The sequence below is a fragment of the Pseudomonas sp. SDI genome, from assembly GCF_003105155.1.
GTDB lineage: Bacteria > Pseudomonadota > Gammaproteobacteria > Pseudomonadales > Pseudomonadaceae > Aquipseudomonas.
Genome location: NZ_QETK01000036.1, coordinates 1 through 43,576, shown reverse-complemented (window position 1 = coordinate 43,576; position 43,576 = coordinate 1). Strand labels below are relative to the sequence as shown.

The 43,576-nt window shown below is 63.6% G+C and carries 36 protein-coding genes; 24 read left to right on the top strand and 12 right to left on the bottom strand.

Annotation, left to right across the window (positions count from 1 at the left end):
- Nucleotides 1-321: 321 nt before the first annotated feature.
- From DCO48_RS20010 to DCO48_RS19990, 5 genes are all read right to left on the bottom strand, one after another.
- Entirely contained in the window at nucleotides 322-621 is a 300-nt protein-coding gene (locus DCO48_RS20010) for a DUF3077 domain-containing protein (RefSeq protein ID WP_116552336.1), read from the bottom strand.
- Nucleotides 622-1,002: 381 nt separating this feature from the next.
- Nucleotides 1,003-2,916 (bottom strand): arginine decarboxylase, encoded by a 1,914-nt coding sequence (gene speA, locus DCO48_RS20005; protein ID WP_116552335.1) that lies wholly within the window; start codon nucleotides 2,914-2,916, stop codon nucleotides 1,003-1,005.
- Between the two features lie 148 nt (nucleotides 2,917-3,064).
- Nucleotides 3,065-3,439 carry a translation initiation factor Sui1 gene (locus DCO48_RS20000; RefSeq protein WP_116552334.1) on the bottom strand — a complete coding sequence of 125 codons (375 nt, stop codon included), beginning with the start codon at nucleotides 3,437-3,439 and terminating at the stop codon, nucleotides 3,065-3,067.
- Nucleotides 3,440-3,633: 194 nt separating this feature from the next.
- Nucleotides 3,634-4,170 carry an NUDIX hydrolase gene (locus DCO48_RS19995; protein WP_116552333.1) on the bottom strand — a complete coding sequence of 179 codons (537 nt, stop codon included), beginning with the start codon at nucleotides 4,168-4,170 and terminating at the stop codon, nucleotides 3,634-3,636.
- The gene (locus tag DCO48_RS19990) at nucleotides 4,170-5,240 is read right to left on the bottom strand and encodes a DUF2333 family protein (RefSeq protein WP_116552332.1); all 1,071 of its coding nucleotides are present in this window, start codon (nucleotides 5,238-5,240) and stop codon (nucleotides 4,170-4,172) included. Before DCO48_RS19990 ends, DCO48_RS19995 begins: the two co-directional genes overlap by 1 nt.
- 281 nt (nucleotides 5,241-5,521) lie before the next feature.
- Here DCO48_RS19990 and DCO48_RS19985 point away from each other — a divergent pair, with 281 nt between their 5' ends.
- From DCO48_RS19985 to DCO48_RS19875, 21 genes are all read left to right on the top strand, one after another.
- Complete coding sequence (locus DCO48_RS19985) at nucleotides 5,522-7,138, top strand: PleD family two-component system response regulator (protein WP_116552331.1); 1,617 nt, start codon at nucleotides 5,522-5,524, stop codon at nucleotides 7,136-7,138.
- Between the two features lie 113 nt (nucleotides 7,139-7,251).
- Nucleotides 7,252-9,213 (top strand): methyl-accepting chemotaxis protein, encoded by a 1,962-nt coding sequence (locus DCO48_RS19980; protein ID WP_116552330.1) that lies wholly within the window; start codon nucleotides 7,252-7,254, stop codon nucleotides 9,211-9,213.
- Between the two features lie 108 nt (nucleotides 9,214-9,321).
- Nucleotides 9,322-11,349 carry a type VI secretion system tip protein VgrG gene (locus tag DCO48_RS19975; protein WP_116552329.1) on the top strand — a complete coding sequence of 676 codons (2,028 nt, stop codon included), beginning with the start codon at nucleotides 9,322-9,324 and terminating at the stop codon, nucleotides 11,347-11,349.
- A complete protein-coding gene (locus tag DCO48_RS19970) occupies nucleotides 11,346-12,194 on the top strand; it encodes a DUF4123 domain-containing protein (protein ID WP_116552328.1) in 849 nt (282 codons plus the stop codon). Before DCO48_RS19975 ends, DCO48_RS19970 begins: the two co-directional genes overlap by 4 nt.
- Nucleotides 12,191-15,508, top strand: a complete 3,318-nt coding sequence (locus DCO48_RS19960; RefSeq protein WP_165840808.1) for a toxin VasX — start codon at nucleotides 12,191-12,193, stop codon at nucleotides 15,506-15,508. Before DCO48_RS19970 ends, DCO48_RS19960 begins: the two co-directional genes overlap by 4 nt.
- Nucleotides 15,501-16,436, top strand: a complete 936-nt coding sequence (locus DCO48_RS19955; protein WP_116552325.1) for a hypothetical protein — start codon at nucleotides 15,501-15,503, stop codon at nucleotides 16,434-16,436. Before DCO48_RS19960 ends, DCO48_RS19955 begins: the two co-directional genes overlap by 8 nt.
- 94 nt (nucleotides 16,437-16,530) lie before the next feature.
- Nucleotides 16,531-18,315 carry a protein-disulfide reductase DsbD gene (locus DCO48_RS19950; RefSeq protein WP_116552324.1) on the top strand — a complete coding sequence of 595 codons (1,785 nt, stop codon included), beginning with the start codon at nucleotides 16,531-16,533 and terminating at the stop codon, nucleotides 18,313-18,315.
- Between the two features lie 173 nt (nucleotides 18,316-18,488).
- Nucleotides 18,489-18,941: a type II 3-dehydroquinate dehydratase gene (gene aroQ / locus DCO48_RS19945; RefSeq protein ID WP_116552323.1), complete on the top strand. Its 453-nt coding sequence runs from the start codon at nucleotides 18,489-18,491 to the stop codon at nucleotides 18,939-18,941.
- Between the two features lie 91 nt (nucleotides 18,942-19,032).
- Complete coding sequence (gene accB, locus DCO48_RS19940) at nucleotides 19,033-19,488, top strand: acetyl-CoA carboxylase biotin carboxyl carrier protein (protein WP_116552322.1); 456 nt, start codon at nucleotides 19,033-19,035, stop codon at nucleotides 19,486-19,488.
- Between the two features lie 17 nt (nucleotides 19,489-19,505).
- A complete protein-coding gene (gene accC, locus DCO48_RS19935) occupies nucleotides 19,506-20,861 on the top strand; it encodes an acetyl-CoA carboxylase biotin carboxylase subunit (RefSeq protein ID WP_116552321.1) in 1,356 nt (451 codons plus the stop codon).
- Between the two features lie 152 nt (nucleotides 20,862-21,013).
- On the top strand, nucleotides 21,014-21,499 hold the full coding sequence (locus DCO48_RS19930) for an Hcp family type VI secretion system effector (RefSeq protein ID WP_116552320.1): 486 nt from the start codon (nucleotides 21,014-21,016) through the stop codon (nucleotides 21,497-21,499).
- Nucleotides 21,496-22,221 (top strand): DUF4225 domain-containing protein, encoded by a 726-nt coding sequence (locus DCO48_RS19925; RefSeq protein ID WP_116552319.1) that lies wholly within the window; start codon nucleotides 21,496-21,498, stop codon nucleotides 22,219-22,221. Before DCO48_RS19930 ends, DCO48_RS19925 begins: the two co-directional genes overlap by 4 nt.
- Nucleotides 22,222-22,605: 384 nt before the next feature.
- On the top strand, nucleotides 22,606-22,899 hold the full coding sequence (locus DCO48_RS19920) for a hypothetical protein (RefSeq protein WP_116552318.1): 294 nt from the start codon (nucleotides 22,606-22,608) through the stop codon (nucleotides 22,897-22,899).
- A gap of 103 nt (nucleotides 22,900-23,002) precedes the next feature.
- Nucleotides 23,003-23,881: a 50S ribosomal protein L11 methyltransferase gene (gene prmA, locus DCO48_RS19915; protein ID WP_116552317.1), complete on the top strand. Its 879-nt coding sequence runs from the start codon at nucleotides 23,003-23,005 to the stop codon at nucleotides 23,879-23,881.
- A 40-nt stretch (nucleotides 23,882-23,921) separates the two neighbouring features.
- Nucleotides 23,922-25,262 (top strand): DUF3426 domain-containing protein, encoded by a 1,341-nt coding sequence (locus DCO48_RS19910; protein ID WP_116552316.1) that lies wholly within the window; start codon nucleotides 23,922-23,924, stop codon nucleotides 25,260-25,262.
- A gap of 221 nt (nucleotides 25,263-25,483) precedes the next feature.
- A complete protein-coding gene (gene dusB, locus DCO48_RS19900; protein WP_116552314.1) occupies nucleotides 25,484-26,497 on the top strand; it encodes a tRNA dihydrouridine synthase DusB in 1,014 nt (337 codons plus the stop codon).
- Complete coding sequence (fis, locus tag DCO48_RS19895) at nucleotides 26,494-26,814, top strand: DNA-binding transcriptional regulator Fis (RefSeq protein ID WP_003186237.1); 321 nt, start codon at nucleotides 26,494-26,496, stop codon at nucleotides 26,812-26,814. Before dusB ends, fis begins: the two co-directional genes overlap by 4 nt.
- 82 nt (nucleotides 26,815-26,896) lie before the next feature.
- Nucleotides 26,897-28,504 carry a bifunctional phosphoribosylaminoimidazolecarboxamide formyltransferase/IMP cyclohydrolase gene (gene purH / locus DCO48_RS19890; RefSeq protein ID WP_116552313.1) on the top strand — a complete coding sequence of 536 codons (1,608 nt, stop codon included), beginning with the start codon at nucleotides 26,897-26,899 and terminating at the stop codon, nucleotides 28,502-28,504.
- 161 nt (nucleotides 28,505-28,665) lie between these two features.
- Nucleotides 28,666-29,961, top strand: coding sequence for a phosphoribosylamine--glycine ligase (gene purD, locus DCO48_RS19885; RefSeq protein ID WP_116552312.1), 1,296 nt, complete (start codon nucleotides 28,666-28,668; stop codon nucleotides 29,959-29,961).
- 135 nt (nucleotides 29,962-30,096) lie between these two features.
- Entirely contained in the window at nucleotides 30,097-32,877 is a 2,781-nt protein-coding gene (locus tag DCO48_RS19880) for a hybrid sensor histidine kinase/response regulator (protein ID WP_116552311.1), read from the top strand.
- Between the two features lie 39 nt (nucleotides 32,878-32,916).
- Nucleotides 32,917-33,513, top strand: coding sequence for a MarC family protein (locus DCO48_RS19875; protein ID WP_116552310.1), 597 nt, complete (start codon nucleotides 32,917-32,919; stop codon nucleotides 33,511-33,513).
- A gap of 6 nt (nucleotides 33,514-33,519) precedes the next feature.
- Here DCO48_RS19875 and DCO48_RS19870 read toward each other — a convergent pair whose 3' ends face one another.
- The 7 genes from DCO48_RS19870 to cobG all read right to left on the bottom strand — a co-directional run bounded on the left by DCO48_RS19870 (nucleotide 33,520) and on the right by cobG (nucleotide 40,158).
- A complete protein-coding gene (locus DCO48_RS19870) occupies nucleotides 33,520-34,176 on the bottom strand; it encodes a hypothetical protein (protein ID WP_116552309.1) in 657 nt (218 codons plus the stop codon).
- A 28-nt stretch (nucleotides 34,177-34,204) separates the two neighbouring features.
- Complete coding sequence (locus tag DCO48_RS19865; RefSeq protein WP_116552308.1) at nucleotides 34,205-34,885, bottom strand: hypothetical protein; 681 nt, start codon at nucleotides 34,883-34,885, stop codon at nucleotides 34,205-34,207.
- A 62-nt stretch (nucleotides 34,886-34,947) separates the two neighbouring features.
- Complete coding sequence (locus tag DCO48_RS19860) at nucleotides 34,948-35,655, bottom strand: hypothetical protein (RefSeq protein WP_116552307.1); 708 nt, start codon at nucleotides 35,653-35,655, stop codon at nucleotides 34,948-34,950.
- A 123-nt stretch (nucleotides 35,656-35,778) separates the two neighbouring features.
- On the bottom strand, nucleotides 35,779-37,479 hold the full coding sequence (gene cobJ / locus DCO48_RS19855; protein WP_116552306.1) for a precorrin-3B C(17)-methyltransferase: 1,701 nt from the start codon (nucleotides 37,477-37,479) through the stop codon (nucleotides 35,779-35,781).
- Nucleotides 37,479-38,210 carry a precorrin-2 C(20)-methyltransferase gene (locus tag DCO48_RS19850; protein ID WP_116552338.1) on the bottom strand — a complete coding sequence of 244 codons (732 nt, stop codon included), beginning with the start codon at nucleotides 38,208-38,210 and terminating at the stop codon, nucleotides 37,479-37,481. The genes cobJ and DCO48_RS19850 overlap by 1 nt, the downstream gene beginning before the upstream one ends.
- The gene (locus DCO48_RS19845; RefSeq protein WP_116552305.1) at nucleotides 38,210-38,836 is read right to left on the bottom strand and encodes a precorrin-8X methylmutase; all 627 of its coding nucleotides are present in this window, start codon (nucleotides 38,834-38,836) and stop codon (nucleotides 38,210-38,212) included. Before DCO48_RS19845 ends, DCO48_RS19850 begins: the two co-directional genes overlap by 1 nt.
- Entirely contained in the window at nucleotides 38,833-40,158 is a 1,326-nt protein-coding gene (gene cobG, locus DCO48_RS19840) for a precorrin-3B synthase (RefSeq protein WP_116552304.1), read from the bottom strand. Before cobG ends, DCO48_RS19845 begins: the two co-directional genes overlap by 4 nt.
- Nucleotides 40,159-40,275: 117 nt before the next feature.
- On the opposite strand from cobG, the gene cbiE reads away from it, so the two are divergent.
- Genes cbiE through DCO48_RS19825 form a run of 3 tightly spaced genes read left to right on the top strand, consistent with a single transcriptional unit; the run spans nucleotide 40,276 to nucleotide 43,296 of the window.
- Nucleotides 40,276-41,487 (top strand): precorrin-6y C5,15-methyltransferase (decarboxylating) subunit CbiE, encoded by a 1,212-nt coding sequence (gene cbiE, locus DCO48_RS19835; RefSeq protein WP_116552303.1) that lies wholly within the window; start codon nucleotides 40,276-40,278, stop codon nucleotides 41,485-41,487.
- Complete coding sequence (locus tag DCO48_RS19830) at nucleotides 41,480-42,574, top strand: cobalt-precorrin-5B (C(1))-methyltransferase (RefSeq protein ID WP_116552302.1); 1,095 nt, start codon at nucleotides 41,480-41,482, stop codon at nucleotides 42,572-42,574. The genes cbiE and DCO48_RS19830 overlap by 8 nt, the downstream gene beginning before the upstream one ends.
- On the top strand, nucleotides 42,574-43,296 hold the full coding sequence (locus DCO48_RS19825) for a cobalt-precorrin-6A reductase (RefSeq protein WP_165840807.1): 723 nt from the start codon (nucleotides 42,574-42,576) through the stop codon (nucleotides 43,294-43,296). The genes DCO48_RS19830 and DCO48_RS19825 overlap by 1 nt, the downstream gene beginning before the upstream one ends.
- Nucleotides 43,297-43,576 lie beyond the last annotated feature (280 nt).

Genomic DNA, 43,576 nt, shown 5'->3' with positions numbered 1-43,576 from the left:
GTTAACCCGAGGCCGAGTGGAGCCTGCGATCTGTGGGGTGAGGGCCATGGATGGCCCGAAAGCGCCGTTGGCCCATGGATGGGCCGTCGGCGCGGTCCCCGCGGATCGTAGGCGGAGGGAGGGGACCCGGAGCGCAGCGTAGGGCCGAGAGGTGGGGCGAGCCCTTTGCTTACTTTGGGGCGTTTGCCAAAGTAAGCCGCCGTCAGGGCGGAAAGGTGAAGTGGCCTCGCCATGGCAAATGGATATGCTCGCCAAGATCAAGAGCATCGCCGGCAAGGCCAGCTTCCACGGGTTCCCACGGCGTGGGGGCTAGCGGTCGGTCTAGCTTTGGGCTGGTTTGGCTTCGAGGCCTTTGACCAGCGACTCGGTCAACCCTCTGGCCATCTCCAGCAACTGCTGAGTGCACTGGCCGAAGTCTTGTGCCACGCCGTGGCTGTGCTCAACGGCTTGGGCACTGGCGGCAACGGCACAGCGGAGCAAAAGACTGACATGCACCAAAGCATCCTCAATCCCCACACCGGGCTGCACACGAAATAGATCCGCATGTTCAGGGCAATGGCCGATGGAGGTTTCTTTGGTAACGAGGGAATGAAGCGGGGGATCGGGGACAATTTTTTTCATGGCACTTCACTAGTTTGGTGATGCCATCACCTTTCGTCGCCAAACAAAGAGGTGGCAGCTGAATGCGGGTTGGCGAACCGGCAAACTAGTGAATCCGGCAGGGTCGAAACCCTCCCGCACACAGCCGCCATAACAGGAAATGTTATGGAAAAGCGCTAGTTTGCCTGGGTCGCCAAACCCAGTAATCACTGATTTGTCAGTGACCGACTGAGCCTAGTGGCAGGGCTTCCCAGGGGCAACCGCGACTTTTCAGAAGAATTTGTAGGATAAATCCGCTGACAAGTTTGAGGCCTTACCGCCCTCATCGTGGGACGAGCCCGCTCCCACAAGGGGCCGATATGAACCGGCCACTGTGGAAGCGGGCTCGTCCCGCGATAGCGATCAAGAAGACAAATACGAAGACCGCGTCAACCCCAACCGCAAAGCATCCAGGAACTGCGTCCGCTCACGCACCGTAATCTTCGCGCTGGCCACCTTGTCGCGGTAATGCGTCATCAACTCTTCCGGCGACAAGTGCACATAGCGCAGCATGTCCTCGATCGTATCGTGCGTCTCGATCCCGGCGTGATACACCGAGCCATTCGGGTTCTGGTAAATGTTCACCGAGTCGGTATCACCGAACAGGTTGTGCATATCCCCCAGAATCTCCTGATAGGCACCCACCAGGAAGATCCCCAGCAAGTAATCCTCACCCTCGTTGATCCCGTGTACCGGCAAGCTGGTCTCGATGCTCTGCTCATCCACGTACTGGTTGATCTTGCCGTCCGAGTCACAGGTCAGGTCCTGCAGCACCGCCCGGCGCATCGGCTCTTCGTCCAGACGATGCAACGGCAGAATCGGCAGCACCTGGCCAATCGCCCAGGTGTCCGGCAGGCTCTGGAACACCGAGAAGTTGCAGATGTACTTGTCCGCCAGCTTGTCGTTCAACTCGTCCAGCACCTGGCGGTGCGAACGCTGCCGCGCCTTCAGCGAGTTGTGCAAACGCCGGCACACCGCGAAGTAGCACTGCTCGGCCAAGGCCTTCTCGGCCAGGGTGATCTTGCCGTCGGCATACTGCGCCGCCACGTCGCTCATGTAGTGCGTCGCGCGCCAGTAAGTCTCGGTGACCATCTCGATATCGGTCGGGCCGAGCAGATCGGCCAGCCACTGCACAGTCTCCGGCAGGCTTTCCTTGTTCTCGATCTGCGGCACTTCGTCGTTGTGCTTCTCGACGTCGGTGACCTGCACCACCAGCATCGCGTGGTGCGCGGTCAGCGACCGGCCACTCTCGGAGAAGATGTGCGGATGCGGCAGGCCCTGCGCGTCGCAGAACTCCTTGAGCATGCCCACCACCACCCCGGCGTAATCGTCCATGTCGTAGTTGATCGAGCTGGCATTACGCGAGTGCGTACCGTCGTAGTCCACACCCAGGCCACCGCCCACGTCGATATGGTCGACCGGCAGGTTCAACGCACGCAGCTCACCGTAGTAACGGATCGCTTCCTTGAAGCCATGCTGGTAGTCGGCCAGGTTGGCGATCTGCGAACCCATGTGGAAGTGCAGCAGGCGAATGCCCTGGTCCAGACCGGCATCGCGGAACCGCTGCACCACGGAAATCAGCTGCGCCGCCGACAGGCCGAACTTGGACTTCTCGCCACCGGTGTCCGCCCATTTGCTCGACGCCAACGACGACAGCCGCACGCGCAGCCCCACCTGTGGCTTGACCTTGAGCTCGGCGGCTTCTTCGATCACCAGCGCCACTTCCGACTCTTTCTCGATCACGATGAACACATTGTGACCGAGCTTCTGGCCCATCAGCGCCAGGCGAATGAACTCACGGTCCTTGTAGCCATTGCAGACGATGGTGCCGCCCTTCGGCGCCAGCGCCAGCACGGCCAGCAGCTCGGGCTTGGAGCCGGCTTCAAGGCCGATGGAAACGTTTTGCGTGGCGATGATGTTTTCCACCACCGCTTCCTGCTGGTTGACCTTGATCGGGTACAGCGCGGTGTACTCGTTCTGGTATTCCAGGCGCGCGATGTTGGCGTCGAAAGCGCCAGTCAGCTGGCGTACGCGGTCTTGCAGGATGTCGGGGAAGCGCACCAGCAACGGCAGCGACAGGCCGCTCTTGCGCAGTTCGTCGACCTGCTCGAACAGGTCGATCGGCGCACTGGCCGGGCCGTTCGGGCGAACTTCGACACGCCCGGCTTCATTGATCGCGAAATAACCCGCGCCCCAATGGCGAATACCATAGACACTGCGGCTGTCCGCTACGGTCCATTGGCTGCCATCGTCTTTGCGTGTGCGTCGTACGGACATCAAAGTCCCCTATAAAGAATTCAGAACACCGGCCAAGCGGGATGGCGCAGTGTAAAAAATGAAAATGACGATTTCCCCATGCAAGGCATAGACCCTTGTCACGGGAACGAGTTTAGAAAGCGGTGAGCGAAAATGCGCGGGCAGGCGCTTAGCCGCCGGATTTTTTCGCCTTGAAACCCTGTTTGCTCAGCTCGCCAAGCAACAGCTCGACGTGGTCGCCCTGAATCTCGATGACGCCGTCTTTCAACGCGCCACCGGTGCCGCAACGCTTCTTCAGCGTGGCCGCCAGATCCTTGAGCTGCTCCAGGGGGAGAGGAACACCGCTGACTGTCGTCACCGTCTTGCCGCCACGACCTTTGCTTTCGCGGCGCACACGAGCGATGCCATCGCCTTCGGGGATGACCGTTTGCTTGCAGATGCAGGCATCGACGGGTTTGTTGCAGTCCGGGCAGTGCCGGCCTGTGTCGGTGGAGTACACCAGGCCACCGAGGGCGGCGGCAAATGATGCGGCTTTTTTGGCCACTTTTGATCCTCTATGTTGAGGACAAAAACTGGTCGACGCCCCTGGCAGGGGACCGACCGCGAAGCCCCACTCTGGCAGGGGCAGCGCACCTGCCGCAGACAAGCCGTGGCAGGGTAAAAAGGTCGCGCAGTGTAACGACAAATGCGCCCGTTGCTAAGTATAAATCTGCGCCATTTTGCACAGTTTTAGCGACGTCAGGCCCGGCGGTCGATGTAGCGGTTCAGCGCAGCCAGCGAGTCGGGGCAATACGGCGTGCGCAGGGTCTCTTCCAGGGCGGTTTTCAGCGGGATGAAACGGGCTTCGCTGACCTCCTCCGGCTGCAGGCGCAAAGGCCCGTCCCAGACCGCCGAGAACACCGCGCACCAGAGCCGGTTACCCGGTTGGTCGAAGAAAAACCGCTCGTGAAAGGTCAGCGCCACACCACTTACCCCCAGCTCTTCCTCCAGCTCGCGGGCGGCCGACGCTTCGTAGCTTTCCTGTTCGGCGACCATCCCGCCAGCGGCCACGTCCCAGTAACCGGGGTAGATCGCCTTGCTCAGGGTGCGCCGATGCACGCACAGCTCACCGGCACTGTTGAACAGCAGGATGTAGGTGCCGCGGCCGATCAGGCCCTGCTCGCGCAACTCGGCCCGCGGCCGGGCGCCGAGCAGGATGTCCTGCTCGTCCACCCAGGCGATCCGTTCGGCGTCGGAGGCCGCGCGGTGCGCGACCTCGGCTGCACTGATAGCCATCAGCCTTGCGACAGCAACTGACGCAGGTCGATGACTGCGGCGTTGGCCCGGGAGATGTAGTTGGCCATCACCAGCGAATGGTTGGCCCACATGCCGAAGCCGCTGCCGTTGAGCACCATCGGGCTCCACAGCGGCTCTTGCGAGGCCTCCAGCTCACGAATGATCTGGCGCACGCTGACCGTGGCGTTCTTCTTCGCCAGCACGTCAGCGAAGTCGACCTCGATGGCTCGCAGCAGGTGCGACAGTGCCCAGGCCTGGCCACGGGCTTCGTAGAACACGTTGTCGATCTGCATCCATGGCGTTTCGACCACTTCCTCGTCAACCTGCGGCGCCTGGCCCGGCGCGACGCTTTCGGTCTTCAGGGTGCTGTTGAGCTTGACCCGGCCGACGCTGGCCGACAGCCGCTGCGACAGCGAGCCAAGACGGGTGGCGACATCGCCCAGCCAGTTGTTGAGGTTGTCGGCGCGGGTGTAGAACAACGCGCCCTGCTGATCCGGCGAGGCCAGGCGCTTCTGGTAGCGGGTCAGCGAGCTGATGCCTTCCTGGAACTCGGATTCGCTCGACGGCAGGATCCAGCTCTTGTTGTCGAAGTTGAACCTCGGCTCGGCCTTGGCCAGGTCCGGGTCTTCGGTGGACTGCGACTGCGAACGGGCGAAGTCTTTACGCAGGGCCCGGCTCAGGTCACGCACCTGCACCAGCACGCCATATTCCCAGCTCGGCATGTTGTCCATCCACAGGCCGGGCGGGAAGCGGTCGTTGGAGATGTAGCCGCCCGGCTTGTGCAGCAGGGTGCCGGCAACGCTCTTGAGGGTTTCGACGGTGGTGTAGCCAATGACCATCTGCTGGCCATTGCGCTCGGCGGCAGCCTGGGCGTTTTGCTGAACCGGGAACAGTTCCGGCTCTTCGCTCCAGTACCAGCCCAGGGCAATGGTGACCACCAGGTAGAGGCCGATCAGCGCCCCCAGCGAACGGCTGAGCAGGCCGCTGAAGTAGCTGCGCGTGGCCGCGCCACGGCTATCGGTCCGCTCGCGCGACTCGGCTTTGCCTGTTCGGTTTTTCCAGTCCAGCATGGCGTTGTCCTTTCTGTCAGGTCATGTCCAGAGTTCGACCGCAACCCCCGGCCATCGTGCCGGCGCAGCGCCAGAATACACGGCGAACGCCACAAGCCAGGGTCGGCATGAATGCCTGCACTATAAATCAAGCCTGCCGCTTCGCATAAGCGACTATCGGGTCACGAACTGAATTAGGTGCCGGATCAGTAAATTGATGTAAGACACTCGATTGCCGGGAAAGTGGTGCTAGCATAGAGCCATCACTCGAATGCCTCACCCCTCTAATAAGTAGTCAGGACATGACCGAGCCAGAAGACCCGAATCGTGAGCGCCTCAAGCAACACTTTGCCCAGCGGGTCATCCACCAGGCTCGGCAAATCCTCGAAATCTGGCAGCGCCTGCAGCGTAGCGAGTGGTCGACCGGTGACCTCGGCGAACTGAGCGAGGCCAACCTGCGCCTGCAACGCTATGCCGAGCGCTTCGAGCAACCCGAACACAGCCAGCTGGCCGACGCCATCGGCCAGACCCTGGCCGCCGTCGAAGCCAACAGCGCGCGCCTGAGCAGCCAACTGATCAGCGAACTCAACCGGCTGATGCAGCGCCTGTCGCGCACAGGCCTGCGCCAGGGCGACCAGCTGGAGCAAACGCCGCTGCCGCCGCTGCGCAAACCGATCTACGTGATGCTGCAGGACCACGAGCGCGCCGAGCGCCTGGCCAAGCAGCTGGAGTTCTTCGGCCTGGGCGTCGAGGCTTTATATAGTGCAGCGGCCTTCCAGGCGTCGATGACCGAGCGCCTGCCTTCGGCCATCGTCATGGACGTCGACTTCGGCGGCCCAGGCCTCGGCCTGCAACTGGCCGCGCAAGCCCAGCAGGGCCTGGAGCAGCGCGTGCCGCTGCTGTTTTTCAGCCTGCATGAAACCGACACCCCGACCCGCCTGGCTGCCGTGCGCGCCGGCGGCCAGGAGTTTCTCACCGGCACCCTGGAGGCTTCGAGCCTGCTGGAGAAGGTCGAGCTGCTCACCAGCGTCACCCAGTACGAGCCGTTCAAGGTGCTGATCATCGACGACTCGCGGGCCCAGGCGCTGCATACCGAGCGCCTGCTCAACAGCGCCGGGATCGTCACCCGCACGCTGATCGACCCGATCCAGACCATGGCCGAGCTGGCTGACTTCCAGCCCGACCTGATCATCCTCGACATGTACATGCCAGCCTGCACCGGCACCGAACTGGCCAAGGTGATCCGCCACAACGACCGCTACGTAAGCGTGCCGATCATCTACCTGTCGGCCGAGGACGACCTCGACAAGCAGCTCGATGCCATGAGCGAAGGCGGCGACGACTTCCTGACCAAGCCGATCCGTTCGCGGCACCTGATCACCACCGTGCGCAACCGTGCAGCACGGGCGCGCAACCTCAAGGCGCGGATGGTCCGTGACAGCCTGACCGGGCTGTATAACCACACGCACATTCTGCAATTACTGGAAGACTGCAGCTTCCGCGCACGCCGCGAAGAGCGCCCGCTGAGCTTCGCCATGCTCGATATCGACCACTTCAAGAAGGTCAACGACAGTCACGGCCACCCGATGGGCGACCGGGTAATCAAGAGCCTGGCGCTGTTCCTCAAGCAACGCCTGCGCAAAACCGACTTCATTGGCCGCTATGGCGGCGAAGAGTTCGCCATCGTCATGCCGAACACCGATATCCATGCAGCGCACAAAGTGCTCGACGAGATTCGCCGGCGCTTCGCCGAGATTCACTACCCGGCGCAGCCGCGCGACCTGTCCTGCACCTTCAGTGCCGGCGTGGTGGAACTGAGCGAGGGCCTCGATGCCCTGAGCATGGCCACCGCCGCCGACGAAGCGCTGTACCTGGCCAAGGGCGCCGGCCGCAACTGCGTGCAACGGGTCGAGGCCTGAGCACTGCCGGCAATGTGCCACTTTTTTCCCCGCACGGCCGGCTTGGTCATCATCCCGTCATAAAATCGCAATAACTTCAGGCGCTTACCAAACTGCTGTCGGTAGAGCCTGCCATGCGCCTGAAGTTGCTGACCAACCTGAATACCCTGCTGCTGGTGACAGTGTGCCTCGCACTCGGGGCGACCCTGTGGTGGTCGCAACGGGCGCTGGAGCAGCCGTACCTGTTGATGGAGCGCTACCTGGGGCTGTCGCAGCAGTTCCAGAACCAGGTGGCGCGCAACATTCAGGACTACCTCAACAGCGGCGACGCCCTACGCCACGCCACTGCGCTGCAGGCCACCGACGACCTGCAAAGCGAGCTCAAACACCTGCCAACCGAGCTGGCCGAACGCCTGCGCCCAAGCCTGGACAGCCTGCAAGGCTTCAGCCGTAACGAGCTGCTCGCTGCCGGCAAGCTGGCCGGCGACCCGCAGGCCCTGCTGTTGCAAGCCGAGCGTGAACTGGGAGCGAATCTGGAGCAGCTGTCGCGCTATGCCAAGGACAGCGGCAACGCCGCAGCCGGGGATTACTCGCCGGTGCTGTTCGAGGCTGCGGTGCACCTGGGCCGGCTATCGCTGGCCCGTGACAAACTGGTCAGCAGCGGCCGCAGCGAGCTGGCACTGGAGGTGGAGCGCGAGCTGCAGCAGATCGTCGAGCAGGCCAAAGCGCTGGAGGCGCTGCCGCTGCTCGGGGTAACGGCGGCGGTGGAATCCGGCGCCGATGACTTTGCCGCAATGATGGGCCTGGAAAGTCAGCGCACTGCCACCGCCGAAGACAGCGGCGTAGCACTCAAGCGCGAGCTGAACAGCCTGCTCAACCGCTACCCGGCGGAACTGCAACGCACCCGTGAGCAGATCCAGCGCCGCACCGAACTGGCCGACAGTACCCAGGCGCGCATGGCCGCCGTGCAGCAGGCCATCGCCGAGCTGGAGCCGCGCGTGCGCAGCCAGCATGGACAGATCCAGGGCGAAGTACGCCTGATCCAGGGCCTGATGATTGCCCTGATCCTGCTGATCGCCTTGCTGGTCGACACCCTGCAACGACGTCTGGCGCGGGTGCTGACCAACCTGGCGCCGGCCCTGTCACACTGGGCCGGCGGCGACTTCAGCCAGCCGATTGCGCTGGGTCGCAGCAACCGCGAGATGCACGACATTCAGGCGTCGCTGAACCGCCTGCGCGCCTACCTGGTGGAGCTGGTCGGGACCATCCGCAACAATGCCGAGCAGGTCGCCGGCAGCAGCCACGCCCTGGCCGGCATGAGCAGCGCGCTGCACGATGGCGCCGAGCGCCAGGCCGGCGATACCGCGCAGATCCGCGATGCCCTCGGCGAGCTGGAGGCGACCATCGTCCAGGTGGCCGGCGATGCCAGCCAGGCGGCGGACGCCAGCCGCGATGCCGGGCGGGCCGTGGAACAGGGCCAGGCGGTGATCGGCCAGAGCCTGGCCGGCCTGCGCACGCTGGTCGATGAGGTGCAAGGCAACGCGCAGATGATCGAGGAACTGGCGCAAGAGTCAGCGACCATCGGCGGGGTGCTGACGGTAATCCGCTCGATTGCCGAGCAGACCAACCTGCTGGCCCTCAACGCTGCCATCGAGGCCGCTCGCGCCGGCGAGATGGGCCGTGGCTTTGCCGTGGTCGCCGAAGAAGTCCGCTCGCTGGCCCAGCGCACCACCGGGGCGACGGCGGAAATCCAGGGCCTGATCCAGCGCTTGCAGCAAGCGGCCAAGGAATCGGTCGAGGGCATGCGCGCGCAACTCGAACACGCCGAGGCCACCGCCGACCAGGCGCAGGCGGCGGACGGCGCGCTGGACGAGATCGTTGCGGCGATCCAGACCATCGCCGACACCGCCGTGCGCATCGCCGACGTCACCGCCCAGCAGAGCGGCGCGGTCAGCGAGATTCGCGACCACAGCGAGCGCATTCACGACCTTGGCGAGGACAACCTGCAGCGCATCGGCGAAGGCCGCGAACAAGGCGAACACCTGCTGCGCCTGGGCGGTGAGTTGAATACTGCGGTCCGTGCATTCCGCCTTTGAAACAATTTTCGGAACGGTCTGACATCCAGCCGAGGATACTTTTGCTAGCGTGCTGATCTTTGCGGGGGGGACTTCCAGTGGGAGCCCCCATGATCACAAGGACAGCGGATGTTCTTCTCGACACGGCAGCCATTTCAGCTCGCTTTTGAAGTCGATGCCCCCGAACTGCGGGTACTTGCCTTCAGCGGCACCGAAGCCATCAGTACGCTTTACGCATTTGAGCTGGAGCTGGTCTGCGAGCGCCCCGACCTGGCCCTGGAGCAGTTGCTGCACCAGCGCGCCTTCCTCGCTTTCGGTAGCAGCGGTGCCGGTATCCATGGCCAGGTGCAGCGCATCCGCCAGGGCGAATCCGGCCGGCGTTTCACCCACTATTATTTGCAACTGGCGCCGCAACTGGCGCGCCTGGCGTTGCGCCGCAACCATCGGATCTTCCAGCAGCGCACGGTGCCACAGATTGTTGCCAGGGTGCTGAAGGATCACGGCATCCTCGCCGACACCTTTCGCTTCAAGCTCCACGAGCCGTTCGCGCCACGTGAATACTGTGTGCAGTACGGCGAGTCCGACCTCGCCTTCATCCAGCGCCTGTGTGCCGAGGACGGCATCCACTACCACTTCCAGCACTCGCCGCAGGGGCACCTGCTGGTGTTTGCCGATCATCAGGCCGGCTTCCCCGAGCTCGACTGCCCCACGCCCTATGTGCAAGACAGCGCGATGGTCGCCAGGGAGCCGGTGGTGCGTCGTTTCAGCCTGGGCCTGAACACCGCCAGCAGCCGCACGACGCGCCAGGACTACAACTTCACCCACAGCGATTATCAGCTTGCCGCGCACAGCGGTGGCGACAACGAACTGCGCCAGCCGGACCTGGAGGACTACCACTACCCCGGCGGCTTCCAGCGCGAACAGCAGGGCCAGCAGTTGAGCCAACGGGCGTTAGAGGCACATCGCATCGATTACTGCCTGGCCGAAGGTGAAAGCGATCAGCCACGGCTGGCAAGCGGGCACCTGTTGCCGTTGCACAGTCACCCGCGTACCGCGTGGAACGATCTGTGGCTGCTGACGCAGGTGCGGCATCAGGGCCGCCAGCCGCAGGTGCTGGAAGAAAGCGCCCCGGCCGCGGATGAACACGGCGCCGGGCAATGGCAAGGCTACCGTAATAGCTTCACCGCCACGCCGAAGGAGGTACTGTTCCGCCCACCTCTCGCGCCTGCGCCACCGACGCTGGTGAGCCAGACGGCACGCGTCACCGGCCCCCAGGGCGACGAAATCCACTGCGATGCCCATGGCCGGATCAAGGTGCAGTTTCACTGGGACCGCGAGGGCCAGCACGATGAACTCAGCAGTTGCTGGCTGCGCGTGGCCTCAAGCTGGGCGGGCGACCGCTACGGGGCGGTGACCCTACCGCGCGTCGGCATGGAAGTGCTGGTGCTGTTCATCGAAGGGGATCCCTCCCGGCCGATTGTCAGCCATTGTCTGCCCAACGACCTGCACCGGCCCGCCTATGAGTTGCCGGCACACAAGTCGCGCAGCGTGTTCCGCAGCCGCAGCACACCAGAGAGTGGTGGTTATAACGAGCTGCACATCGAAGACCGCGCCGGGCAGGAGGAAATCTACCTGCGCGCCGAGCGCGACCTGGTCCGCCACGTGGCACACGACAGCCGTCTGGAGGTGGGTAACGAGCGGCATGAGCGGGTCAGCGGCAATAGCGTGGTGGTGCTCAAAGCGGAGGACCAGCGCACGGTCACGGGCCATCGCAAGGTGACGCTGGAGGCCGACGACTATCTCCAGGTGAGCGGCAGCCAGCACACCCACGTGCAACAGGCCATCGTGGTCGAGGCCGGTCAGCAGGTGCACCTGAAGGCGGGAGCGGAGATCATCATCGACGGTGGGGTGAACCTGAGCTTGAGCGCAGGCGGCCAGCACCTGCTGATCGGGCCAGGGGGGATTTTCAGTAGTTGCCCGATACAGGTCGGCGGTGCGCCGCTGCCGGGGGTGCCGCTGGCCACCGTTGCCCAGGCGGCGTTGGCGAACATGACCGAGGTGGCGCTGGCAAGCCAGTCGCACAACCTGCAAACGGCATCCGACGCAGGATCTGCGGCTTGCACAGTGTGTGCGCTGCTGGCGGAGCGCCGCACATGAGCCACACCTATCTGTTGCTGGACGGCGCACGCTTCGAGCACCTGCCCACGCTGTTGTTGACACTGGACTCGACCCTCACGCCCTACCCGCTCTACGCCAACACGGCGTATTCGCTGGTGAGCGATCTCGGCCCGTGGCTGGTCCGGGTCGAGCCGGACGGTCAGGTGGCGAAGACCTTCCGGCGCGACTGGCAAGGCAAACACGGTCTCTGGCTTGAAAGCGATGCGCCACACCACCTGTTACTGGGGCATTTGAGCAGCCTGGTTCATCTGCAACTGGCCGGGACCGAAACGGTGCTGTTTCGTTTTTACGACCCGAGCGTGACGGCGCGCTGGCTCAGGCCCCTGAGCTACCCGGAGCGCGATCGCCTGATGGGCCCGGTTCAGCTCATGCGCTGGTCGCAAGGCAACGGCGACACGCATGAGGTGCGGCGGCAGTCAGCAGTGCTGGCGGCGCGCTATGCGCACACGCCGTGGCTGAGGTTCTCCATCGAGCAATTCGAGCGCCTCAACCAGTCGCAGTTGGAGACGTTCGACCGCAAGCTCATCGATCACGTCCGGCAATTCGCCCCAACGGCACTCCAGCAAATGGACGAGGCGAAACAACTCGCCTGGGCCGCATGCTGCCGTCAGAACGCCGCGCGCTATGGCCTGACCAGCGAAGCCGACGTGCTCGGCTGGGCTGGGCTCTCTGCCGAGTACGGTGACTGCTTTCCCGAACGCCCCGAACACGCGGTGTATCGCGCACTGCTTAGCGAACCGGGCTTGACGCCCAGTCAGCGCCTGGAGCGCGCACAGGTCGAACAGATACGCCAATTGGTCCTTTCTGCGGAGGTTTCCTCATGAGCGAGAGCGCATTTGCCCGTGTCCGTGAACGCGTTGCCCAGCAGCGTGCCGCCCGCGCGGCACGGAAAACCGATGTCGACATCCTGCTACGGCCATGCCCGGCCAGTCAGCCACAATTGTTCATTGTGCCCGTGCGTTACGCCCTGGCCGAGCATGCCCTTGAACACCGCGCCTGTCCGATGGCCGAGGCATTTGCCAGTCACCCTCTGGCGGCTCGGCGCCTGCGCAGCGGATTCGTGTATGTCTGGCATCACCAGGGTCCGCTCCAGCGTTACGCGGTGGCCGGCGATGGCCTGCTGCTGGAGCAGCCATTGACGGCACCTGCCGATCTCGTCGACGACGGCAGCCTGACGGGCCTTGCGCTGGACAAGCACGAAGAGGCCTGGATGTGCTTCACCGAGTACCCGATCGGCGCGGCGCAGTGCGCGCGCCTGAGCGAACGAGCGGTTCGCGAGCAGCACATGCGCCATATCGATTTGCGAAGGATCGCCAATACGCTCGAAGCGCCGCATTGCCCACCCTTCGATGATGTCGAGCGGATAATCGGCGAACTGGAACCTGCGGTTTGTAAGCGCGCAAAGGCGGTGGATCATCAGCGCAACGGCGAAGCCAATCGCCAGAATGCCAACAAGCTGCGCCAACGGGTGGTCAGCAACCCGAGCGACGAGAACGTCAAGGCGTACTCCGACGCCGAAGTCAGCTATGACGAAGGCCGGCAGGCCAGTGAGCAATCGCCCGAAATCACCGTGGCGTCGCCGGTACCTGGCGAGTGGAGTGCGGTGCCCTGGGACAACCGGGACGCCGCGCGCTGGGCAGAGCAGGTTCGCCAACAGGCCGACGCACTGTATCCGGTGTTCGCCTGCCTGGACGATGAGCTGGGGCTGCTGCGCGACATCAACCATGAACAGGAAAAGCTCCAGGTCGACCACCAGCAGTGGCAGCAGGGCCACAGTATCCGCCTGCAAACGGGCGGCTTTATCCGCAGCCTGCTGGAAGAGAGCGCCAGCGAAGTCGCGGGAATACTCAGCTACCGCTACCGCGAACAGGACCTTCAGTTCTCGAAAGAACAAGGCGAGACCCTGCTCAAGGCTCACCACCAGCTCGACGAACTGTTCCGGGAAGAGTCGGCAATCAACCAGGAGCGCGGGCGCAAGTATTCCCATAAGGAGGCCGACGCTGAACTGAACAAGGTCTGGCAAAAGAAAAGCCAGTGCCTGCAACCCGTGCGGGCCTTCATCCCGCCTGAACTGCACAATGAAATCGAATCCGTGGTTCGCGAGTATCGTGCGGAGAAAGTCGAAAACCTGAGTGAGCGCAACGGCTACGAAGTCGAGGAATACATCGACCTGGCTGCCATGAACACCTGGCTGGACGAAACAGCGCCGGCCCACTTCGAGCAGGTCAGGACGCGCCAGGAACTGCTGCTAACGGATCGAGGCCGTTTGTTGTACGAACACCATCGGGCGACCTGGTTCATCGACCACGAACATACACCAACATGGCGCTGGCTGAACGAGCTGGCCATGGCCTGCCTCAGTTCGCAATGCGATACCCAGGCCGGCGTCGAGCAATATGCAGCGTATGTGCGCAGCACCGACCCCGGCATCCTGCGCCAGTTGGTGTATGCCTGGAGTCCGAGCCTGGAAGGCGGGCTGGTGATCACCAGCCGGATGGGCGAACTGGCCACCGCATTGGCCGTGGAGAATCGCGAGCAGGCGATCGCAGCCCTGTACAAGGTACTGGCGCCGATCAGCAAAGCAGTGCTCTACGAACTGGGCTCGATGAGCGGCCCGGAGGAGTCAGCGTTCAGCCTGCTGCTCAAACGCCTGGGCTCGGCGTTTCTGCTGCTGGGCAAGGATTCACCCGAGGCGCTTCATCCGGCCTGGGCAAGCATTCTGGTGATGGCGCGGCTGAGTGGCGACAGTGCAATCCGCAGGGTCACGGAGGGTAAGCAACGAATACTGCGCTTTGTTGGCGGTGCGGGTGAGGCCTTGAGCGAGTGGACCCAACGCACGGGGCAGGCAATTGGGCTGGGGAAGGTGGACGCGATACGCAGCCCGGCGGTGATCGAGAACAGTGGCGGGGTATTACCGCTGGCGGTGATGGTGTTGAACCTGCTGAATGCGCAGCGGTATCTGGGGCAGTTGCAGGCGGTGCCAAGGCCGGATGAGCAGCGGATACATGACACAGCGGCGGCGGTGCTTTATGCCGGGGCGGCGTTGACGGCTGTGGTAGATAGTCAGATTCGCAAAGGTTTAGGCGTTAATACCTTTCGCTTTCAGGCCTCCCAAATGCCTGCTTTGACATTGTTCGGCGGGGTCATTGGCCTACTTTCCACAACTGCAGCAATTCAAGAGTTCAAATCACTAGAAATTCAAATTAGTGCAAGCCTCCACTCGGCCGACCCATGGTTAAAGCTGCGCAAGGTAGCTGTAGGAGGTTTGGTAGCGACATACGGACTACAGGCAGCAGCTGGTATATTTTATACAATGAAAGCAATACTTGGCCTTGTCACCTTCGACATCGCAATCGCTGGCTACCTACTTTGGATGGGGCCGATCTCATTCCTGATAGCGGCGCTAGGGATAGTCTATTTAATAACGTGGCTATTCCAGCAAACACCACTTCAAAACTTCCTTTACCACTGCTGCTGGTCAAAAAAACGCTCATCCTGGCTTCTACCAATTGACGCAAAGTCACAATATGCAGAGCTCGAAAAACTTTTCGCCCTCCTATACACACCTCGAGTCACTTTCACCAGCTCAAACCATAGGGTCAGCTCATTGAATTCCTATAGTGGTGTCAAGTACATCAGCACCATCGACTCAGTGACAATTGACTTACCAGGGGCAAATCCGTCAGACCTTTATCTTGAGATACTCATCACTGGCTACTGCGTGAACCTAGAAGCCCTGATCGGACAAAATGCTGGCATGCTGATGAAAACTCAACAGCCCCCGCAGCAGTGGATCGACGTGACACCCCACTGGCTTTCGAAGGGTGAATGCAAATGGATCCCTCATCAAGAGGGGGATGGCCTCCGAATTTCTGGAGCGCTAGTAGGTTCGAAAGACTTCTCCAGCCCAAGCGAAGTTAATTTAAAAATCCTCTACCAAACACCGCTGACCGCGCTCTTAGGCGAAGGTAATTTCATCGGAGGAAAATCTGGACTGAAATTTTCACTTAGTTATACCAATGGAACACTAACACTAAGAAATGAATGTAATGAGCGCAACTCAGGAGCAAAAACTTACGTGCTAGCCAACGGCGTACAGTGTTCTTCATACGTTCAACCGAGGACACGTCGTGACTAGAACCCCAGCTGGAACAACGAAAAGCCGCCTATTTGGACGCCATGATTATCTTGCCCCTCTCTCAGTGCCAACAGGACAAAAACCTGTTGACATAATGAATACGATTTGGCGAAAAAACGACTCATTCATGGATATCAGCACCTACACCCCTGGAACTGCAATTGCAATTATATCCGCCATGGTTTTCTTGTCGGCCATGATCGCCTATCTATCCAATGACATCATTTCTCTGTGGCTAGGATTCGCTATTGTTTCAGTCCCAACAATTATATTACTGAACGACCTTAACACCCCTACTCCTCTACCCATTCGCTTCAATCGCCAACGCCGTGAAGTCTGCGTTCCGCTAAAAACTGGCGCCCACTGGATTGTCCCTTGGGAAACGGTCACCGCCATAGCCGTTGAACAAAAAACCGTGGGCCTCGGCGGTGGCTCTTCGGTGGGCATGCTCTTTATCGGCTTCGACAACCCCGACCCGGAGGCACCTTACAGTGAACGTGCGTTCTCCATCGGAATTGCATGCGGAGGTGGCGAAAGTGCGATGGCCCAGTGGGAGTGCGTACGCAGTTACATGGAAATCGGGCCCGACGCCGTGGCAGATAACACTGCTCGCTTCAACCGCACCAAAGGTATCCTGGCAACCTACATAGAAGGCATCAAAGAAGCCGCGACGCAAAAAGGCTGGTTTCTTGCCCTGCTATGGGACGGCTTCTTCAGTTTGTTCGTTTTCAATTGTTTGCTAATCGATGTGTTCGAACGAAAGAAACTTCTTCCTTTACCCGACTTTACAGATCCCACCATCATCGAATGGTCCTCCCCCCTCCCCCCCGAGCAATGGGCCAAACGCTCCCCCGAACTTGAAGCCGCCATCTTCGTACGCGAAGCCGAACTCGCCAACGGCAAGCAGCCCCGCCCAACGTCAACCTGACCCCGTCAGCACCCTGCGTGACAATTCGCAGCAGGGCACCCCGGCCACCAATCTCCGTTATCATGGCCGACACGTTCACCCTGTGAGACTGCTCATGCGTCGCCTGCTCTGCCTCCTGTTTCTGCTCCTGGCCTTGCCAGCCGTCGCTGCCGGCCTGCTCGACAGCCGCCCCAGCGCCACCTTCGGCGCCTCGAGCCTGAACAACAGCGCCGACTTCCTGCCGGTGCGCGAAGCCTTCAAGCTCAACCTCATCCAGGGCGATGCCCAGGCGATCAAGCTGCGCTTCGTGCCCACCGAGGGCTACTACCTCTACCGGCATCGCTTCCAGTTCCGCACCGAACCGGCCGATATCAAGCTCGGTGCTGTGCAACTGCCCGCCGGCGAAGCCAAGCACGATGAGTTCTTCGGCGATGTCGAGGTCTACCACACCATCGTCGACGTCGACCTGCCACGCACCGACGACAAACGCCCGTTTACCCTGGTAGTCACCTACCAGGGCTGTGCCGACAAAGGCCTGTGCTACCCACCGGAAACCGAGCGCCTGAGCATCGACGGCAGCGGTGTCGCCCCCGCCGCCAGCGCTGGCGCCGCCGACAAAGCCTGGACCTGGAAAGCGCTGGCACTGTTCTTCCTCGCCGGCGTCGGCCTGACCTTCACCCCCTGCGTGTTGCCAATGCTGCCGATTCTCTCAGGCGTGGTGCTGCGTGGTCAGGTCGGTGGCTGGCGCGGTTTCAGCCTGTCGCTGGCCTACGTGCTGCCGATGGCTGCCTGCTTCGCCCTGCTCGGCGCCCTGATGGGCCTGTTCGGCGCCAGCCTCAACCTGCAGGCGCGCCTGCAATCGGCCTGGGTGCTGGTGCCGTTCGCGGCATTCTTCGTGGTGTTTGCCCTGGCCATGTTCGGCTTGTTCGAACTGAAACTGCCCCATGCCATCAGCAGCCGCCTGGACCGCCTGGCCGGCCAGACCAAAGGCGGTTCGCTGCTCGGCGCCGCCGTGCTCGGGGTGGTCTCGAGCCTGCTGGTGTCACCTTGCGTCTCGGCGCCGCTGGCCGGTGCACTGCTCTATATAAGCGCCAGTGGCGACGCCCTGGGTGGCGGCCTGAAACTGTTCGCCCTCGGCCTGGGCATGGGCGCACCGCTGCTGCTGGTCGCCACCGGTGGCGCCGCCTGGCTGCCGAAAAGCGGCCCCTGGCTGGTGACGGTGAAAAACGCCATCGGCGTGCTGCTACTCGGTCTGGCTATCGGCCTGCTCAGCCGCGTACTGCCCGGCCAGGCCACGCTGCTGCTGGTTGGCTTGCTGGCCGCAGGCGTCGCAGTGTTCCTTGGCGCGCTGGAGTTCGTGGTGAAAACCACTCGTCAGCGCCTGGCCCAGGTGCTCGGGCTGTTTCTGCTGTGCTATGCACTGGCCTGCTGGTATGGCGCGTATAGCGGCCAGAGCGACCCGCTGCGCCCGCTCAACGCCAGCTCGGCACCGCCCACATTGAACGCTGCCGGCACAACCACGACGGACCGCTGGCAGACCGTCGATTCGCCCGCCGCCCTCGACAGCGTACTGGCCGAAGCCAAGGCCGCCGGCCAACCGCTGGTGCTGGACTGGTACGCCGACTGGTGCATCAGTTGCAAGGTGATCGAGCACGAAGTACTCAATGCCGCCCCCGTAGTCGCGCAACTCCAGGGCTATCGCCTGGTGCGCTTCGACATCACCCGCAGCAGCGCCGAGCAGCGCGCCCTGCTCGACCGCTACCAACTGTTCGGCCCGCCTGCGCTGCTGTTCTTTGCCGCGAACGGCAGCGAAAAAACCGACGCCCGGGTGGTTGGCGAGACCAACGCCGGCGAATTCGCCGCACATCTGACGCGCATACGCAGCGAAGTCGGTCTATAACTGCTGGGGCCGTGCAAAAAGCGGCCTCGATGACCAAAATTAATAAATTAGTCACATACTTTGCGCGAATCTCGGTCATCGTGCTGGCTATTGCAGGTAACTGGACATCGCTTGGGGCTTTGCGGCATAGTCGCCGCGCTACGTATATTGCCCGACAATCAAAGGAACCGCAGATGGCTACCCTACTGGTGCTGCATGGCCCCAACCTGAACCTGCTCGGCACTCGCGAACCCGGCGTCTATGGCGCGGTGACCCTGGCCCAGATCAATCAGGACCTGGAGCAGCGCGCACGTGCTGCGGGCCACCATCTGCAATACCTGCAAAGCAATGCCGAATACGAGCTGATTGACCGAATCCATGCCGCACGCAACGAAGGTGTGGATTTCATCCTGATCAATCCGGCGGCTTTCACGCACACAAGCGTCGCATTACGTGACGCGTTGCTGGCGGTGAGCATCCCATTCATCGAAGTGCATTTGTCCAACGTGCACAAACGCGAGCCTTTTCGCCATCACTCCTACTTCTCCGACGTTGCAGTAGGTGTGATCTGCGGCCTGGGCGCCAGCGGTTACCGCTTGGCCCTGGAGTCCGCCCTGGAGCAACTGGCTGCTCACGCAAAGCCCTGATAACGAAGGCCTGGCCCCTTGGCCAGGCTTGTAGAAACGTTTGAATACACGTTTATACGCCCCCTGTCCGAACCTTGGGAGTTGATGATTAATGGATATCCGTAAAGTCAAGAAACTGATCGAACTGCTGGAAGAGTCTGGCATCGACGAGCTGGAGATCAAGGAAGGCGAAGAGTCCGTACGTATCAGCCGCCACAGCAAAACCCCGGCTCAGCAATACTACGCACCGGCTCCAGTCGCTGCGCCAGTGGCCGCACCGGCCGCTGCTGCTCCAGCCGCTGCCGCCGAAGCGCCAGCTGCACCTAAGCTGAACGGCACCGTTGCCCGTTCGCCGATGGTCGGCACCTTCTACCGCAAAGCTTCGCCTACCTCGCCAGCCTTCGTTGAAGTTGGCCAGACCGTGAAGAAAGGCGACACCCTGTGCATCGTCGAAGCCATGAAGATGATGAACCACATCGAAGCTGAAACCAGCGGTGTGATCGAGTCGATCCTGGTAGAAGACGGCCAGCCGGTTGAGTTCGACCAGCCGCTGTTCACCATCGTTTGAACCGCGGAGAGCCAACGATGTCTGCGAAGTTGGAAAAAGTCCTGATCGCCAACCGCGGTGAAATCGCCCTGCGGATCCTGCGTGCCTGTAAAGAACTGGGCATCAAGACCGTCGCGGTTCACTCCACGGCTGACCGCGAACTGATGCACCTGGGCCTGGCCGACGAGTCGGTCTGCATCGGCCCGGCTATCGCCACCCAGTCCTACCTGCACATCCCGGCGATCATCGCCGCGGCAGAAGTGACTGGGGCCACCGCCATTCACCCTGGCTACGGCTTCCTGGCAGAAAACGCCGACTTCGCTGAGCAGGTGGAGAAGTCCGGCTTTGCCTTCATCGGCCCAAAAGCCGACACCATTCGCCTGATGGGCGACAAGGTATCGGCCAAGGACGCGATGATCAAAGCGGGCGTGCCGACTGTGCCAGGTTCCGACGGCCCGCTGCCGGAAGACGAAGAAGAAGCCCTGCGCATTGGCCGTGAAGTCGGCTATCCGGTGATCATCAAGGCCGCCGGTGGCGGTGGTGGTCGCGGCATGCGCGTCGTGCACAAGGAAGAGGACCTGATCGCCTCGGCCAAGCTGACCCGTACCGAAGCCGGTGCGGCGTTCGGCAACCCGATGGTCTACCTCGAAAAGTTCCTGACCAACCCACGTCACGTGGAAGTTCAGGTACTGTCCGACGGCCAGGGCAACGCCATCCACCTCGGCGACCGCGACTGCTCGCTGCAGCGTCGTCACCAGAAGGTACTGGAAGAAGCACCGGCACCGGGCATCGACGAGAAGGCCCGCCAGGAAGTCTTCGCTCGCTGCGTCAAGGCGTGCATCGACATCGGCTACCGTGGCGCCGGTACCTTCGAGTTCCTCTATGAGAATGGCAGCTTCTACTTCATCGAGATGAACACTCGTGTGCAGGTAGAGCACCCGGTATCGGAGATGGTGACCGGTATCGACATCCTCAAGGAGATGCTCAGCATCGCCGCCGGTAACAAGCTGTCGTACACCCAGGACGACGTGGTCATTCGTGGTCACTCGCTGGAGTGCCGGATCAACGCCGAAGACCCGAAGAAGTTCATTCCGAGCCCAGGCACGGTCAAGCACTTCCACGCGCCGGGCGGCAACGGCGTTCGCGTCGATTCGCACCTGTACAGCGGTTACGCGGTTCCACCGAACTACGATTCGTTGATCGGCAAGCTGATCACCTACGGTAAAGACCGTGACGAAGCGATGGCACGCATGCGCAATGCCCTGGACGAGATCGTCGTCGACGGCATCAAGACCAACATCCCACTGCACCGCGACCTGGTGCGTGATGAAGGTTTCTGCAAAGGCGGCGTCAACATTCACTATCTGGAACACAAACTGGCTAACCAGGAGTGATTTCAGGGTGATGTAGAAAAGACCCCGGCCCCGTAGCCGGGGTCTTTTTTTGCCTGGAAAAAAGCCTGTAACGTCAATTTCAGAAATGCCCTACATCCACCGCACATCTCCAGGCACTACCCTGCGCACTCTGACTACAGGGAGTAGCGCGCATGGCCAATCACAGTTACATGACTATCACCGGCAAGACTCAGGGCCTGATCTCCGCCGGCTGTTCCACCCAGGAATCCATCGGCAACAAGTGCCAGAGCGGGCATACCGACGAAATCCTGGTCGTCGCGATCAGCCATGGTATGGCCAACATCGGCAACACCACGCGCGCCACTCACGCGCCGATTCGCATCACCAAGCACATCGACAAGTCTTCTCCACTACTGGCTAGGGCCTTGGCCGACCGGGAGGAAGTCGAATGCACGATCGATCTTTACCGCACCTCTCCCGGCGGCACTCACGAAAAGTACTACACCATCAAGATTGAGGGTGGCCTGTTGGCCAGCCTTGAAATCGATGTCCCCGACTCAGTAGAGCACAGCGATATAGAGCCTCAGGAACAGCTAACCCTGCGCTACCAGAACATCTGCTGGGAGCATCACCAGGCGAGCACGACCGGCTCTGCTTCTTGGGGAGCGACAGGATGAATGGAAGGCCCTCGCCCTATCGCCTGGATTATCGGCTGGGCACTCCTGATTATTGGGATGTCAGCGACGCGGCCGTTCGCTTGACCAAACAGGCATGTACTTCAAGTGCTCGTCTTCTGGAAGATCGTAGTTTGCGAATGCGCTTCAACCGGGATGTGGCACATTTTGCGAAAAAAATAACGAGCGCTGTCGACTCAGGTGTCAAATCTGCCGACCAGGGCCTAGTAGAACTGCGCTTCGCGTCGCTCAAGCTAGCTAGAATAACCCGCGACACCGCCAATAAACTGGTTGGCTTAGTGGCTGGCGTCGGCCAAATCACTGGCGGTATAGAAATCTGCCTCAAAACTCGATTCACCTTGTGCATCCCCGTTGGCCTTCCACTGCTGGCGCATGGTGCGAACAACATTTACGAGAACGGGGTGAACCTGTACACCGGCCAATCAGACGCCGAAGGCATAGTACGAAAGGGTTACCAAGCTGCCGCCGAGTTCGCTGGAGGGGACAAAAGCACAGGAAACATCGCCTACGCCTCGGTAGACCTGAGCCTCTCGGCCTACACACTGATGAAACTGTCAGTCAAGCCGGGAGCATGGCGGTTATTCCGGCACATACCCAATGACCGCGTAAGAAGCTTTAGGGTAATGAGCCGATGGGCATTGGGCACTGAAGTATGGGCAGACAGCATCAGTATCCATCAGATCGTTGAAGAGTCACAGAAATGATCCTGATGCTCTATATATCCGCGATTTTTTTTGGTCTGATCGCGTCGAAATATTTGAAGAAAAGATTTTCGACACCCAGGCTTAGCTTATCGACTGAGCTATTTTGTTTCGGCTTTAATGGCTTTTTCATATCCCTAAATCTCAATGTCGCTACTTATGAAAAGCTATTTTTCTATGGGGATATTTCAAATACCTGCGAACAATATCCTTTCATAATATTTCTTGCCCTGGGTGCTGCGTTATGGCAACCCGCGATTTACCCAATTAAAATCGAAACAACAGACCCGCGAAGCCTGGTAATCCACCTCCACAAACAACAGCGAAATTTCTGGAAACGCCGATGACGCAACCGCTGAAAGCCCCTCATCAGAAAACCACCTGAAAATGACCTGGCTATTCCTTGCTCTAGCAAGCGCAGCGTTGACTGTGGCATTCCTGCTGAGGGCACGCTTTTCAGGCGACGGCCTAAAGTTCTGGCAGTTCTTTTTATGCGCCGCCTATAACCTGTTTTTTATCACCTACTATTTCCGACTGGTGGACCGGGACTACTTGCTATTCATTGGTTGCTACCCCGCCCTGCTGAAAGAGCACCCTGCAATCGGCTGGATCGCTTTGGTCGCGCTATTGCTACACAGCTTCGCCAGCCCCGTCCAATGGAAGCCAAAGCGCTGGTTCTAAACCGCCCACCCCCACCAGACAAACCCCTCACACTCAAGTAAACTGGCGCGCTTCTCGCAGCCCTCCCGCGCTGCCTCAACGAACTCCTCCAAAGGTGCCCGCCATGCCCTGGCTGCAAGTACGTCTGGCCATCAGCCCGGAACAAGCCGAAACCTACGAAGACGCCCTGCTCGAAGTCGGCGCCGTGTCCGTGACCTTCATGGATGCCGAAGACCAGCCGATCTTCGAACCGGACCTCAACACCACCCCACTGTGGTCGCACACCCACCTGCTCGCGCTGTTCGAAGCCGATGCCGAGCCTGAGGCGGTGTTCGCCCACCTGCAACTGCTGACCGGCGCCGCGCTGCCCGAGCACCAGGCCGAAGTGATTGCCGACCAGGACTGGGAACGCAGCTGGATGGACAACTTCCAGCCGATGCGCTTCGGCCAGCGCCTGTGGATCGTGCCAAGCTGGCACGCCGCTCCAGAGCCGGAGGCGGTCAACCTGCTGCTCGACCCGGGCCTGGCGTTCGGTACCGGCACCCACCCGACCACCGCCCTGTGCCTGGAATGGCTCGACGGCCAGGACCTGCAAGGCACCGAAGTCCTCGACTTCGGCTGCGGCTCGGGCATCCTCGCCATCGCCGCCCTGCTGCTGGGCGCACGCAAAGCCGTCGGTACCGATATCGACGTGCAGGCCATCGAGGCCTCGCGCGACAACGCCGGCCGTAATGGCATCGCCGACGAACTGTTCGACCTGTACCTGCCAGAAAACATGCCCGCCATGCAGGCCGACGTGCTGGTCGCCAATATCCTCGCCGGGCCGCTGGTATCGCTGGCACCACAGTTGTCCGGGCTGGTTCGTCCAGGTGGCCTGCTGGCACTGTCGGGGATCCTCGCCGAACAGGGCGACGAGGTTGCCGCCGCCTACGCCAAGGACTTCGACCTGGACCCGATCGCCGTGCGCGACGGTTGGGTACGCATCAGTGGTCGCCGCCGCTGAGTGCGCCTAGAATAGATCTCTGCCTACTCCGGATCGCCGCATGACCGACAGTTTCGTCACCCAGTGCCCGCATTGCCAGACCAGCTTTCGCGTCAGCCACAATCAGCTGAGCGTGGCCCGCGGCGTGGTGCGCTGCGGCAATTGCCTGCAGGTGTTCAACGCCGCCAAGCAGTTGCTCGAACAGAGCGTGGCGCAAACCGTGCCCGCCGTCGCCGCAGCGACTGTAACGTCGCCAGCCGTCAACGCGCCGGAGGTAATGCCTCCCCCCGTGGAAACACCGGTCGAACCACCGCAGGACCCGATCGCCGCGCAGGCACCCAGCCCACGGGGCTGGGACGCCGCCGCACTGGACCTCGACCAGCTCGACCTCGACCAGGAACTCGCCCGCCTTGAACAGCGCGAGATCCAGCCGAGCCTCGAATTCAAGGCCGCAGCGCACCGCGAGGACAGCCTCAGCGCACGCCGCGATGGCCCCGATCATGACGACAGCGACTTCCCCGACAGCCTGTTCAGCACCCCTGCCGACGAGCGCGAGGCCACGCCACTCGAACCCGAGTTGCGCGACGAGCCGCAGCCACCGCTGATCGAGTCCGAACCGCCGGAGGCACCGCTGCCCGGCGAACGCACCGAGCCGTCGCTGTCGCTCGACCTTGGCGATCTCGACGACGAGCCGCCGGTCAAACCATTGGCACCAGAGCATCACCCAGAGCATGACGAAGCCCACGAGCCGGTGATCGAGCAGCGCCTATCGGCGCGCGACGACGACATCGACGAAGACCTCGACCCGCACAGCCGCCAGGAGCCGGCGCTGGGTGCACTACCCGAGCGCTCGCGCAAGGAGGCCCTGGTCGACCTGGTCGACGACCCGCTGCAACTGGACTGGCAAAAACCCCGCAGCAACTGGGGTCGGCGCCTGCTCTGGAGCCTGCTGATCATGCTCGCCGCCGCGGCACTGGCCGGGCAGTACATCGCCTACCATTTCGACGAGCTGGCGCGCCAGGACCAGTACCGCCCGTGGTTCCAGCAGGTCTGCCCAACCCTCGGCTGCAAGGTGCCGTCCAAGGTCGACATCTCGCGGATCAAAAGCAGCAACCTGGTGGTGCGCAGCCACCCGGACTTCAGCGGCGCGCTGATCGTCGACGCGATCATCTACAACCGTGCGCCATTCACCCAGCCGTTCCCGCTGCTCGAACTGCGCTTTGCCGACCTCAACGGCCAGCTGATTGCCAGCCGTCGCTTCAAGCCTGGCGAGTACCTCAGCGGCGAGCTGGCGGGCAAGGGTGAAATGCCCAGCCAGACCCCGATCCACATCGCCCTGGACATTCTCGATCCGGGTCCGAAAGCGGTGAATTACAGCCTCAGTTTCCGCTCGCCGGAATAGAAGCAGGCGCGAGCGACAAGCTTCAAACGTCAAGAAAAAGCAGCCCGAATCACCACACTGCTTTTTCTTGCAGCGTGAAGCTTGCCGCTAGACGCTGAAAGTTCTAACGCCGCAGTTGTTCAGATTTTATCCAAATCGACCTTTATCCGGTCACCGAGAGCGGGTATCATGCCCACCCTTTTTCGAACTCTAATGATCCGGCCCCACAACAGGGAACTCCTATGTCGGCGGTACGCATCGGCCCATACACACTGCAGAACAACCTGATCCTCGCCCCCATGGCCGGGGTCACGGACCAACCTTTCCGTCAGCTCTGCCGACGGATGGGCGCAGGCCTGGTGGTGTCGGAGATGGTCAGCAGCGACATGAGCCTGTGGAACAGCCGCAAGTCGCGTCTGCGCATGATTCACGAAGGCGATCCCGAGCCACGCTCGGTGCAGATCGCCGGCGGTGACGCGCAGATGCTCGCGGCCGCGGCCCGGGCCAATGTCGAGATGGGCGCGCAGATCATCGACATCAACATGGGCTGCCCGGCAAAAAAAGTCTGCAACAAGGCGGCAGGCTCTGCTTTATTGAAAGATGAAGCACTGGTCAGCGAGATCGTCCATGCGGTGGTTGCCGCCGTCGACGTTCCGGTGACGCTGAAAATCCGCACCGGCTGGGACCGGGCGAACAAGAACGGCCTGATCGTGGCAAAAATTGCCGAGCAGGCTGGCATTCAGGCGCTGGCCGTCCACGGCCGCACACGCGCCGACCTGTACACCGGCGAAGCCGAGTACGACACCATCGCGGCAATCAAGCAGGCGGTGTCGATTCCGGTTTTTGCCAATGGCGATATCACTTCGCCAGAGAAGGCCCGACAGGTACTCGCTGCCACCGGCGCCGACGGTCTGCTGATAGGCCGGGCTGCCCAAGGGCGTCCGTGGATCTTTCGCGAGACCGAGCATTACCTGCGCACCGGCGAATTGCTGCCGGCGCCGGGCCTGGATGAAGTGGAACAGATTCTGCTGGAGCACCTGGCCGCGCTACACGCCTTTTATGGCGATGTGATGGGCGTTCGTATCGCCCGTAAGCATGTCGGCTGGTACCTGGCAACATTACCGGGCGCCAAGGAGTTTCGTGCCCGCTTCAATCGTTTGGACGATACACACGCGCAGTGCGCCGACGTTCGCAGCTTCTTGCGCGAATGTGATCAGAGCCTTGAGACAGAGGACGGACAAGGGGTGGCCGCATGACGATGATGACCGAGACTTTAGTGAGTGGAACAACGCCCGTGAGCGACAACGTCAACCTGAAACAGCACCTGAACACCCCGAGCGAAGAGGGTCAGACCCTTCGCGGAAGCGTGGAAAAGGCGCTGCACAACTACTTCGCGCACCTCGAGGGTGCGGCTGTCACGGACGTGTACAACCTGGTCCTCTCCGAAGTCGAAGCCCCCCTGCTCGAAAGCGTGATGAACTACGTCAAGGGCAACCAGACCAAGGCCAGCGAGCTGCTCGGGCTCAACCGAGGCACCTTGCGCAAGAAACTCAAGCAGTACGACTTGTTGTAAGCACGAATCCAAACCAGAAAAGGCGGCTCCCATTCGATGAGGTCGCCTTTTTTGCTGACTCCACCGCGTTATGGAATCTGAAATGACCGACCAGACTACCCGCCTGCCGATCCGCCGTGCCTTGATCAGCGTCTCCGACAAGACCGGGATCCTCGAATTCGCCCGTGAACTGCAAGCACTCGGGGTGGAGATCCTGTCTACCGGCGGCACCTTCAAGCTGCTTCAGGACAACGGCGTTGCCGCAGTCGAAGTCGCCGACTACACCGGCTTTGCGGAAATGATGGATGGCCGGGTCAAGACCCTGCACCCGAAAATCCACGGCGGTATCCTCGGCCGTCGCGGCACCGATGACGCGATCATGGCGCAACACGGGATCAAGCCGATCGATCTGGTCGCCGTCAACCTCTACCCGTTCGAAGCGACCATCTCCAAACCGGGTTGCGACCTGCCGACCGCGATCGAGAACATCGACATCGGCGGCCCGACCATGGTTCGTTCCGCGGCCAAGAACCACAAGGACGTCGCTATCGTGGTCAACGCCAGCGACTACGGCCAGGTGCTGGAAAGCCTGAAAGCCGGCGGCCTGACCTACGCCCAGCGCTTCGACCTGATGCTCAAGGCGTTCGAACACACTGCCGCCTACGACGGCATGATCGCCAACTACATGGGCACCGTTAATCAGGCCGCCGAGACCCTGAGCACCGAAGGCCGCAGCGAATTCCCGCGCACCTTCAACAGCCAGTTCATCAAGGCTCAGGAAATGCGCTACGGCGAGAACCCGCACCAGAGCGCGGCGTTCTACGTTGAAGCCAAGCCGGCCGAAGCCGGTATCGCCACCGCCGTGCAACTGCAGGGCAAAGAGCTGTCGTACAACAACGTGGCCGACACCGATGCCGCGCTCGAGTGCGTGAAGAGCTTCGTCAAGCCGGCCTGCGTCATCGTCAAGCACGCCAACCCCTGCGGCGTGGCCGTCAGCCCGGACGCCGAAGGCGGCATCCGTCAGGCTTACGAGCTGGCCTACGCCACCGACACCGAGTCGGCGTTCGGCGGCATCATCGCCTTCAACCGTGAGCTGGACGGCGAAACCGCCAAGGCCATCGTCGAGCGTCAGTTCGTCGAAGTGATCATCGCTCCGAGCATCAGCGCAGAAGCCCGTGCCGTCGTCGCCGCCAAAGCCAACGTGCGACTGCTGGCCTGTGGCGAGTGGTCGGCCGAGCGTGCCGCTGCCTGGGACTACAAGCGCGTCACCGGTGGCCTGCTGGTGCAGAGCCGCGACATCGGCATGATCACCGAGGGCGACCTGAAGGTCGTGACCAAGCGCGCACCGAGCGAGCAGGAAATCCACGACCTGATCTTTGCCTGGAAAGTCGCCAAGTTCGTTAAATCCAACGCCATCGTCTACGCCAAGGGCCGCCAGACCATCGGTGTCGGCGCTGGCCAGATGAGCCGGGTGAACTCGGCGCGGATCGCTGCGATCAAGGCTGAACACGCCGGCCTGCAAGTGCAGGGCGCGGTCATGGCCTCGGATGCGTTCTTCCCGTTCCGCGACGGCATCGACAACGCGGCCAAGGTCGGTATCACCGCGGTGATCCAGCCAGGCGGCTCGATGCGCGACGCCGAAGTGATCGCGGCAGCCGACGAAGCCGGCATCGCCATGGTCTTCACCGGCATGCGTCACTTCCGTCACTAAGCGGTTAGCTTCAAGCTTTCAGCTGCAAGCGGCAAGAAAGAGCGGTAGTTCGCTCTTTTTTGCGGTGCAGCTCCCCTAATTTTGAAGTTGTAGGTTATGACAAGGGCAACTCCCGCTCTTGCTTGCCGCTTGCAGCTTGCAGCGTCTCCGAAGGAGCCCCAATGAAAATTCTGATCATCGGTAGCGGCGGTCGCGAACACGCCCTGGCCTGGAAAGTCGCCCAGGACCCACGCGTCGAGAAAGTCTTCGTCGCCCCTGGCAACGCCGGCACCGCCACTGAAGCCAAGTGCGAGAACGTTGCCATCGACGTCACCGCCCTGGAGCAACTGGCCGACTTCGCCGAGAACAACGTCCAGCTGACCATCGTCGGCCCGGAAGGCCCGCTGGTTGCCGGCGTCGTCGACCTGTTCCGCAGCCGTAACCTGGACTGCTTCGGCCCTACCGCCGGTGCGGCCCAGCTGGAAGGCTCCAAAGCCTTCACCAAGGACTTCCTGGCCCGGCACAAGATTCCCACCGCCGACTACCAGAACTTCACCGAGATCGAGCCGGCCCTGGCCTACCTGCGCGAAAAAGGCGCACCGATCGTGATCAAGGCCGACGGCCTGGCCGCCGGTAAAGGCGTGATCGTCGCCATGACCCTGGCCGAAGCCGAAGACGCGGTGCGCGACATGCTCGCCGGCAATGCCTTCGGCGACGCCGGTTCGCGCGTGGTCATCGAGGAGTTCCTCGACGGCGAAGAGGCCAGCTTCATCGTCATGGTCGACGGCAAGAACGTCCTGCCAATGGCCACCAGCCAGGATCACAAGCGCGTCGGCAACGCCGACAGCGGCCCGAACACCGGAGGCATGGGCGCTTACTCGCCGGCCCCCGTGGTGACCGCCGACGTGCACCAGCGCGTGATGGACCAGGTGATCTGGCCAACCGTGCGTGGCATGGCCGAAGAAGGCAACGTCTACACCGGCTTCCTCTATGCCGGGCTGATGATCGACAAAGCCGGCAACCCGAAAGTCATCGAGTTCAACTGCCGCTTCGGCGACCCGGAAACCCAACCCGTCATGCTGCGCCTGGAGTCGAGCCTGGTGCTGCTGATCGAAGCCGCGTTCGCCAAGGCGCTGGACAAGGTCGAAGCCACCTGGGACCCACGCCCAAGCCTGGGCGTCGTGCTGGCAGCCGGCGGCTACCCTGGCGACTACGCCAAGGGTGCCGTAATCAGCGGCCTGGACAAGGCTGCGCAGATCGAAGGCAAGGTGTTCCATGCCGGGACCACGCTGAAGGATGGCCAGGTCGTTACCGCCGGTGGCCGCGTGCTCTGCGCGACCGCGCTGGGCAGCAGTGTCGAGTCGGCCCAGCAGCAGGCTTACCGCCTGGCCGCCGAGATCAGCTGGGAGGGTAGCTTCTACCGCACCGACATCGGCTACCGGGCGATTGCCCGCGAGCGCGGTGAACATCAGGAATAAGCGCATGCCCTGGAGCGGTGGCGCGCGCTGCGCCCTGCTCCCGGATCGTCGTCAAGGCCCCGCAGGGGCCTTGCCTTCGCCTTGGCGTGCCGCGCATAGTTGTACACCGGCCTTCAGCTAGGAAAGGATATCGTCGTGCGTTGGCTCAGGATTGCCATTGGTCTCACCGTCAGCCTGCTGACCTTGCTCTGCCTGCATCCGGCCCTGGCCGAATCCGGCAGCGGTTGGGCAGTTTTGCTCGACGATCAGGCCAGCCTGCAACTTAGCGACGTGCGTTCCGAACGCTACCGCAATCAATTCAGCCCTCTCGAACTCTCGCAACTCAATGCCGCCGAACCCGGCCAGGCGTTGTGGTTGCACTATCGCCTGATGCCCGGCCACCAGGAACAGATCGTCCGGGTGTTCGCCCCCGACCTGTCGAGCCTGGACCTCTACGTCCTCGACGGCGACAGCCTGCTGCAACAAACCCATAACGCGCGCAAGAGCGACACCGGCCTGCTCGGCCTTGGCAGCAGCGACAACCTGCTCTCCCTGCCGGCCAATCATGCGCCGCTGGACGTCTACCTGCGACTGGTCAGCGAACACCAGCTGCGTCCCGGCATCAGCCTGCAATCAGCGGTGGACGCCGCTGCCGACCAACGCCGACCGTTGCTGTTCGGCCTGCTGTTTGGCTGCCTGGCCATGCTGGTGCTGCACAACCTGATCCGTTTCGCCTATTCGCGCTCGACCACCAGCCTGTGGCTGGCGGCGTATCACAGCCTGATGCTGCTCAGCGCACTGATCCTGCTCAACCTCAGCGGGCCGTGGAGCCTGTGGCATTCGGCGCAAACCCCGGCCGCCTACCTGACAGCACTGCTGGCGACGCTGTGCGGGCTGGTGTTCACCCAGCGCTTCTTCGCCCCCCGCGAACAACCGCGGCTGAGCCGCCTGCTGCTGGGCGAGATCGTACTGGTGTCGGTGTGCGGCCTGCTGCTGCTGTTCGTCGACACCCTGCCGCTCAACCTGATGACCTACGCGCTGGTCGCGCTGGGCAGCGTCAGCATGCTGCTGGTTGGCAGCTATCACTGGCACAAGGGCTTCGCCCCGGCACGCCTGTTCGGCCTGGCCATGCTGCTGTTCAACATCGGCTGCCTGCTGGTGCTGCCGGCACTGCTGGGCCTGACCCGGGTGCCGACGCAGTCGCTGCTGTTCATCCTCATGGGGCTGACCGCGTTCACCGGCCTGCTGCTGAACCTGGCGGTCAGCGAACGCTTGCGCAGCATCAGCGAGGAACGCTTCAGCGTCAGCCGCGAACTGGCCGCGAGCAATGCCGAGGTCAACGCCAAGGCCGAGTTCCTGGCCAAGATCAGCCACGAGATCCGCACCCCCATGAACGGCGTGCTGGGCATGACCGAGCTGCTGCTCGGCACGCCATTGTCGGTCAAGCAGCGCGACTACGTGCAGACTATCCACAGCGCCGGCAACGAACTGCTGACGTTGATCAACGAGATCCTCGACATCTCCAAGCTGGAGTCCGGGCAGATTGAACTGGACGACGTGCAGTTCGACCTCAACGCGCTGATCGAAGACTGCCTGAGTATCTTCCGGGCCAAGGCCGAGCAGCAGAATGTCGAGCTGATCAGTTTCACCCAGCCGCAGGTACCGCGTGTGATCAGCGGCGACCCGACGCGCCTGCGTCAGGCCTTGTTGAGCCTGCTGGAAAACGCCCTGAAGAAAACCGACCAGGGCGAGATCCTGCTAGTGGTCGCCCTCGACCAGCGCGGCAACAGCCCGCGCCTGCGCCTGGCGGTGCAGGACAGCGGCGAACCGATGGCGGCCGCCGAACGCGATGCGCTGCTGCAGGCCGAGTTGCACAGCAAACACTTCCTTTCCAGCAACAAGCTCGGCGGCCACCTTGGCCTGGTCATCGCCAAGCAGTTGATCACCCTGATGCAGGGCGAGTTCGGCATCAAGACCAGCCACAACCAGGGCAACACCCTGTGGATGACCCTGCCGCTCGACCCGCACAGCCTCGAACAGCCGGCCACCGACCTCGACGGTTCGCTGCGCGGCGCGCGGGTACTGGTAGTGGACGACAACGACACCTGCCGCAAGGTGCTCGTGCAGCAATGCAGCGCCTGGGGCATGAATGTCAGCGCGGTGCCGTCCGGCAAGGAAGCCCTGGCGCTGCTGCGCACCAAGGCGCACCTGCGCGACTACTTCGACGCGGTACTGCTCGACCAGAACATGCCGGGCATGACCGGCATGCAACTGGCGGCCAAGATCAAGGAAGACCCGAGCCTGAACCACGATATCCTGCTGGTGATGCTCACCGGCATCAGCAATGCGCCCAGCAAGGTCATCGCGCGCAATGCCGGGGTCAAGCGCATCCTCGCCAAACCGGTGGCTGGCTACACCCTGAAAACCACCCTGGCCGAGGAACTCGCCCAGCGCAGCAAGAGCCAGCCATTGGGCATGGCCGCACCAAAGCGGATCACCGAGTCCGAGCTGCCGCGCGACTTTCGCATTCTGGTCGCCGAAGACAACAGCATTTCAACCAAGGTTATCCGCGGCATGCTCGGCAAGCTGAACCTGGAGCCGGATACCGCCAGCAATGGCGAGGAAGCCCTGCAGGCCATGAAAGCCCAGCATTACGACCTGGTTCTGATGGACTGCGAGATGCCGGTACTCGATGGTTTCTCCGCGACCCAGCAACTGCGTGCCTGGGAGGCCAGCAACGGCCGGCGACGGACGCCGGTGGTGGCACTGACCGCGCACATTCTCGCCGAGCACAAGGAACGCGCGCGGCTGGCCGGCATGGACGGGCACATGGCCAAGCCGGTGGAGCTATCGCAACTGCGTGAACTGATCGAACACTGGGTCGGCCGCCGCGAGCAAGAAACCGCAGCACCGGCGACGATGCCACTGTCACACTGACTACACTTTCCCCGCCCCTTTCTGTCGCGAGCCCAAACCATGCTCCATGAGTTGTTCAGCGTTTACCTGAAGATGCTCGTGCTCTATAGCCCGTTTTTCGTCCTATCCTGCTTCATCAGCCTGACCCGAGGTTACTCGCCCAAGGAGCGCCGGCGCCTGGCCTGGAACGTGGCCATCGCGGTGCTGGTCGCCAGCGTCCTGCTGTACCTGTTCGGGCGGGCGATCTTCGGCATTTTCGGCATCACCCCGGACGCCTTCCGCATCGGCGCCGGCAGTGTGCTGTTCATCTCGGCGCTGGGCATGGCCCAGGGCAAGTCGGCGGTGCAGAGCGACAACGTGCAGCAGGATGTCACCATCGTCCCGCTGACCATCCCACTCACCGTGGGCCCGGGCACCATCGGTGCCCTGCTGGTCATGGGCGTCGGCCAGCCGCACTGGGACGACAAGCTGCTGGCCATCGTCAGTATCGCCCTGGCCAGCTTCACCGTCGGCCTGGTGTTGTACCTGTCCAACCGTATCGAGCGGATTCTCGGCGAACAGGGCCTGCAGATCGTCAGCCGCCTGATGGGCCTGTTCGTCTGCGCTCTGGCGGCGCAAATCATCTTTACCGGGATCAAGGGTTACCTGACGCTGTAGGGTGCCCTAGAGCTTCAAGCTCAGCAGCAGGCGACGGTCCTCGGCACTGACCTTGGCCTGCACCTGCTGACGCTTGTCGCGGCGGAACAACTGCACATTGAAGCGCACCAGCTCGGTACTGGACGTGAGCAGCTTGACCGCCGACGAGTGCCGGGCGAACAGGAACGCCGTGGTGCTTTCGCTCACCTCCAACTGCTGATGGTGCAGCAGCATGTCGATGTACGGGCCCTGGCGGTGCACGCAGGGCATCAGCTGGAAATTCACCGCACGCTTGGCCCGCGCGCTGCGTTCGAACAGTGCCAGGGCCGGGCCATCGCGCTTGAGCGCATTGAGGGCCCAGCCATTGGCCAGGCTCAGTTCGCCTGCGCCGAGCTGGGCGATCTGCGCCAACGCCTCGTCCACCACAGACTCGCGCGACTTACCCGGCAAGCGCGTGTCCGGCGCTGGCGTAGCATCCCAGCCGAGGTACTTCAGCACATTGCGGTAATAACTCAGCCAATCGCCGACCAGGCCTTCGGCGTGGGCGGCGCGGGTAACGCGCTGGGCATAGAGGTTGGCCAGCAGGATATCGTCGCGATCCTCCTGGCTGACCGATGGCATGAACGCCGACAGGCTGCCGGCGACCACTGCCGCGCTCGCGCCCTGAATCGAGGGGTCTTGCATAAGTTCTCCTTGGCCGGCAGTGCGCGGCTCAGATCTTCGCCTGCAGCAGGTACCAGTTGCGGGTGTCCTTGAGGGTGGCGCGTAGGTCACTGCGGATGGTCGCGAAAGTGGCATCGTGCAGCTCGCCAACGTAGCTGGACAACCGCAGTTGCCCAAGCGAATCGGCCGCCAGCGGCGCGTCCAGCCAGGCCTGGGCCAGCGACTCGCGGGTGGTCAGGTAGAGGCTGCTGGCGAACACCCTGGCGCCCGGCAGCACCACACGCAGTTCGACGCTGATGGCGCCCGGCGTCTTGCCGTCGCTCGTGCCGTCCTGCACCGCTTCGGCGCGTAGCGCCTGCAAAGCGGGATGGCCGGCTGGTAGCGCCAGCAACGCCTTGAGGCTGGCCTGCACGGCGGCGTGTTCGGTGGCCGGCAAGACCTCAAGCAGCGCCGGCAGCAGCGCCTCCAACGGTTTGATTCGGCGGCCGGCGGCGGCCGGATTACGCTGTTGCTGGCGGGCGGAGAACACCATCCCCAGGCCCTGCTGGCTGTTCAGGTAATCGTGCTGCCAGTCGTCGGCAGCGGTGAACGCGCCAGTGTCCTGCTCGGCCTTGAGCCAGGCGAACAACTGAACATCGAACGCGTCGACCTTTTCCTGGGCACTGAGCGCGTTGGCCAGCAGCATCAGGCTGGTGCCGCTCACCCAGAGCGTGTAGTCGTAATGGTCCATGGCATATACCTTGTAAGAACCCAACGTGGCGCCGGGACGCCATAGCCTCCCGGCGCCGCCAGTCAGCGCTTGAGTTTCAGGCTGAGCAAGGTGGTGCGCGCGGTCTCGCCTACGCGGCCTTCCAGTACGTCCTTGTTCTGGTCGTACAGGCGCTTGTTGAACGACAGCGCAGCGGAGCCGGTGTAGGTTGAGCTGCTGTTGTTGTTCCACTCGAATAGCAGCACGTTGACGTTGTGCGCCGGCACCGCATCGGACTGCACCACACCAACCGTCATCACCACTTCGCCGTTGGGGTATTCGCCGCAGGACGCGACGTTCAGCGAGGTGCCCTGCTTCTTCGAGGCTTCGCGTTTGAACAGGGCCACCGCCTGCTCGCTCTGGGCCAGGGCGCTCAGGGCGCCGCCGGCCACTGCCGGCAGCGCGGCGACCAGGGTGCCGCCGCTGGCGACGAAGGCCGCGCCCACCTGCACCGCCTTGACCAGCAGGTTGTCGACCTTGAGCTTCTGCCCGCTGGCGACTTCCTTGCTGTAGCTGAAGTTGATCGTGGCCCAGCCACAGGCCGCCATGGTTTGCAGGTAGAACTCGAACCAAGCCTGGCCTTCGGTGCTCGGGTTGTATTCGGCGTTGGCCGCCTGGGTGCAGAACAGATGGCTGAACTTGGCCGCGTCGCGGTGGGCCAGGCTCATGCCCTGGACGAAGGAAACGATTTCGCCGCCGACCACGTCGACCTGGGGGGAATCGTTGCGGGGCGTCTCGGGAGTGTCACTCATGCTGGGGGGCTTCCTTGTTTGAGTTGGGTGCCGGAACCCTTGTGGGGCTCCGGCGCTCAAGCTAAACAAGGCCCCGGCGGGCGTCTGCCGAGAATGGCTTCCCGCTCAGGAGCGCTTGCCCGGTCAGGGCTTCTGCCCGTACCAGCGCGGGGTGTAGACCCATTCACCGCCGTCGGCGCGAGGGAAGGTGCAGGTGGTCGAGGAGCCGATCAGCACCATGGTGCGCATATCGACCTGCTCCGGGGTCAACTCGCCGAGACGGAGCACACGCAAGGTCTGCCCCGGACGACCGATGTCGCGGCCAAGGACTACAGGGGTGTCCGCCGTGCGGTGCTGGCGGACGATTTCCAGGGCGCGGCCAAGCTGCCACGGCCGCGAACGCGAGATCGGGTTGTAGAAAGCCAGGGCCAGGTCGGCCTGGGACGCCAGGTCGAGGCGCTGCTCGATGATGGCCCAGGGCTTGAGGTTGTCCGACAGCGACAGCACACAGAAGTCATGCCCCAGCGGTGCGCCGGCCTGCGCGGCGGTCGCCAGCGACGCCGACACCCCCGGCAGTACTTCCAGCTCGACCCGCTGCCAGCTCGGTTCGCTCGACTCATGCAGGGCTTCCAGCACGGCGGCGGCCATGGCGAACACGCCGGGGTCGCCCGACGACACCACCACCACCGAACGTCCTTGCGCAGCCAGCTCGAAGGCGTGGCGGGCGCGCTGCATTTCTTCGCGGTTGTCGGTGCAGTGCAGCACCTGATCGGCGCGGAACGGGCCGGCCATGCGCACGTAGGTTTCGTAACCGAGCACATCGTTGGCGCGGGCCAGTTCGGCTTTCACCGCCGGCACCATCAGCTCGGCAGCGCCCGGGCCGAGGCCGATCACCGCCAGGCGGCCACGGCCGCGGCCGATCTGCTGCGGGTCGATGGGTTCGGCGGCCACCGCAATCGCCAGGCCGTCGCCCACCGGCTGCGGCGCGAGCAACTGCGGCAGCGCCTGGGCAGCCAGTTCGCTGACCGACGCCGCCGGTGCAGCAAAGCGCAGCGGCACCCCGAGTTCGGCCGCCGCAGCCTGCAGGGCCGGCGCGGCCATCTCGTCTTCGCTGGCGAGCAGGCAGGCCAGCGCCGGCTCGGCGATCTTCGCCTCACGCAGCGCCGCGCGCACGGCGTTGGCCAGCGCCGGCAGCGCCGCACTCACCGCCACCAGCACACAACGCGGATAGATCACCAACTCGTTGGCGTTCGCCTCGCGGGCGTCGCAGCCCACGTGTATGGCCAACTGCGCCTGCTCGTTCTGCGGCAGTTGTGCCTGTTCCAGCCACGGCGCGGCGCCATCGATACGCACGCTCTCGCCGGCCAGCAGATCGGAGACGAACCGCTTGCCCAGCTCCAGGTCGGCCAGCGCATAGCCGCTGGGCGGGTTGAGCAGGCAGGTGCCGAAACGCAGTTCACCGCTGGTGGTGATGGCGGCAGCCACCCCCAGGCCGGCGGCGATTTCCCGCGCCAACACGTTGACCCCGGCGAGCCCGCCGAGCAGCGGCACCACCGCGCTGCCGTCCTCGGCCACGGCCAGTACCGGCGGTTCGGCGCCCTTCTCCAGCAACACGCTGGCCAGGCTGCGGATGACAATGCCGGCCGCGCACAGGGCGATGATCGGCGTGTCCTGCTGGTAGAGCTGGCGCAGCGTCGCGCCGAATTCCTGATAGCTGCGCTCGACGCCTTCGACGCGGCCGGCCAGACCGTAAATCAGCGCGTCCGGGTAGAACTGCTGGAGCTTGCGCGCGGTGGCCAGGCTGCCCTTGCCGAGGATGACAATGGCCGGTGCTTTACGGGTCATCAGCCTTGCCACCTTTCACCGGGAACAATGATCAGCGAGAAGTACGGCGAGGACTGCGGGTCGACCGCATCCAGGGCGACGATCTTCTGGTTGGCCATGGTCGCGCGCTCGACATACAGCGCGCGCTCGGCCAGACCGAGCTCGGCCAGCACCTCGCGTACTTTCGGGAAGTTGCGCCCCAGCTTCATGATCACCGCCGCATCGGCGTCGGCCAGGCGGCGCTTGAGCTCGTCGTGCGGCAACACGCCAGAGAGCACCGACAGGCTCTGGTTGCGGTACACCAGCGGCGCACCGAGCACCGAGGCGCCACCGAGCATCGAGCACACGCCGGGAATCACCTCGGCGTCATAGCGTTCGGCGAGGCGGTCGTGCAGGTACATATAAGAGCCGTAGAAGAACGGGTCGCCTTCGCAGATCACCGCCACATCGCGGCCGGCGTCCAGGTGCGCGGCCACTTCCAGGCTGGCGGCATCGTAGAAATCGCTGATCACCTGCTCGTACGACAACGGCGCCGGCAGCGCCTCGGTGGTGACCGGGTAGACCAGCGGCAGCAGGGTCTGCTCGGCCTGCAGATGGCCTTCGATGATGCCGAAGGCATTGCCGCGCTTGCCCTTGGCGACGAAGTACGCCACCACTGGCGCCTCGCGCAGCAGGCGCAGGGCCTTGAGGGTGATCAGCTCGGGGTCGCCAGGGCCCACGCCCAGGCCGAGCAAACGTCCGCGGGCCTGCATCATTCGACCTCCGTGGCCAGGGCGTTGACCGCGGCGGCGGCCATCGCGCTGCCGCCACGGCGGCCTTCGACGATCACAAACGGTACGCCGCGGCTGTCGGCAGCGAGCATCGCCTTGGATTCTGCCGCACCGACGAAGCCGACCGGGAAGCCGAGAATCAGCGCCGGCTTCGGCGCGCCGGCGTCGATCATTTCCAGCAGGTAGAACAGCGCAGTCGGTGCGTTGCCGATCACCACCACACTGCCTTCCAGGTACGGCCGCCAAAGCTCCAGGGCCACCGCCGAACGGGTGTTGCCGAGTTCCCTGGCCAGCGCCGGAACGCTGTCGTCCTTGAGCGTGCAGATCACTTCGTTGTTCGCCGGCAGGCGCGCGCGGGTGATGCCTTCGGCCACCATCCGTGCGTCGCAGAGGATCGGCGCACCGGCGGCCAACGCGTCGCGCCCGGCCTTGCCGGCCCCCGGCGAGAAGCGCAGGGCGTCGACCACTTCGACCATGCCACAGGCATGGATGACCCGCACCGCGAGCTTTTCCAGGTCGGCCGGAATCTGCTCCAGGCAGGCCTCCTGGCGGATGATGGCGAAGGAGTTGCGATAAATCTCCTGGCCGTCGCGGATGTAATCAATCATCGAGGTTTGCTCCGTGAGCGGGCGTCCAGTGCTGCGCCCGCCTCTTCCAATGTCAGGTTGCGCCCAACTGGCGCGCCCGGGCCCGGTTGGGCCGGGTGGTGAATGAACAGGTCGTAACGACCGGGCCCGACGGCCAGCAGGGTGGCCGGGGCAGTGTGCGCCAGCGCGCAGGAACGCGGGCAACCACTGAGGTGAATACTGGCCACCGCGCCGGGTTGGCGCAGCAGGCCGGCCAGGTGCACGGCGTCGGCCTTGGTGTCGGCCAGGGCCTTGGCGCAGCCGGCGGAGCCGGTGCAGGCCACCATCTGCGCCAGCGGTGCCGTGGCATCGCCGATCAGCCCCAGCGCCTGCACGGCCGCCAGTGCCGCATCGGCCTCGGCCAGGGCAATGTTCGGCAGCAGCAGGCTTTGCCACGGGGTCATGCGCAAGGTGCCGTCGCCCAGGTGCTCGGCTACCTCGGCAGCACCGCGCAACTGCGCCGCGCTCAGGCGCCCCAGCGGTGCGGCGGCGCCCACGCAGACGCGGCCGGGCTGACGCTGTGGATAGACTCCCAGATGCAATGCGGCGTCACGCCCTTGGCGGCGCCAGTCGCGCACGGCGGCGTCGCGGCGCAGCGGCAGCGGCAGTGCCTGCAGGAAGGTTTCGACGTCGGTCGTCGCCAACAACTGGCGCATGCGCGACTGTTCGGCGCTGGCCAGGTCGAGAAAACGATGCAGCAGCGCCAGTACCAGCGCATGGCCGTCGGCCCAGGGTACGGCGGCCAGCGGGGCGTCGTCGGCCGGGCAGCCGGCCAGGCCGAACGCCAACCATAGCGCGCCGTCCAGCTCAACGGCGGACAGCCACAGGTCGTGCGCGTGACCGAGCATGGCCAGGTCTTCACCACCGTCGAGCTGCACGGCGAACTTGGCTGAAAGCTGATGGAAGCGTGGCGTGGTTTGCAACGATTCGAGAATCTGCGCCGCCAGCGGCCCGGTGTCGACCCGCATGGCCGGATCGAGCCCGGCGGCCGGGCTGAGCATGAGGTTGCGCACGTCGTCGCCGGCCGCCTCGCGCGGGCCGAGGCCGGCCTGCAGCAGGTGCTCGATCAACCCGGCGTGGTCGCTGCCGATCCCGCGGATCTGCAGGTTGCTGCGATTGGTCACCTCGATCACGCCACCGGCAAAGCGCTCGGCGGCGTCGGCCACGGCCACCGCCTGGGCCGCACTGAGGCGCCCGGCGTCGAGCTTGATCCGCGAGATGCCGCCGTCCAGCGCCTGGACGATACGCCACAACCCCGGACAAGCCGAGGGGCGAAGGGCAGGGGTGGTGCTCGCGTGGTTCAAATGATCACCCGGTAATCGTCAAAAGGCGCTGGCAGCAGGAAGGCGCGGTATTATGCCTGCTTTGTCCGCTGGCAGGATAAGCCTGCCGGTCGGATTGGCCCGTAAAAGAGGAACGGCATGGCGCCCTGGTTGACCATAGTAGGAATCGGCGAAGACGGCTTCAGTGGCCTCGGCAAGCAGGCCCGGCGGGCGCTGCTGCGGGCCACCCGGGTGTTTGGCGGGCCGCGCCAGCTCGACCTGCTGCCGCATTGCCTGGGTGCCGAACGCCTGGCCTGGCCGAGCCCATTCTCGCTGGCGCCGGTGCTGGCGCTGCGCGGCGAGCCGGTATGCGTGCTGGCCAGCGGCGACCCGATGCTCTATGGCGTCGGCGCCAGCTTCGCTCGCCAACTCGATAGCGCCGAGCTGTGCGTAGTGCCGGCGCCCTCCTCCTATTCCCTGGCGGCGGCGCGACTCGGCTGGCCGTTGCAGGACGTGGTCACCCTGTCGGTGGTCGCCCGTCCGCTGGCGGCAGTGGCTGCGCACCTGTACGGCGGCCAGCGTCTGCTGGTGCTGAGCAACGACGGCGACAGCCCCGCTGCGCTGGCCGCCATGCTGCGCGAGCGTGGCTTCGGGCCGAGCCGGATCAGTGTGCTGGAACACCTCGGCGGGGCCGCCGAGCGACGTATCGACGGGCTCGCGCAGGACTGGCAGGCCGACACACTGGCGGCGCTCAATGTGGTGGCCATCGACTGCCGCGCGGCGCCCGATGCGCCGCGCCTGTCGCCGCTGGCCGGGCTGCCGGATTCGGCCTTTGCGCATGACGGGCAGATCACCAAGCGCGATGTCCGCGCGATCACCCTGGCGCGGCTGGCGCCGCAGCCGGGCGAGTTGCTCTGGGATGTCGGCGCCGGCTCCGGTTCCATAGGTATCGAATGGATGCGTGCACACCCGAGCTGCCGGGCGCTGGCGATCGAAGCCGACGAGGGCCGCCAACACCTGATCGAACGCAACCGCGACGCCCTCGGCGTGCCCGGCCTGCACCTGGTGCGTGGCCGGGCGCCGCAGGCGCTGGACGGGCTGGAGCGACCCGATGCGATTTTCATCGGCGGCGGGGTCACCCGCGAAGGCGTGCTCGACACCTGCTGGGCGCAGTTGCGCCCCGGTGGCCGGCTGGTGGCCAACGCCGTCACCCTGCAAAGCGAAACCCTGCTGATGAGCTGGCGCGAGCGCCATGGCGGCGAGCTGACACGTATCCACATTGCCCAGGCGCAGCCGTTGGGCGACTTCGATACCTGGCGCCAGGCCTTGCCGATCACCCTGCTCGACGTGGTCAAGGCATACGATGCGTGACGAAACCGCCGAACAGCCGGCGCCGCTGCGCAGCGGCCTGACCACCGGCAGCTGCGCCACCGCCACCAGCCTCGCGGCGGCGCGCCTGCTGTTGAGCGGGCAGCGCAACGACGCGGTGCACATTACCCTGCCCAAGGGCAAGCAGGTGCAGATGCGCCTGGAGTTCTGTCGCCTGCTCGACGACGGCGCCGAGGCCGGCACCCTGAAGGATGCCGGCGACGATCCCGACGTGACCCATGGCGCGCTGCTCTATAGCCAGGTGCGCTTGCTGGCAACGCCGGGCATTCGCTTTGTCGCCGGCAAAGGCGTCGGCACCGTGACCCGCCCGGGCCTGGTGCTGGCAGTCGGCGAGCCGGCGATCAACCCGGTGCCGCGCAAGATGATCAGCGAACACTTGCAGGCGTTGGCGCTGGAGTGTGCCTATGGCGGTGGCTTCGAGGTGACGGTGAACGTGCAGGATGGCGAGAGCCTGGCGCTCAAGACCATGAACCCGCGCCTGGGGATCCTTGGCGGGTTGTCGATTCTGGGCACCAGCGGGATTGTCCGGCCGTTCTCCTGTGCGGCGTACATTGCTTCGATCCATCAGGGCATCGACGTGGCCAAGACCAACGGTTACGAACACATTGCCGCGTGCACCGGCAATGCCAGCGAGGACACCATGCGCCGGGTGTACAACCTGCCGGAGATCGCCTTGATCGAGATGGGCGATTTTGTCGGCGCGGTGCTCAAGCACCTGCGCAAGGTGCCGGTGGCCAAGCTGAGCATCTGTGGGGGCTTTGGCAAGATCAGCAAGCTGGCGGCGGGGCATATGGACCTGCACAGCCGGCATTCGAGCATCGACCTGCCGCAGTTGGCCGGGTGGGCAGCGGCAATTGGCGCGGATGCCGAGTTGCAGGCGGCAATGGTGGCAGCCAATACCAGCCAGCAGGCGCTGACGCTGGCCAGTGCCGCCGGGGTGGCGCTGGGCGACGCAGTGTGCGCACATGCCCTGGCGTTTGCCCGCAGTGTGGTGCCGGCACAGGTTACGGTGGAAGTGTTTGCCATCGACCGTCAGGGCGGGGTTGTAGGCACGGCGGGGGTCGTCTGATGCGCAGGATTCTGTTGTTGGGCGGGGTGAGCGAGGCGCTGGCGATTGCCCGGCGGCTGGGCACCGAGCATGTCTACAGCCTGGCCGGAGTCGGCCGGGTGCCGCAGGATCTCGCCTGCCAGGTGCGGGTCGGCGGTTACGGCGGGGCCGAGGGGTTGGTGGCGTATCTGCGTGATGAGGGGATCGGGCTGCTGATCGATGCGACCCATCCATACGCGGCGCAGATCAGCCGTAACGCGGCCACGGCGGCCGCCTTGGCCGGAGTGGCGTGCTGGGCGTTGCGCCGGCCGGCGTGGCAGGCACAAGCCGGCGACGACTGGCGCGAAGTGGACGACTGGGCCGGGTTGATCGAGGCACTGAAGCCGTTTCGCCGGCCGCTGTTTACCCTTGGACGGGAGCCCCTGCAACATCTGCAGGAGATCCCACCGGCGCAGTTCTGGACGCTGCGGGCGCTGGAAGCCTGTGCAGGCAATGCGCGCTGTGAGGTGATCGGGGCGCGCGGGCCCTTCCTGCTGGAGGATGAGCGGGCGTTGTTTGCCCGGCGGCAGATTGATGTGCTAATCAGCAAGAACAGTGGCAGCCAGGCCACCGAACCGAAGCTTGAGGTGGCGCGGGAGCTTGGGCTGCCGGTGCTGATTCTGCGGCGGCCGCAGTTGCCGGCCGTGACGCGGGAGTTTTTCACGGTTGACGAGATGCTGGAGGCGTTGACTGGCCTGCGTTAGAGCTGCCCATTCCCGCTGGGGCGGACACTCTGCTGTGGGCCCCGACACGCCTCTGCGGGAACCGGCCTTGCCGGCGATGCGCTTGATCTTGGGGGGCATATCCATTTGCCGTGGCGAGGCTGCCGGCCCCTTCCGCCCTGACGGCGGCTTACTTTTTTTCAGTCGAAAAAAAAAGTAAGCATGGGCCTGTCCCGTGACAACGGACGCCAAGAAGCGATACTTAAGTCGCTCTCTTGGAGGTTGCCATGTACCCAAGTACTCGCCGTAACTACACCGATGA

Coding starts and splice junctions, on each gene's coding strand:
- DCO48_RS19920 (WP_116552318.1), top strand. CDS start 22,606: ATGACCTGGCTATTCCTTGCTCTAGCAAGCGCAGCGTTGACTGTGGCA.
- purD (WP_116552312.1), top strand. CDS start 28,666: ATGAAAATTCTGATCATCGGTAGCGGCGGTCGCGAACACGCCCTGGCC.
- accC (WP_116552321.1), top strand. CDS start 19,506: ATGTCTGCGAAGTTGGAAAAAGTCCTGATCGCCAACCGCGGTGAAATC.
- prmA (WP_116552317.1), top strand. CDS start 23,003: ATGCCCTGGCTGCAAGTACGTCTGGCCATCAGCCCGGAACAAGCCGAA.
- speA (WP_116552335.1), bottom strand. CDS start 2,916: ATGTCCGTACGACGCACACGCAAAGACGATGGCAGCCAATGGACCGTA.
- cbiE (WP_116552303.1), top strand. CDS start 40,276: ATGGCGCCCTGGTTGACCATAGTAGGAATCGGCGAAGACGGCTTCAGT.
- DCO48_RS19985 (WP_116552331.1), top strand. CDS start 5,522: ATGACCGAGCCAGAAGACCCGAATCGTGAGCGCCTCAAGCAACACTTT.
- DCO48_RS19930 (WP_116552320.1), top strand. CDS start 21,014: ATGGCCAATCACAGTTACATGACTATCACCGGCAAGACTCAGGGCCTG.
- DCO48_RS19950 (WP_116552324.1), top strand. CDS start 16,531: ATGCGTCGCCTGCTCTGCCTCCTGTTTCTGCTCCTGGCCTTGCCAGCC.
- DCO48_RS19995 (WP_116552333.1), bottom strand. CDS start 4,170: ATGGCTATCAGTGCAGCCGAGGTCGCGCACCGCGCGGCCTCCGACGCC.
- DCO48_RS19850 (WP_116552338.1), bottom strand. CDS start 38,210: ATGCAGGCCCGCGGACGTTTGCTCGGCCTGGGCGTGGGCCCTGGCGAC.
- DCO48_RS19980 (WP_116552330.1), top strand. CDS start 7,252: ATGCGCCTGAAGTTGCTGACCAACCTGAATACCCTGCTGCTGGTGACA.
- DCO48_RS19975 (WP_116552329.1), top strand. CDS start 9,322: ATGTTCTTCTCGACACGGCAGCCATTTCAGCTCGCTTTTGAAGTCGAT.
- DCO48_RS19990 (WP_116552332.1), bottom strand. CDS start 5,240: ATGCTGGACTGGAAAAACCGAACAGGCAAAGCCGAGTCGCGCGAGCGG.
- purH (WP_116552313.1), top strand. CDS start 26,897: ATGACCGACCAGACTACCCGCCTGCCGATCCGCCGTGCCTTGATCAGC.
- DCO48_RS19830 (WP_116552302.1), top strand. CDS start 41,480: ATGCGTGACGAAACCGCCGAACAGCCGGCGCCGCTGCGCAGCGGCCTG.
- dusB (WP_116552314.1), top strand. CDS start 25,484: ATGTCGGCGGTACGCATCGGCCCATACACACTGCAGAACAACCTGATC.
- DCO48_RS19925 (WP_116552319.1), top strand. CDS start 21,496: ATGAATGGAAGGCCCTCGCCCTATCGCCTGGATTATCGGCTGGGCACT.
- DCO48_RS19875 (WP_116552310.1), top strand. CDS start 32,917: ATGCTCCATGAGTTGTTCAGCGTTTACCTGAAGATGCTCGTGCTCTAT.
- DCO48_RS20010 (WP_116552336.1), bottom strand. CDS start 621: ATGAAAAAAATTGTCCCCGATCCCCCGCTTCATTCCCTCGTTACCAAA.
- DCO48_RS19845 (WP_116552305.1), bottom strand. CDS start 38,836: ATGATTGATTACATCCGCGACGGCCAGGAGATTTATCGCAACTCCTTC.
- DCO48_RS19865 (WP_116552308.1), bottom strand. CDS start 34,885: ATGGACCATTACGACTACACGCTCTGGGTGAGCGGCACCAGCCTGATG.
- DCO48_RS19970 (WP_116552328.1), top strand. CDS start 11,346: ATGAGCCACACCTATCTGTTGCTGGACGGCGCACGCTTCGAGCACCTG.
- DCO48_RS19870 (WP_116552309.1), bottom strand. CDS start 34,176: ATGCAAGACCCCTCGATTCAGGGCGCGAGCGCGGCAGTGGTCGCCGGC.
- DCO48_RS19825 (WP_165840807.1), top strand. CDS start 42,574: ATGCGCAGGATTCTGTTGTTGGGCGGGGTGAGCGAGGCGCTGGCGATT.
- accB (WP_116552322.1), top strand. CDS start 19,033: ATGGATATCCGTAAAGTCAAGAAACTGATCGAACTGCTGGAAGAGTCT.
- DCO48_RS19960 (WP_165840808.1), top strand. CDS start 12,191: ATGAGCGAGAGCGCATTTGCCCGTGTCCGTGAACGCGTTGCCCAGCAG.
- DCO48_RS19910 (WP_116552316.1), top strand. CDS start 23,922: ATGACCGACAGTTTCGTCACCCAGTGCCCGCATTGCCAGACCAGCTTT.
- DCO48_RS19860 (WP_116552307.1), bottom strand. CDS start 35,655: ATGAGTGACACTCCCGAGACGCCCCGCAACGATTCCCCCCAGGTCGAC.
- fis (WP_003186237.1), top strand. CDS start 26,494: ATGACGATGATGACCGAGACTTTAGTGAGTGGAACAACGCCCGTGAGC.
- aroQ (WP_116552323.1), top strand. CDS start 18,489: ATGGCTACCCTACTGGTGCTGCATGGCCCCAACCTGAACCTGCTCGGC.
- cobJ (WP_116552306.1), bottom strand. CDS start 37,479: ATGACCCGTAAAGCACCGGCCATTGTCATCCTCGGCAAGGGCAGCCTG.